Here is a 57,671-nt window from a genome sequence, read left to right as displayed (position 1 = left end):
GACCCTCTTTGAATATTTAATTCGTTACGACACTTTGCAAATCTTTAATCGTGGCATCCAAGTCAAAGTCCGTATCACCACTGTACATTCGGACAATAATCCCATCACCATTCACCAAGAAAAACCTTGTTGGGTGGGCGATGTCGTTTTGTTCTTCAATCTTCATTACCCTTGCCTTCATCGTCTCTAGGGCAAAAGCTTCTATTTCTTCTTGAGTATAACCTGTTAAAAAATCCCAATTATTAAAGTCTGCACCGTATGATTCTCCGTAATTAACCAGTCGTTCCGGAGTGTCAAATTCCGGATCTACGGTAAAAGAAACAATTTGAATATCCAGGTTATTTGCCACAATCGCATCTTGAAGGTGCACCATATTCGGAGTCATTGTCATACAAACCGTTGGACATCTAGTAAAGATAGTTTTCGTAATCCACCATTGCCCCTTTAATTGTTCTGTACTCCACTCTTCCCCATCTTGATTGACAGCATAAAAATTTTCTACTTCCCAAGGTTCATCGGCCTGAGACACATCAATAACTGGAGAAGGGCGTTGTTGCTCTGGTTCCCCATACAAAAAACTGCAGCCCTGAAGTAGAAAAAAAGTTAAACCTACTGGCAATAAGAGCTTTAAATATCCCATTTCCCTCATCCCTCTTTCAAATTAACCATATCATTTGGACGAACCATTTCCATTTCATATTCTTTATATACTGTGGTTGCATTTGTTTCTTTATCACGATTCATCCATTGTTTAAATACATATCCCATAGCTACAGCATAAACAAGCTCTTGAATAACCTTCATAGACGCACCACCTAATTGCTGATCATTTAACGGTGATAGTGGTGCAATTGACTGGGAACCAGTCGTAAATATTTCATATGGAATATTTGCTCCTGCCGGTAAGCAATAACTGATGGCTAGCGCCCAAATGGCAGGATCAGTATATGTGGCATACAATGGTTCTCCAGCAAAAATAATTAAAACACAGGCAGGAGTAAATAAAGCTCCGCTTGCAAGCATATAACCAACTTTTTTTAGCTCAGACATATTGTACTTTGTAATCATTCTCGGAAGAAGATGCCACCACATTAAGAGTGCAGCTATAAGCATTCCAATTTGATAGATGTTATGCCAACCTTCGTTAGTGAGCAACATGTCAAAGGTATTAGGTAAATGATAAAATGAAATCATTGCATTAAATAACACAAGCCCGACAATGGGGAATCCAACGATCAAAAAGATACCCCTAAGTATCTTAAATTGTTTAAAATAAATAAAGAACCAGGAAGGAATCCCTATTAATAGAAGTGGTGGTGCAATTAAGTATACGATTGCCATCGATAGCATATGCATACTTAACATCAAATGTCCCAGTACATAAAGGGGACCACCGAAACCAAAATAAACGGCAAGTAAGCCTAAATGAAAATAGATCTTCCTTCGCATCGGAACAGGTTTAGCGTCGGGAAATTTATGTCTTAGTGGGCCGATCACCCAAAAATAAAGCATGCTGATAAGAGTCAATACTATGAATAACTCAGGTGTCCAAATAGTTCGTGCAGAGAACGAGGAAAAAAATAGTTCCAACGTCTCCACCTCCTTCACTTTATAGATGCATAGGAAAAAAACACTACTATTATCTTTTTAATGGTTAGGATACCTTATACATATAAGATAGCCAATAATTCAATAAGCTTATTTTAACATGTTCCTTGTTTAGTATAGTATATTTATAACATGTTTTCATTGCAAAACACATGTATTTGCTTGGAAGGTTTAGCAAGGGATGGAAAATGACTTATTAGGAGTGAGTGTCCCAATACTTCCATAACGAACCCATTCTAAAATATATTTAATTAAGGGAGGACTAATAAATGCAACAACACCTAATCGCAGTAGACTTAGACGGAACTTTGTTAACTGATGATAAAGAAATATCGTTACGGAATCGGAATGTCCTTGGAAAATTACGTGAACTGGGACATCAAGTTGTCATCGCAACCGGAAGACCTTATCGAGCAAGTAAAGTCTATTATCAAGAACTTATGCTCAATACCCCAATTGTGAATTTTAACGGGGCGCTTATCCATCATCCTATAAATCCAACATCGTTTCAATCAAAACACACTCCGCTTGATAAATCGTTAGCAAAAACCATTATTGAAACATGCGAAGCGTTCCATGTTCAAAATATTATGGTTGAAGTGATGGATGAATACTATTTACGTTATCGAAACAAAGGATTTTCAAACGCATTCACTTTGGGACAATCTCCAATAGAGTATGGAAACCTCCTTGAAATTCTTCGTGAAGATCCCACTTCCCTTCTCATTCACCCTGAGGATTCTAACCATAAAGAATTGAAAGATCTCCTGTCAGATGCCCACGCAGAAGTGATTGAGCAAAGATCTTGGGGAGCACCATGGAATGTGATTGAAATCGTTAAAGCGGGTTTAAATAAAGCGGTTGGTTTAAAACAAATTTCCCAGTACTATCAAATTCCAAGAGAACGTATCATCGCATTTGGTGACGAAGATAACGATTTGGAAATGATCGAATATGCAGGGGTTGGAGTAGCAATGGAAAATGCCATTTCTGAGTTGAAGTCTATTGCTGATGAAAAAACGGTAACCAACGAAGAAGACGGAGTTGCTCAATTTTTGGAGGAGAGATTTAATCTGTAATCTACATGAGAGAAGATTCTGGAACTTTTACATAATGTTAGTTAAAATATTTCTCTCATGAATTCCTCACTGTTAGTACATTCTAATAGTGAGTGTTTTTTAGGAGGAGGATTACTAATGGCTAACCAATATTTTCAGCAAGCCAGAGAGGCCGTAGAAGCGGCTAACCAGGCTGTTCAGAATACCACTACTCCACTTGAACAGGCAGAAACCGTCGATAAAATTAAGAGAGCAAAACAGGCTATATCTCAGGCATATGCCGACTCTTCTATAGCAGAACGGGAGCAATTAATGGAGTTACAGCGATCATTTTATGAATTTACAGACGAATTCATGAATGAATCATTTTAAGTGATTTCAGAAGATTGCCTCTCCTTAGATTATACTGAGGTCGCTGAAAAAGAATAAAATAACTTTTTCAGTTCATTTTTTTATGGAAATGGCTGCGCTCGTCGCTCGCCTGATAGGAGAAAATCGCTCCTATCAGGCTTTTTAAAGATTGCTACAGCTACGCTTATTGCTTCGAGGAACTGTTAAAGTGGAAAAGCACCACTTTTTCAGTTCCCTCAGTTATACTTAAAGAGGACCTCTTCTTATTTATTGAATTTATTAGAGGAAATCTCCCATTCATATGGAAGTAATAAAGGATTGGGGGATGAATCAACATGAAAATATATAAAGTACAAAAGGAAAATGCTGAACATCTACGGAAATCCATTTCCCACGTGATGATGGAGCAGATGAACGCCTTAAGCGATAATATCACCGAAGAGAATTTGTTAAAATCGATTGATCTAGCCTTAAAACAAAACTCTGGATCTGAATTTTTCATTGCAGAAAAGGAAGGGGGCGTAGTGGGGTGCGCATTCCTTAATTCTGGAATAAGCCTTGATAAAGGAGGGCCATATATTTGGCTAAATGATTTATATGTACTAAAAAAACACCGTAAACAAGGAATTGCCAAAAATATTTTACTTAATGTATTATATTGGGCAGAACAAGAGGGATACAAAGGGATTGAACTTGAAACTGGAGTAAATAATATTGCTACAAAGAAATTATATAATTCATTAGGTTTTTATGACATTGTATCAAAGAGGTATGGAAGGCAATTGAACAACTCACCTTACTAGTATATACGCATCAATGAAATGGAAAGAAAAAGGCTTGCGGACGTTTTTCTTCCACAAGCCTTATTCGTTTCACAAAAATACAGTCATTACAGCGAGCGCAGCAATTGCACCTCCAACAACAACAATTAACGGTGTTCCAATATAAGCAAGAATCACTGCAATCACTCCCCCAACTACACCAAACCAAACATTTTCATGAACTGAAATAATTCCAGGAAAGATTAAAGCACCTAGAACAGCATATGGAACCCTTGAAAGCATCCGCTTAGACCATACAGGCCAGTTTTCCGTATTTAACATGACTAATGGCAATAGTCTTGGTATATAGGTGACAACTCCCATCCCAATAATCATCCAGACAATCGGCATACTCATTTAGCCTGAACCTCCTTTTTACCTACCAACTGAAACATCTCGAACACTACCACAGCAACGATAGTAGCCAACATGATTGCCCAGCCAGTCGACATAAAGAGTTGAAATACCGTGTGGAAAGCTCCACCTAAAATGGCTAGAATAATTACTATTTTCCCATCTTTTTTGATTGACGGGATGAGGAGTGCAATAAATAGTGCGTATAGGGCAATTGCCATACTCTCCTGTAAAAAATAAGGTAAAACAGTACCTGCAAAAAATCCAACTGCAGTAAACAATACCCAACTGCTGTATGCAACAATTGCCGTGCCTATAATATACCCCGATTTCACAGGTGGACTTTTTGTAGAAGCCACTGCAAAAACTTCGTCTGTCAAACCGAAAGCGTACAGTGCCTTCACTTTTTTAGAAGATTTTTCTGCCCTTTCATGAATAGAGGCACTCATTAACAAATGCCGAAAATTTACAATGAATGTTGCAAGTACGATTTCGAGTGCTCCAGACCCTAATGCGATCATGGATAAGGCCATATATTGTGATGCCCCAGCAAAAACAACCATACTCATTAGTACGGATTCTGCAACCGTTAATCCTGTCGAACCTGCAATCAACCCAAAAGTAAGTGCAACAGGCATATATCCTACCCCAATTGGTAATCCGTCGAATATACCTTTTTTCAAGGCACTCGTTTCCCCGTTGTCATAAGTAACTTCCACCATCCTGCCCCCAATTCCGCAAAAAATCACCATTTCATTTTACTCTTTCTCATCCTATTTTTGTCAAGAGATTGATCCTAAAAACAAAAATAATTCAAAAAAAATAATCTCAACAAGGTCGAAATGACCCATTGAGATTACAATTAACCTGCTTTCATTTCTTCATATGTTAACAGGAGAGACTCCTTTTCCTCGTTTGTGAGTAAACTCTCAGCAAGTGGAAAAAGAATTTCCTCTTCCTTTAAAAAATGGTCTGTCAGAGTATGGAAGACAATTGATATATGATGAGTCAGATCACGAATATCATCTTTATTCTCACAACAAATTGTTGGAAATTTTCTCAGAAATTGAGTTAAATTATCCTTCACTACAAGATGCTCTTCCTCCATAACTAATACAGGTCCCCCCTCCCCCCCTATATAGGATGAGATATTTTTGAAGAGATACTTTTCTTCCTTTTTTGAGTGATGTTCCAGGCGGAATGAAAAGAGTTCAATTTGTTTATAAAGCTTCTGCAACAGCTCCAGTTTATCTTCACGGCTTGGATCATAGGCTAAGAGGGACGCTGTATAATAAAACTCGTTCATTTCCTTTACTAATGGTGCATGTTCCTCTATTAATAATTGCAGTGCTTTACAATAGACATCTGGTTTTTGAAAACCTGAAGTTAGACACCCGAGATAGTCTGTCATTTTAGTTACTCCTTTCTATCCTGAGTTTTCTTACGTTTATCCTATCTATTTTTTATCATATATGGGGTGATATTACTCACACTTTTCAAAGTGTTCACAGGAATTTCAAAAACTTTTGATCGTTTTTTGAAGATGCATAAATATGAAACCCATAACTACAATTATCACTTAATCAAGAAAAGCGTAATAGCCTATGCTCACGAGCGTAGGGCAGTGGAGGAATGACAACTAAAAGTCCGCTCTTTGACTTCGGTTGTCACTTCCGAAGTGCCCCGCAGTGTTTAAGAAGCAACTGAAAAAGTTTAAAACCACTTTTTCAGTTCCATTTATTTATATGGCAATGGCTGCGCTCGTCGCTCGCCTGATAGGAGAAAACCACTCCTATCAAGCTTTTTAAAGATTGCGACGGCTACGCTCATTGCTTAGGGACTGTAAAAGTGGAAAAGCACCACTTTTTCAGTTCCCATGCGAGTAGGCGATGGAACTTGACAAGATATCCGAAGGTTCCAAAACTTATAAAATTTTTCAAAAAAAGAGTAATCCTATAGTCAAAAAAGCTGACTGATAAGACTACTCATTTTTTAGTTGAACTTATTTATAAACGGAATTAAATGCTCCCTCAATTTCCGGTAATAAGCTATCCCAATCCGTACCGGCTTCTTTATTGACAGTTACAAAATCTTGATAACCGAAAATATTATCTACTCCTTCGATGGACAATAATGCCTTTGCTAGTGGCTGATCCGGATTGTCCCCCTTTTTAAATGAAGCACTCCCTGTCCCTTCAAACAAAATTTCATTTGCGGTAAATTTCATTGCATTTGGGTTAGGTGTAGGTTCCGCTCTCACTTCAAACGCCATCCAAATCCCTCCTAATATCATAGTCAACGTTATCATAACATGTCCGACTTCATAAAGAAAATTCTTTGAATGTATTCGGATAATTCAGCCATTTTTTTAGGACGTCCTGTCCGTCCATCGGGCAAAGCGCCACGTCCTGTGGCATGCCCGATATTAGGACGTCCTGTCCGTCGTGGTATCTCAAGAAAATGCTCGTCGCTGGAACTAATCAACTTGCCCAAAGGTTCCAAAACATTTAATTTCGCTTTCCTATAAAATAAAACAAAAGGAATGGTAATAACCCCATTCCTGTAAAGTGATATTTTTCAATTATTTTATTAAATCAATTTAGTAACGAACAAATGCTGCACCTAAAATTGCTAACAAGATAAATAATACGAGTACTAACGCAAAACTGCTAGCAAACCCTCCTGCAACTGGGGCTGCTGGATAACAACCGTATGCTCCAGGATGCCCATAACCATATCCATACATTCTCCTTCACCTCCGTCGAATTGAGTAACTCACTCAATGACATCATATGGACCTTTTACTCACCTTGAATAGACATCCGTTTAGTTTTGAAAAAAAAAAATAAGTTTCACATTTCCAAGTCTAATTGCTATTTATATATACATTATTCATGATAAATTCATTATACAAAATAAGAATAAAACTTAGACGCCTAAAGGAGGATTCAATGGATGTTTAATTATGGATTGAAGAAGCCAAAAATTAGCCTTTTATTTTTACTCTTATTTACGATAGTCGGATTCCTAACTTTTTTCCAATTGCCTCAACGGGAAATTCCGGAAGTGAGTTTTGATATCACCACTATCACCACTCCTTATCCAGGAGCACCACCTGATGTAGTGGAAAGAACTATTACAAATCCTTTGGAAGAGGGTTTGCTGGGTATCTCTGGTGTAACTGACATCACATCTGTTTCCACATCCGGAATATCCACTATTTTCATAGAGTTAGAAAGTGCCGATGCAGAAACAGTTTCAGCAATCCGTCAAACAGTATCCAATGTCCAAGGAAGTTTTCCAGAAGAAGTATCGCTTCCAAATATATCTAGTGATGTCCAGATGGGTGCCCTTTCCTCTTACCACCTCTTGAGTGATGAACGGCATCTTTTATACGATTTATATCCTGTAATATCAAAATGGAAAACTGAAATTGAAAGAATACAAGGGGTAAAAGGCGTCATTATTAAAGGAATTCCGAATGAGGTTATTCATTTAACCATTGATTATAACGACTTATTTGAATCAGGACTTTCTTTTCAAGATGTTTTATATGCACTGGATGGAGAGATGAACACATTCCCCCTTGGAATTCAGGAAATGGAAGGAACCAATTTTCAACTTACTATTTTAAAATCAAACACTTTAACAGATTTAGAAGATCTTTATATAGGAAATACATATACAGGTGAACCCATATTTATAAAAGATGTTGGAACAGTAGAGATTACTCGTAATGCACCAACAGATCTCATTACGTACGAAAATACCCCTGCATTATCTTTTACTGTGCTACAAGAAAAAGGAACTGATATTCCTTCATTGGACAAAGAAGTACATGAAAAAATGCCAGTACTTGCGGATGAACTCCCAGGAGATATCATTTTAGAACGTTTTTATACGCAACAGACCATTATTTCACAAATCTTTGGGGATTTAACAAAAGCACTCCTGTTTTCTATTCTTGCAGTCATTATTGTAACACTGCTTGGATTAAACATATCTTCGGCTTTCATTGTTGCTATTGCGATACCAGTATCTATCTTTATGGGGATGGTACCACTTCCATTTCTAAAAGTAGATTTAAATCAGATTTCAATTATTGGAATTATCATTGCCCTAGGAATTCTTGTGGATGATGCCATTGTGGTTGGTGATAATATTCAAAGGAAATACAAGGAAGGTTATTCACCACTAGCGGGTGCAATAGCTGGAAGTAAAGAAGTGCGAGTATCAATAATTACTTCCACACTTGCTATTGTTTTTACCTTTCTTCCACTCGTATTCCTCACAGGGGTAAATGGGGATTTCATTCGAGCTATGCCTAGCATTTTAATAACAACGATTGTTGCATCCACTATCGTTTCTCTTACTTTAGTACCTATTTTTCTAATTTGGCGAAGGAAGGCTTATCTTAAATCCAAGGATCAGATTAATATAACAAGGGATGGTGTATTAGGGAAACAATTAGATCGTTTAGCAGAATGGTACAGCATAAAAATCCTATCAAAAGTAGTGCGTAAACCATGGAAAATTGGTTTAACCGGATTATTGATATGTACATTATGTTATGGATTAATTACTTTTATCCCTATCGAATTTTTCCCAAGTGCTGACCGCTCTGAGGTGACAGTAGAAGTAAAACTTCCCGTAGGAACGACACTAGAAAATACAGAATTGATCTTACAGGAAATGAGCGAAATGATCCTTTCAAAAGATAATACTGTTACAGAACATGCGATTTATGCTGGATCAGGGCTCCCACCTTTATTTAACGAGGGAATGACAAATACAGGGGAAGAAACTGGAGAAATCTTATTTCGTATTAATAAAGATCTAACTTCTGCAGCAGATTTTATAGAACGTTGGACAGATGAACTCCACGTTACTTACCCTGACGCAGTGTTAGAACTTACAACAATTGAAGCGGGTCCCCCAGTCGGCGCTCCAATCGCTATTAAAATATCTGGTCCTGACCTAGATACTATCAATGAAATTGGAGAAAAACTGGAGAGAGAGATTTATTCTTTTCCAGATACAAGACTGGTTGTTAATGACCAAGGAGTAAAACGTCCAACTTATCAATATATCCCTAATAGGGACATCATGAATAAACACGGTTTCACGTTACAGGAAATCAGTCAACAAATAAATGTCATAACAGACGGTATTCCATATGGTGTGTTGGATGACGGGAATGACCGTAGGGAAATTCAAATTAATATAGATTTGGATTCTTCCAGTCTTGAATCTGGCGACATTTTAATTCCGAGCAAAAGCGTTTCTGATGAAAATGGCATACCTGAATTCATTCCGCTTGATGAGATTGTGTCTGTAACTTCTGGAGAGATGATACCTATTATCTCCCATGAAAATGGTCAGAGGACATTAACCATTCGTGTTTATCCAATTGAAAATCAACAAGAATTAGAAGAAGATATTGCAGGTGTTATTGGGGAATTACAAACTAGGTACGATGATTACTCCATCTCTCTTGGAGGTGAAACAGAATTAAGGGATGATTTCTTTTTGGAATTGTTGACTCTGTTTATTATCGTGATATTCCTCATATATATCGTCATGGCAGTTCAATTTAACTCACTTCTCATGCCTGTATTAATTATGAGCACCGTTTACCTTGCTATTACTGGTGCAATCATAGGTTTATTTATTACACAAACAGGACTAGGATTTATGGCGATGATGGGAATCGTATCATTAGCAGGGATAGTTGTGCGAAACTCGATTGTTTTAATTGAGTTTATCGAACAGCGCAGAAAAGATGGAATAAATTTAGAAGAGGCTGTATTAGAGGCTGGGAAGGTTCGGTTAAAACCAATATTACTTACTGCTTTTACTGCCATTGCTGCTCTTCTTCCTGTTGCCTTTAGTGGAGATGTGTTGTTTGTTCCTCTGTCCATATCTATCATCTCAGGTTTATTCTTTTCAGCAGTCCTTACGTTGATTTTAGTTCCTGCCTTTTACACGGCAATAAAACAGTAGCCATGTGACTAACTAATTCGACTAAGTACTTTCTGTTTCAATTATAAAAAAAGAAAGAGGGCGTCTCCAAAAGTTATACTTTTAAGACACCCTCCAACCTACCTATCACATTTTTGCTAAGCAGCCGTTTTATCAATTAACTTTATTAGGTAAATTTAATCTGGCCCGTTCTTCGGATAAGATTCGCAATTCACCTTTAATCCGGTTGATTTCGATCTCATCCTTTTTCTCTAAGGCTTCCACCAATTCCATTAATAAATAATCAATCTCTGCTGTTATAATATACGCTTTTACTTCCGGGTCTACACCATCCATCGTATTCCGACTTTTCCGTACTGTCCGGTATGACCCCATCTCCGCTTTTTCACCTCCACCTATTTTCATCACTGAAACAATTTTTCCATTATCAAAACAACTAACGTAAATCCAACCACCCGTTTCCGTCTTAACAATGGCCCTACCCTTTGTCTCTGTTATCAATTCCTCTAATAATATGGCTAAGTCTTCCATGCATATGGATAATTCATTTAATTGGATTACCGTCAAATTCTCGTCGGGCCTTTTTATAGGTATCATTACTTGCCCTTCTTGTGATTTAATAACCAGTTCAACTGTATCCTTTTCATGTCGCCAGGAAATACGGTACTGTGCTTGGAGCAATTTATGAATAAAGGATTTCAGTGCCGGTCGAGGTAACTCCACAAACAAATCTTGGAACTCAGCCTGGAAGCAATTATCCTTCATGACCACGCTCCTTTCCCTTTTCTTATTGATATGGTATGTGTTTTTGTGAAAAAAAGAAGAAATTTTTCTCCATCGAATTTGTCTTTTTTTGATTGTTGAATTTTCTTTCCCCTAGTAAAATAGGAAGAAGACTTAAAATGGAGGCAACAAAATGCTACTTTCCCTAACTGTAAAAGAACTAAATCAGGTGTTGGAAAAGAAACTTCGTACTAGCTGGGAGTATTTCTCCAAAGCTATCTTATACAAAAAAGATGGACTTGATGAATTTGAAAGTTGGCTTTGCAATGATGGATGGAGTGAGGCTTTTACGTCAAAAGAATACAATAAAAAATATCGACCTGTTATAATCATCCAAAGTTTCCGGGAAGTTAGGTCTCTAATGATCAAACAACAATTATATTTAATACGAAAAAAACAAATAGATGCCTTGTTTCATAAGGTACTACAAGCGATTGCCCCTTCAACCATTGAACAACTGTTAAAAGAAAACTCTTCATGGAGTTCCTTACTTAAACAGGGTATAGCAGGAGTAAATAAAGAATTTTCTGTTACCTTACCTATTTCCATTATACAAGATTTCGAACCTGATTTGGACAATAATGTTTGGCTTTCTCAATGGCTTGTTAAACCACATTTTCAAAAGTATAAACTATTCATCGAAAATCTAACTGATGAGATGACAAAACAGAAGATGATAGAAACATGTATAGCCATGTTGAAGAAACAAACTCATCATCATCATTCTAAGCGGGTCTTCTTTCAAATTGTGTCCTATCATAAAAAATATGATGTTGGAATGAATCAATTGTATTTAACCATTGACCCACTCCATTTAAGTGAAGAAGAAGAGGTTTTTATTAATGATTTAATTGCGGCACAACATCCTAAAATAACTTCCCTTCTTCATCAATTTATTGAAAGGCTTGTAGAAAAAAAATCCAGAACTCATTATTTAAAAGCAATAAACTATTTAACCATGTTGGAAAAGCTTTACATCACTAAAGAACCATTTTTTCAAGAGTATTTAACTCTCCTAATGAAAAAATATTCCAGGTATACCTCATTTACGAAGGAGCTTTCTAATGTCACTAAGTGATCACTCTATTACGTTAAATGGCTTAATAGTTTCTGAACAAGATGCAGGAATTTTACTCTTTGAGGGAGAAATTTCCGATGCTTCTGATAAAATTTTTTCTTTTCCCACACTTCTCTTTAAGCAGATTCTATTCCAGGACGATGAACAGTCATTTTATGGATTTACGTATGAAATAAAAGAGATTCACATAACAAGTTCTGCAGAATCTATTATAGTTGAAGGGGTTTGGATTCCACATCCACAATTACACCTTTTGCAAAGTCTTCTTGATGAATGGGATTCACGTAATGATATCCAAATTGCCCCAACTTTAATTTCTCTTTTTTCCATTATGAAGAGTTGTTTCAATGAAACTAAAATGGAAACTATATTTCCATCGAAATATGCAATCTGGCAATGGGAGAATGAAAATTTAATCAAGGAACATATAGAATCAGGACTACCTACAATAGTAGACGAACAAAAGCTCATAATGGAGAGAGACGAGCTGGTTGAGAAAGTTTTTGATTTTTTTCAACTTTGGCTTCAATTTTTTGTTATATCAGAAGTTCCATACAAACATTGGATTCTTCCATACTTTTCAAGAATGAAACATTTCGAGAAAGGGGATCAATTAAACCGGTGGTTAACTGCCCTAACGGAACCGGGAAAATCCTACATATTATCTGAGCATCTCTATCCACCATGTTTAAAAACCTGGAACGGGAAGGTAATAGATGCTTTTCAACTAGTTTTATTATTGACTGAGCCGGAGAAAGAACGGGAACCATGGTCCATAGAGTTATACTTAAAAGAATGGGAGACTGGGTATTTAAATTCTGTTCGTGCCATCTACGATGGAAAACACTCCTATCGAAAAAACCCGATCCCTTTTTTAAAAATAAAATGGCCGGAAATAAAGGATCACTATCCAATTAATAAAATGACCATATTAGAACCACTAATACTCCTATCAACGGAAGAGACAACTCAATTCCTGCTTCATCATGCTGAAAATGTGGAAAACTCGGGAATCTCTATTCTCGTCCCTCAGGCTATAAAAAATAACCAATCAATCCCTTCCATCCATGGAAATATTGCATTAAATACTACCCCTTTTTCCAACAGTCAAGGTGGAAAAAGGAAAATTAACTGGACTTTTTTAGTGGATGACATTCCAGTAGAAGAAAATATGTTCAAACAATGGGTAGAAGACAAAAGGCAGCTGATTTTTCTAAAGGATCATTGGGTAATGTGGAATCTTTCCCTTGCAGAAAAGCTTTTGACACATTATCAAAGTCAAAAAGATGGAGAAGAATTTTTCAATTCCTTAAGAAAAGCCATAACAAAGGATGAGAAAGCGTCCCACAAAAATAGTGAAACTATTCTGGATCAAGGGGAAATCAGTTGGACCCTGCATCCTAGTTGGAGAGAAGATACTATAAGTGAACACATGACTCTTGATGAAAAGTGGGTGAATAAACTTCGATCCTATCAAAAAGAAGGTGTGGAGTGGTTATTAAAAATGCGATCCTATTCATTAGGTGCATGCTTGGGGGACGATATGGGACTTGGTAAAACCATTCAAACCATTGCTTACATGGACACGGTTAAACATCAAGAAACAGTGTCATCGCCATTTTTAATCATATGCCCAACAAGTGTTGTCATGAATTGGATACAGGAAATTGTCGGATTTGCACCTTCCATGCATTATTCCATCCACGAAGGAAAGATGGAAGAAAGACGAAGATTACTCCCGGGAAAACTAGCCAATGCTGATATTATTGTAACATCCTATCCATTAGCAGTTAGAGATATGGACTTATTTAGAAACCATGAATGGTCTGGATTAATCCTTGATGAAGCCCAAAAGTTAAAGAACGTCTCTTCAAAACAACGTAAAGCTATTAAACAGTTTCGCTCATGCCATACCATCGCCTTAACAGGAACTCCTGTGGAAAATGAACCAAAAGAACTTTGGAGTATCATGGATTTACTAAATCCTGGTTATTTAAAAGACGAATCTTGGTTTCAATCACGTTTCGTGACCAACAAAGGGGATAAACTGGAGAAAGGGAGAATGAGTGAACTTCAAACCCTTATTAGACCATTTATTTTAAGGCGGACCAAAAAACAATATCAAAAGGAACTCACTCTTCCACTGAAGGAAGAAAAGCAACATACCGTAACCTTAAGCGAAGAACAGCTTATATTGTATGAAGCAGTCGTTGAACAATTTTTTGATCAATTGCCAAATGCAACCGATTTTGAAAGACGAGCGCATCTATTTCGAGTAATTTCGAAGCTTAAGCAAATCTGTAATCATCCTGCCCATTTTTTAAAGGAACCTTGGAGCCATCAATTAAAAGGCCGCTCAGGAAAATGGGATGATTGTTTCCTATTATTAAATGATCTAAAGAACAGGGACAAAAAGACATTACTTTTTACACAATATAAATTTATGGGAGATCTCATACAAAATTCACTACAACTTCATTGGGACCAAAATATACCTTTTTTTCACGGACAATTATCCAAAGAACAGCGTCTATTAATGATTAATAATTTCCAAAATAGCGAGGACATTCCACTTATGATTGTCTCACTTCGGGCAGGAGGATTTGGTATTAATTTAACTGCCGCTTCCCAAGTAATACATTACGATCGATGGTGGAATCCTGCTGTGGAAAACCAGGCAACTGACCGAGTTTATCGAATAGGGCAATTAAAGCCTGTTACTGTCCACACCTTTTTAACAAAAGGTACAATAGAAGAAAAGCTTGATATCTTAATAAAAGAAAAACTAGCTCTTCAAAATCAATTAATCGGACAAAGTAATTCTCCCCTTTGGAACTTCGACGATGATGAACTGGAAGAACTTCTTGAAATAAGAAAATAACACTTACCATCCATCGGCACCATAAGGAGTAGAGGAAACTGGATACCACTTCCTCTACTCCATTATTTTGAGAAAAGCCTGTTGTTCAGTAATGTACTTAATCTTGAGAGCTGTTGTAAATGAAGGGACTTAAGCATGAGGATAATAGAGGGTTAGCTTGGTCAATTTCACAGCTACTAAAAGTGGCGATAACCCAAAAAGTCCCCACTTCCAGGAACCAGCAGTGGTGGTAAGTAATGGGATATGTGTTTCTCAAAAATTTTTGCTACCCCTTTGTTTGAGGTTTTGCTATTTTAGTTTCGTAAAAACTTTTCCTGTATTTAACTCACACCAATCCTCAAATTCGACATATACATCCTTCTTCCCGTATTTTTTCAGAAAGTCTTCTTTATGATCAAATACTTCCATAGAACCATTTTCAAGAAGTGTTACCATTTGATATGTATTTAATTTAAAAAGCCTAGAAACGACTATGATTTCACCTAAGTCGACTTTTCTAGCGATATTTTCCACTATTACATCTCCTTTTGCAGATAGGTCTACCAGCCTTTTTATGGACGATTTTTGAATCCATGATGAGGTTCATATTAACTTCTTATAGTCTACCCTGGTAGTTTCTTATTTATTGTGATTATCATGAAAAATCATGGGTAAGGGAGTTCTAATTAAGCCTAGCAACCCTATTTGGGCTACTGTCACTTAAATGTTCAAAAAATATACAAACTTTCATCATTATTCACAAGGATATAGTAACCGTGCTTGTCGAATCTCCATGTGAAAATACCAAGAAAGGATGATTTCTCTATGAAAAAGAAAAGGGGAAATGAAAAGGTAGTGCCCTTTGCACAATTGGAAAGCAACGAAAGGGTTTTCCGCCATGAACATGCTGTTTCGGAAGAAGTCCAGAAAGTGATGATTAATGAAGTGACGAACAAATTCAGAAACTATGCTTTTGCCCATTTTTTTGATATGTACGTTCCAGTGCTGGAGGAGTTTATCGATGAACACAATCCGAAGTTGGAGAAACGAAAATCCCTTCTACACAATTTATTTTGGTGCCGATTATTGTTTGAATCGAGTCTCAGAGACCCAATAAGCATTGTGGACAGTTTTATTGAAGAAAACGATTCTTTAATGAAAAAGAAGCCCATATTGATGCCTTGGCTAAGGGAATGGGAAAAAACCGTACCGAAATTTTATTTTGTAGGAGCCATTTTTCATAACAGTTATTTTCTAGTCATTGATATTTTGACATCCGAGATAAAGGAAGTAATGATGCTGGACCCGGAAGCTGTTCCACCAAAGGAAGGAGAGATCGTCTTCGGTACGTTGATTCCCTTAGGGAACGGAGATTACTTTCCCATTGTTGACTTCTATCACTTTGATTATGGGGCAAGGGAGGCAATGGCATCCTGTATGTCTCACCATTTTCGCAAGTATTTAAAAAATGAAACCATACATGAGGCATTTATCCACGTCCTCTCGATCATGCTCCAGATTGAAAGACATTTCCTCTTTGAAAATGCACTAAAATGATCCACAAAACTTCCAATAGTAAACTTCCCAATTTCAATGGAAAATAGTCAGGTCTGTCCTAAAGCCCAGTAGATCTAGGGGTACAGTGTCCCAGTAAGGCTTGTGAATGGATGGGACGTACCTGCCCTTTTGTTATTTTAAATCAGTTTGAGTAGATAATTGGATCAGTTTTCTAACGAATAAATTCCAGATGCTTGTGTAAATAAGGGAAAATAGGAAGAAGCTGAAAAAGGTGAAAAGGATTGATCCAAAATTAGTGAAGTCTCCTAACAATGTGATACCGACAAAATGAGTTAACAGGAACATTCCGAGAGATAGAACTATACTAGAAAATAAGACAGAAATGACTATTCCTTTCCGGAAAAGGAATGTTCCAATAGTGATTCCAAGAAGACCGGTGGTAAAAATCAGAATGATTGCTTCTTGTATATAAATAAAAGTCAGAAGTAATGCTGTCGAACCATATACAGCAAACCCAAGTGAAGTTTTCAAAAAAGCAGCAATGGCAATAGGCAGTGTACTAAATGGACTTAATCCCAGTCCAATTACAGGTAAAAATACAGGCGCTGCCTGGAAGATAACAGCAATTGCGGTTAGTATTCCCCCAACACTGACAAACCTGGCTTTATTCATTTCTATCAAATGAAAAACCTCTTTCTTGTCAAACCTTAGGTTCCGTTATGATGAATTTAGTATCGAACAAATAAATAAAGGGTCGTACAACTCCCATATCTAGCAAGGGTTCAAATTTTTCACCAAGGAATCATGGGACGATTACATATACAGTACCTTTCTTATAATCTGTCACTTTCGAAGAGCCATAAGCTCCTAAAAATAGTCTCTCTTGATTCAAATCAGTGCCTAGACTAACAAAATAAGCGTCCTCAGAGCCAAAATCATATCCAATATTCATCACATGAAAATCATTTGGCCGGCCATCCATCTTTGCTTGAATATAGGCGAGAACTCCTCTAGTTGGGGCCTCTGATTCGTCCCGTCGTGCAAAGTCAATAAACACAACACTTCCCGTTAAACCTGGGATGCTATTCCCCATATAAGCCTGCACTCCAGTAAGTGCCGTTCCCTGAAATTTATCTAGACGGGGATCTTGATGGAAATAATTTATGACGGGACGAATACGTTTCGTTGAAGTGATCACGGCATCATTATAAAAGGCCGTTATTTTCTTATCTAATTGGGGATTATCCGGACAATCCTTTAGAATTGGAGTAGGAAAATCTCCTTCCCAGCCACGCCATCCCAGATTAATGAATCCATCATCTTCAAGTGCAAGCTTCCTTAGATCAGTCTTCACAAGCTCTGTGACAGGGATTGGCTTATATGTCGTAAAGGAAAAAACCGATTCTATCAACTCTTGCCCCACATGTCCGACATATTTGATGTATTGATTGTTAACCTTTTGATAGGAAATACCAGGTGCATTACGTACACCACTGGCGATGAGTGTTAATATATTCTGGATGGATTTGGAAAGTTCATTGAACCGGGTGACGGCGGGGGCTTGATCTGTATTTTGCTGATTAATGGTGTTTTTATTTACATCAATTTCGATGATTTTACCGGCTATTTCCATGAGATCCTGGCTTAAATCGAAGGGGTCGAATCCAGAACCTCCATCCCCATTGGTAAAAATTAACTTTCTTGTCTCAGGTGAAAAGTTTAAGCTATTTACCCCATTATGGTTGAAAAATGGTCTTCTTAAGTTAAGTAATGTCCGTCGTTTTCGAGGGTGCCTACTCCCGTTCGGCGGTTGGACCCACTCTTCCACCGTATCAATATGGTCATATTTTGTTTCTCTATCGTTCCATTTCAGGTTTAATGTTTTTGGATCACAAGGATCTGGCTCGAAGGAATCAGAAAGAGCACCGGGACCTTGCGTACCAGCAACGGAATAATGAAGATAAAACAATCCGTTATAATAAAAATCGGGATGAAACGCTAAGCCAAGCAACCCCCGTTCATCGTATCCACCTTTGGAACCGAGTTCGATCACTCTTTCGCGAATATCTAAAAAAGTCGTTACTTTTCCGTTTCCAATTCTTAAAACCTCCCCCACCTGGGTGGCAATAAATAAACTTTCAGATGTGTCACCTGGAAGTACCGCGGTTTTCAACACGGTAGGTAAATTTATTTCACTAACAATAGGCTGTAGATTTACTTTCACTTTCTTCAACTTCGTTATCCCCCTTTTTCTTATTTCCTTATAGAAGAATATGAGGGGAATGTTTTAAGTAGCACAAAATTAGAGTTAATGGGGGCAGGCACCAGTTCCAAATCAAGCTTGATTTTTCGCATTGGAGTGTTTCTGTATGAAAAACTTTAACTTTATATGATAAGATACTATTCCAAACTAAAAATTGAGGTGATATTTTGCAAAGATTAATAGAAGTTATTTTTGGTGAAGTCGACAAGGACAATAAATTTTTACTTGTGAGTTATTGGTCCTTTGTTTCGATGTATTTAATTATACTTATTTTTTCAGTTATTCCACCAATTGAGTGGGTTTCTTTAACCATTTTCGCTGTGTTATTTCCTGTTCTATTTAGGGTAGTATTCAGCCTGAATAGTCTTATCCTAAAAAAAATTAACATCAAAGGATTGTTAATCGCAGCAGGATTATTTAGTTTTATTGTGATTTGTTTCGTAGGAATAATGCTCTTTTTTTCTGATAATGTGGCAATAAACGCTACGAAAAGTACGTCAAATGGAAAAGTTCAATTATCAATCGATAAGTTAAAAGGAACCTATCAGGTAGCTGAATTCGATGTAATGGAAGAGGGAATAATATTAATTCCATATCAAGCAACGGTTGGCGAAGGAACTATATCACTTTTAGTTGAAAAAGAGAGTGAAATTTTATGGGAAGAAAGTATTTCGTTATCTGAACAAGGAAGTATCCAGTTTCGAAGTGAAATAGGCACTTATGAAATTCATGTTTTTGCAGAAGAAGCCAGTCATATTTTCGTTGAAGTCAATAACCCTTAATGTATAAACTGTGAAATCGTAAGTGAGTTCCTGTTTAAAATTAGTGAAACAACTTCTGTATAAAGGTGGGAGATCAATCCTAAGAGAATAAGACAATATTAAGTTAATAATGTTCTTCCAACCAAACAATTGACGTTTTTCGAAGAAAGGAGAAGTAATTTTTTATCTTTGGGGGATATTACTTCTTACTTCTTTTATGGTAAAATTTAGTAAAACAAAATTCAATACTGGTGGATGGAAATTGACTTAAAGTGAAAGATAAAGAGTGGTAATCTAGAAGAATAAGAGTCGATATAATTAAAAGCAGAGAAGAACTCATCTGCTTTTAATTCATTCCTTCATTTTCTATCTAATGGGATACTCATTAGTATATTTCTTGTCATTCTGTTTAGATTCTATATTTCATTTAATAATTATTCCAATACGACCGTTATCGTTTGTATAAATTCTTCCCGGTCTATCTCTTCCCCATCGATCCCATAAATTAATAACGATGCCTCCACGCTTACTTCGCCCGATGTCAACTCCGCTTGTTCCCATACGTCCTCAAAGTATAAGGTTTCTCCAGGTCCAACCGTTTCCATAACCAGCGCTTGGGTAAACATTTTATCTTCTGCATAATGGTAAATTACTTCATCTCCTGCACCCTTAACAAAGACGTCATATTTTTGTCCCGATGAAAACTCCACTTGCCTTGTTTCTTCCGTTTCATTGATTAGACTCATCTTTACTTTAAATAACTCATTAGGTTCCACTTCCACATCAAATACAAATCCATTTACTGATATGGATTCTCCCCCTCCTATCGGTCCAATTGAATTTCCATCACCAGTACTCTCTTCACTCGTTCCACAGGCAACTATTAATAGAATTAACAAAAATAAACAAGATGAACGTATAAAGAACTTTTTCATTTTTGTCTCCTCCCCATTATTACCCCCGTATAAAATAGTCGAAAAATTAGCAAAAAGGTTTCATCCTTAATTGTCTTTGCGGAACACTCCAAAAATTCCAGAAGTCTGTACAATATTTGTAAATGCATGAGGGTCAACATCTTCAATAATCTTTTTGAGTTCATATAATTCATAGCGGGTAATAACAATCATTAATATCTCTTTATCTTTTTTGGAATAACCGCCCTTTGCAGGGATTCTTGTAACACCGCGAATTACTCGCTCATAAAACGCCTGTTGGAGCTCATCGCCCTTACTGGTGACAATCATTGCAGTTAATTTCACATGTCGGGTATGTAAAGTGTCAATTATTCTAGAAAGGACATATAAAGTTAACAATGTGTACAATGCTTTTTCCATTCCAAACATGACACCAGAAGTGAGAACAATAAGTGCATTCATCGTAAAAAAGTAAACTCCTAAAGGACGATCACTTTTTCTCGCCAAAAGAAGCACTAAAATATCCATCCCACCGGAAGAGGCACCAAATTTGAGGATTATTCCAGCACCTAATCCTCCTATTACTCCCCCAAATACAGAGTTAAGAATAATGTCGGTGGATATGTTGGTTATCGGTAATATCTCTAAGAATAACGTTGTGAAGGCCACATTTAAAAAACTGTAGAATGTAAAACTCTTCCCCACCTTTAACCAACCGATGATGGCTACTGGGATATTTAATAGAAAGAGTAATATACCTGGAGATAAACCAACTACCTCCGATAATATTTGAGCGATTCCAGTAAAACCACTTGCAAAAACATTTGCTGGAATTAAAAAGTAGTTTAGACTGACGGCTAAGAGTATCGCACTAACTATTGCAATGATAACCTTTTTTGATTCCTCTATTACATTTAAGTTCATTATTTTCTCCCTCTTCAATTACTGATGGTAAAGGTTTTATGATTCGATTCCAATTATAATTAGTTTTATTACTATTCATTCATTCCCCTAGTGCCATTAAGTTATTCTATGGAAAAGGAGACTTGCCGGAAGAGAAACCATCCTCACAAGTCTCCAAAACATATCTACTTCCTATTGTTGTTTTTTATTATAATAAGAAACGGAGTACTGTGCCCCCTCATCAACCATTGTATTATCTTCAATATCATAAGGATCTGAATGTCCCAATTTCTTTTTATATTGAGTTTCCATATCTTCTTTCCTAAGATTCAACCATTTTGCCCGTAATCTATTCCAATTTAACATCGTCTTTTCTCGATTTTCTTCTTTTGAAAAATAAAGTGTTCCTGCAGCAACCGCAGTTGCTATTGCAGAGGATGCTACCCATTTTTTCGGATCCATACTAGTGCCCTCCTTATAGATAGTTTATAAACCTGTACCCCTTTATCTTCATGCTAAAACAAGTACATATACATCTGTATTGAGTACATATTAAAAGAGAAAATATTATAAGGGAGGACTACCTATGGATCCAACAAAAGACAACAACAAAAGACCACATGATAACCAAGCCTTAAATGAACATAAAAATGAAAGAGAACGAGAAAACAAACAAAAACAACCACAAAAGAAATCCTACTCCAAAAAAACCGACCATTTATAAACTAGGCGTAAGCGGAGTGCACGACGGAAATAGGCGTAAGCGGAGCGCACGACGGAAATAGGCGTAAGCGGAGCGCACGACGGAAATAGGCGTAAGCGCAGTGCACGACGGAAATAGGCGTAAGCGCAGTGCACGACGGCAATAGGCGTAAGCGCAGTGCACGACGGAAAATAAAAAAGTCCTCGATGGCAATGGCCTCTCGAGGACAATTTTAATATTATTTTTTCCACTCCCGAAGATCATCTTCAGTATCAAGCTGAATTTCCGGACCTTCTTTTTTCTCATCATCCCACGCTAACATTCCACCATTGAAGTTGGTTACCTTTTCCAGGCCATTTTCCTTCAAGAATAAAGAAACATTTTGCGAACGGTTCCCGCTCCGACAGATAAAAATGTATTCTTTTTCCTTATCAAAACCACCCACTAAAGAAGGGATAGTATGCATTGGTACTAGTGGTACACCATTTATATGACCAGATTCGTATTCCTCAGGTTCCCTCACATCAATGAATACTTTATCCTTCGGTTGTTTTTCCAGTAATTCTTTTAATTCTTGAACATCAATTTGTTTAATTCCATCCTGCTCAAAACTCAAATATATCACCTCATCCAGTTTTTTCTATACCTTATCTAAATTAGAACTTCTATTCCACTTTTGCCTCTTTTGCCAACTGGCTATCTTTCCTCAGTTTCAGTAATCGGTAAGTATGGCTGACAATAACTTTGGATACAGCGTAAAATGGAACGGCTAATAATAGACCAAAAAAACCAGCAAACCTTCCACCCACCAAAATTAAAATGATTATCGTCAAAGGATGGATAGACAGTTTTTTCCCCATGACTTGAGGAGCAATTAAATTACTCTCAATTTGCTGAACGACAACTATTGCAATTAAAACCCATAGTACCATGATTGGAGAATGAATCAAAGCCACAATAACAGCTGGAATCGTTCCAATCCATGGTCCGACAAATGGAATAACATTAGTAAACATGGCAACTAAGGCAAGAATTAAGGAATATTCAATACCGATAATCAAAAATGCAATATACATGAGAATCCCCACACATATGCTTACAATAATTTGACCTTGAATATACGATCCTAATGCCTCATCCATATCCTTTAGTATACGTCTCCCTTCCACTTGCTGCTTTTCAGGAAAGAAACGAAGTACTTGATTTGGTGCCTTTTCTCCGTCCTTTAACAAGTAAAACAACATAAATGGAACGATAATGAAAACAAGCATAAAATTAATCAGGCTTCCGATTAGCCTAGCAATGTTACTGGATAAAAAATCAACGGTTGTCATTAAATAACCTGTTACATTCTCTATGACTGATTCAATGGAAAAATTCTCTGTTTCCTGAAAACGAGAGACCCATTCGTTATCTTGGAACTGTATTAGTACCGTTTGCAATTCTCTCATTAAACCTGGCATATTATCCATCAAATTGGTAAATTGAAGCTGTAAAGTTGGACCAATAAGTAGAATAATGCCTGTTACAACACCAATTAGTCCAAGGTATATTAGCAATATGGAGATTCCTTTAGGAACCTTCTTTGTATGTAATAACATTACAATTGGCCTTAATAGGTAAAAAAGTACCCCGGCAATCAAAAACGGTATAAATAACGTTTGGAAAAAAACAACCAGAGGTCTAAAGATAAATGTCACTTTTGTGCTTAAATAAATGATCAATAAAATAAGTAATGTTCCCATCAAGAAACGAAAAAAACGACTGTTTAACAACGACTTCACCAACCTTTCATTGCTTTTCATTATAACACAATGCTTGTCTTTTCCATGGTAAAACATTTTAATTCTTCAATTTTTGTCTTAAGACTCATAGAACCACCAAAAAACGATGACCTAATGGCCACCGTTCCATAGTTACTTTGATACCCGTTGACAAGTCTGGCGTTTAATCATTTTATGGGGAATAATTACATGCTTTGGCTCAATTTCCGGGTGGATTATTTTTTCAATTAAACAATTTGCCGCTTCGTACCCTAATCCAAAGATATTAATATCCACCGTTGTCATTGGGGGGTGGGAGAGCTCAGAAATCATTACATTGTTAAAACTAATAATGGAAATATCATTTGGTACACTAATCTCCATCTCACTTAACATTCTCATAACACCAAAGGTCATAATATCATCAGCAACAATCATTGCTGTTGGCCTTTCGCTTAGAGACATAAGATCAATGACCGCTTCTTGTCCACCTTCCTGTAACTCTTCATGAAAAACTATATAATCTTCCCTAGGTTCAATTCCAGTATTTATTAAGGCTGTTTTATAACCTTCCATATGGTCCACGGTGACCACAAAGTCAAGATTACCACCAATAAAAGCGATGCGTTTATGACCTAATAATAATAAATACTCAGTTACAGTTTTTGCCGCTTTATAATTATCATTATTAACATACGTTATCTCACGATTTGTTTCATCACTTGGCCGACCTATAACAGTAAATGGAAAATCCTGTTCATTGAGATACGCCATCACTTTATCATTGACTCTGGAATAGAGAAGAATGATCCCATCTACCCTTCTTCCTTGAACCATATCCTGTACCTCTTGGAATATTTCCACTTCTGTTTGTCCTGTTGACAAATACAAGCCATACTCCAATTGATGTGCTTTGGAACTAATACCACGGATTACTTCAGGAAAAAATGGATTTTGAAACGTTTTGTTTGCTGAGTTAGGCATGATAACACCGAGTGTTTTAGTCGTCTTATTGGCAAGACTGCGAGCATTAAAATTAGGGTGATACCCTAAATCCTTCATCGCTTCCCGGACCTTTTCTTTCGTGCGGTCACTAATTCTTGGGCTGTTGGCAATGACGCGAGAAACGGTAGAAGGGGCCACATTCGCTACTCTCGCCACATCTTTAATCGTTATTGACATGGCATCCGAACATCCCTTCTATAGTCGATACAATTTCATTCTAACTTTTGTTCTCTGAAATAACAATTTTATTTTTTTTACACCGGGATAGCTAAGATGGTTTTGCCATCCCTTAATTCAATAGCACTGGAGAAATCCTTACCATCCACATAGATTCTAGTGGGTTGATACTTTCCATGTACTACTAATGACCAAGTGTCCCAAACTGGTTTATATAATCCCGTTTTTAAAGTCGTTATATCTAGTGTATCCTCAGAATAGACGAATGATATTTCATTATTATACAACTCATCCTGTTCATATCCATAAGATTTCCCATCATCCTCGTATAGTGTATATTGAGTCTCTCCCTTATTTCCTTTAAACAAATGTACTTGATAGTTAACCTCATTTTCGTCTGTAGACTGTTTAACAGACCCTTGAGCAATAGCAGAATCTTCCTTCACAAAAACTGGAAGTGTCTTTAAATCTGCTTGAATAAGATGATGTTTTTCTCCATCAAATCTTTGTTCTGTCCAATAATCAATCCACTGTCCCTTAGGGAGATAGACAACTCGATGCTCTGTCTCTGGAGTCATAATTGGTGCAATAATTACATTTTCACCTATCATAAATTGATCAGAAAGGTTAAATGTATTTTTATCTTCAGGATACTCCAGTACGAGTGGACGCATGACAGGAACACCAGTATCATGGGCTTCTTTAAACCAACGATAAAGTTCCGGTAACCATACATACCTTAGCTGGATATAGCTTTTTACAATTTGTTCAATTTCTTCTCCGAACTCCCATGGTTCTTGTCTTGCCGTATCTATGGCGCTATGATTCCTAAAATATGGTGTAAATGTTCCAAACTGTGTCCAGCGGGCAAGAAGTTCACCATTGGTGTCATGGGCAAATCCCCCAACATCCGGTCCGCAAAATGCGACCCCTGACATACCTAGATTCATACACATGGGAATAGCCAATTGCAAATGCTCCCAAAAGCTTCGATTATCACCAGTCCAAACGGAAGCATAACGCTGAACACCAGCGTAGCCTGCCCTCGTTAAAAGAAAAGTACGATTTCCAGCTAATTGTTCCTTCATTCCTTCAAAAGTAGCTTTACCCATTAATAAACCATATAAATTGTGGAGTTCCCGATGGGTTTTAGGATTACCTTCATTCTCATGAATGACTTTAACATCCATTGTTTTCGTCTCATTAAAAACAGCAGGCTCATTCATATCATTCCAAATACCTTCTATGCCTAAATCAGAATAAAATTTATGTTTATCCGCCCACCATCTTCTGGACTTTTCGTCAGTGAAGTCTGGAAAGGCACTGTTTCCTGGCCAAACATCTCCAAAGTACACATTTCCTTCTAAGTACTTACAGAATAAATCTCCCCTTATCCCCTCTTGGTACACAGAATATTCAGGGTCTTCTTTAACACCTGGATCTACGATAGGAACTACTCGAATACCTTGCTGTCTTAAATCTTTTATTAATTTCCTTGGGTTAGGGAATCGTTCCTCATCAAATGTAAAAACCCGATATCCATTCATGTAATGAATATCTAAATAAATGGCATCAAGGGGAATACCTTTTTCTAAAAACTTATGTGCAAGTTCCCTTACTTCTTCTTCTGTCTCATAACTATATCTGGATTGATGAAATCCTAATGCCCATTTAGGTGGTAAAGGCATAGTACCTGTCAGCGTTGTATATTGTGTTAATGTTTTCTTTAATGTGGGACCTGCAAATATATAGTAATCAAATTGCCCGGTTTCCGTACGAATTTCGTAAGTACCATCCTTATCCCTCATATTAAAAAAAGTTTTTCCTGTATTATCAAGAAAGACTCCAAACGCCTTTCCATTTCGTAACGTGGTGAAAAACGGAATGGTCTGATACAGGGGATCTGTTTCCGGATTATGTGGAGCATAGACGTCTGTATTCCACATCGTATAACTCTCTCCCCTTTTATCGAGAAAACCTGTCTTTTCTCCCAGACCATAAATACGATCATCAGGATGGATGCATTTATAACATACTAGCTCACCTTTTGAGTTGAAACCAAGGCCTTTATCTCTTTCTTCTATTAGAATATCCCCTACTTCATCCATCACACTGATCCGGAATGGGGATTTCTGAATTTGAATCTTTAAGAGTGATGTACTTAATTTAATGAAGTCATCGTTCTCATCTGTTTTTACTTGCATATTATTTGGTTGATAAATTACTGCTGGGCTTGACTTAAAGTCTGGCCAATCATTTTGCTTCCAAATAATGCGGACAATTTCCTCCGAATAAAACTGAACTGACACAAATCCCTGCTCACATTGAAAATTAAATCTCATACCATTTTGTATAAACTGTCGGAGATTTCCAATATCTTTAAAATTGGTTCCCGCCATTTCTTTTTTCGTTCCTGGGTGAATGGCAAAGCTTGTATCATGCATCATTTCATATCCTCCTGAATAGTTTTTGAACCTTCTTAGCTGTTAATTTTAAAACAAAAAGATACGGGGAGAAAGGTTTAATAATCCTTCTTCATGCCGTACCTTTTCCTTTTTTAGTTACTTCCCTCAAACCATCCTCTAACTTTAACCCTTCGTTGCTCCAGATGTTAAACCAGTAATGAGATATCTTTGTAAGAATAAGAAGACGAGCGCAATAGGTACTGCGATTAAAATCGCCCCTGCAGCAAATCGAGTAAAGTTATTTGCAAATTGATCATTTACAAAGTTAAATAACCCAAGAGCCAAAGTGAAATTCTCTGGACTTCTCAATACGATTCTTGGAAGTATAAAGTCCATAAAAGGTGCCATGAAGTTAAATAATGCAACAACAGCTAATATTGGTTTTGCCAAGGGAAGCATAATAGTAAAGAATACCCTGAAGTGCCCTGCTCCATCGATCCTGGCTGATTCATCTAATTCCCTTGGGATGGTATCAAAATACCCCTTCACAAGGAAAGCGTTCATGGGTATTGCTCCCCCAACATAAATAATAATTAATCCGATTAAACTGTCCAATAGGTTAACCGTAGCTAATAAAATATATAAGGCTACCATAGCCATAAGAACAGGGAACATTTGTAATAGTAGGAATGCATATAACCCGTTTTTTCTACCTTTAAATCGATAGCGTGAGAAGGCATAAGCCACTAAGCATACAATGAACGTTGCAAAAAAAGATGTGGCAACTGCAACGATCAACGAGTTCTTATACCATGTTAAATAATTGCTTCTCGGATCAAAGAACAGCCATTCATAGTGAACTAAAGACCAGTTTTCTGGAATCATTTGAGCTCCGTATAAACCTCTTCCAGGGTTTAAAGATAAACCAAATGCCCATAGGAGAGGATACAAGATAATCACAAACATAATGCCTATTATTGTGTATAAAATAGTTAATTCTAATATATTTTTTTGTCTTTTCGATAATCTTCTTTTCTTTACAGCAGTACTCATTAGAAGTTCCCCTCCTCTTTAAAGGAACGGGTACGACGGAATTGGAAAAACGCAAACGTCGCCACCATTAATCCTAAGATGATTGAAATGGCTGCTGCCATATTGTATTGCTGGTTATCGAAGGTTAATCCATATATCCATGAAATTAATATATCTGTACCTCCTGCTGTTTGACCACGGACAGCAGGTCCCCCTTGGTTAAAGAGGTAGATGATATTAAAGTTGTTAAAGTTAAATGAATATTGCATGATTAGTAACGGTGCCGTTGCAAACATAACGTGCGGGAATGTAATGTTCTTAAATTTCTGCCATCGGTTTGCTCCGTCAATGTCTGCCGCTTCATACCAGTCGGAAGAGATACTCTGAAGTACACCTGTAAATAACGCAAATACGAATGGAAAACCAAGCCATACCTGAATCATAATTAATGCCACTTTCGTCCAGAAAGCATTTTGTAACCATGGAATTCTTGTATTAAATAAAGGTTCAATGATCTGAAGGTTTATAGCACCGAAATTATCATTAAAAAGGGCAGAGAATATAATGATTGTCACAAATGCTGGAACTGCCCATGGTAAGATAAAGACCGTCCGAATGAGTTTTTTAAATTTAATACGTTTATCGTTAACAATAATTGCTAAGAATAGTGCCAGCGCGATTTGAAGGGAAGTAGCTACAAATGTCCAAATTAAAGTCCATGATAAAACGTTGACAAATGCAGTTCTCCACTCCTGTATGCTAAATAATCGGATAAAGTTTTCAAACCCCACCCAAGAAAGGAGATGTCTTGGAGGAGCATTATAAAGGGAATAATTTGTAAATGCTAAAAACACCATGAAAAGAAGGGGAAATACTACAACAAATATTAGTAAAAATAACCCCGGTGAAATTAAAATATATGGGAAGCTCGTATCCCATGCATTCTTAAATCCCTCTCGAATGTTCGGGACTGTCCAGCCTAATTGAATTCTCTTTGCGTCCTTATAAGCATCCATGATATTCAAATAATAGATTGTTAAGAAAAATGCCAAAAAAATAAGAGATAAAATTCCTTCACTTAAGAAGACACGGGAATCGTGTTCTCTAGGAATTTCCCCCAACGTCACCAATCCAACTAATCCAGAGGATATAAAATTGAACATCACAATTGCAAAAGCCGCAAAGAGAATGAATAAGGATGCACCTTTCACAAAGCGCTTATTGTATAATTGTCCAAGTCCTGGAATAATTGAGAGCAATGCAGCTACAGTTGGCTGATGTTGAGGATTAACTAAAGTCTTTTGTTTTTCATTTGTAGCCATAAGTGCGGTCCTCCTGATTTAAAGAATTGGGATTGAGAGTGGCCCCTCAACCCCCTTATTTTTTAAGGCTGCATCATTGCGATTTGCTCACGAATTTGTTCCACAGCTTCATCTAAAACTTCTTGAATATCATCACCTTGAGTAATAAATTCTAAAGCTTCTGCAATTGGATCCCAAACTTGCCCCATCTCAGGAACATTTGGCATTGGCTCTGCTAGTTGCGCTTGATCAAAAATAGCCGCCATAAATGGATCGTCAATGGATACCGCTGAATGTGCTGGAATTTCCCTAGCAATTTCAAAATACGTTTCAGAGTTTTCCCCATTTGTAATAAATAATGCTAGTTCCGTAGCCCAATAATAATTATCAGAATAATAGTTTACTAACCAGCCTTTGTTACCAGAAAAAGAGTTCAGCGGTTCCCCGTCCCATGTTGGCAATGTTGAAATAGCTAAATTATCTCCGATATGTTCACTGTAATCTGCAATGTTCCAAGGTCCAGTAACTACCATTCCCACTTTACCTTCAGTAAATAGACCATTCATAATGTCTCCATCAATGCCTACTGGCATCAAGTCCTCTTCAAACCAAGCTTGAATAGTTTCTGCTGCCTCAACAGCACCTGCATTGGATAAACCAATGTCATCTATATCATAAGCACCACTTGCATCCTGTGCAAAAATGTAACCACCTTTACCAGTTAAGAATGGATATGTGAAATAGAAGTTTGTTGCTTCCATTAAAAATCCATAAGTATCTCCATCTGTTAACTCCCTGGCAATATCCATTAACTCATCCATGGTTTCAGGTGCCTCAGGTACTAGCTCTGTATTACGGAAAAGCCCGTAAGTTTCTACAACCGCCGGAATACCATATTGTACACCTTCATAACTAAAAGATTGTACCGCTTCTTCACTATAGTCCCCTAATCGGGCAAGTTGATCGTCAGTTAATTCTAACTCCGCTGCAAGACCTTGCAAAACAATATCTCCCATTCGGTCATGGGGTTGGAAAAATAAGTCCGGTCCTAAACCTTGCGGACCATCAAGAGATAAACCATCCACTTGATCTAACATGGAATACGGAATGATATTAACATCAATGCCATATTCTGCTGTAAAACGGGCAGTAATCTCTTCGTAAGCGTCCAATTGTGCATCCTCGTCGTTAACCCACATCGTTAATTCTTCCGGTTTTTCTGGAACATCACCTGCTACATCATCACCATCATCCGTATCCTCTGTAGCATCATCTGTTGTGTCCTCTGCCGGATCATCAGCTGGTGTTTCTGTTTCTTCATCACTACTACAAGCAACTAACGCAATGGAAAGTACTAGCAACAACATTAGGCTTAATAACAACGACTTACTCTTAAACATTTCGTTTCCCCCTTAAAAGTTTAAATTCTTTTTGTACAAATACGGTTTTCTTTTGAATTACCCTCAACTCATTGCCGGATCAAAAACGCTTAAAAGTAATCGCTTTCAAACCATTTAAAAAAGGGATAATCAATTAAACTACTACTAGTTTAATAGTATCAAAGGGTAGTAATAAAGAGAAATGAAACAAAAGACAACCGTTTGCACAAATGTCGCAAAACAAAATCACAGTTAATTCTGTGAAATCGTTTGCATCATTTAATTTTATTATACTATTACGCCCAAGAAAAACAACCTTTTTTTTGTAATTTTTTTAAATAGTTTTTATTTTTTCTTCCGTTTTTTCTTCCTCTTTTTTCTCCAATAATTAAAATGGATGAATAATTCCCTAAACCTTACCTAGATTTAACGGTTGGAAAAATTACAAACCATGTAATTCAGACAAAAAAATGATCAAGCATTATTATAGTAAGCATCTGCATCATTATATATATAGATGAATTTGCTCCATATTTTCCTGAATACTTCATATATAAGATTATAAATAATTAATACACCAGTGGGGATGCAATCGATTGCACTTCCCCTTGACTATTCGATTTATTCCATTTTCCCCTCCAGAACATTATTTTCACTGGGTGATTGTTTGGCATAGCTACCTCTCATTCTCCTATATTCTCCTGGTGTCGTCCCTTCTCTTTTTTTAAATGTCCTTGAAAAATAACTGACATCTGAAAAACCACACTCATTTGCTATCGTAATAAGATCTTTATGCTCGTTTACTAACTTTCTTTTGGCAACGGATAAACGATAATAATTTAAATACTGGACAGGAGTCATCCCTATTACTTTTTTTAACGACCTCGTCAAATAGTCTGGGTGATATAATAATTCTTTCGCCATCTTCTTTACAGTAAATTCATGATCTTTGTAATGTTTATGGATATAATTGATAATCTCATCTGAAACTGTACGGGCACTCGTAGGAACCTCGATCACATCCTGCTGCAATTGTATTAATAAATCATTAAAGAAGAGTTGTTGTTTTATTTTATCAGCAGGATCATTGGAATCATCTAAAGATACAACCTTTATAAATCCTTCTTCTGCCCTTTCCGTCGAATGAAAGGAACCCATTCTTGGTAAATGCAACTTGAACTGTGCCGCTTCCGTAAAGGTATTATCCCGAACTAAAACCTTGGACCAATCCAGTTCATTCGCTGTAATAAGATTGTACTTCCCAGGGAGGTCAAAATGGATCCAATAATACTTAGTTGGAACATCACATGCCATGTACCCCCCATGTTTTTTTCCAGGCGCTAATATAATATACATTCCCTTAGTTATTTCATATTCTACATCGTCTTCTTTCATATATAATTTCCCTTCAACAACATAAATTAAGTCAAAAATATGAAATACCCTTTGAAAATGTTTTTCCCCAACCCTGAAAGTGGCAATTCCACCTTTAATAAATATTGGTAAAGGTGGAATTTTACATAATAAAGTATCCAAGCTATTCACCCTTTAAGTCGTTTTTGTACAATTATAATCGATTTTAATCCTTCAATACTTAAGTATTATCTTATAATATTATGTAATGAATTGAAAAGAAAATGTACAATTTTAAAATTCGAAATGTGAGTGATAAGCATGAGCGACAAGACACAAAAGAATGCAGCAAAATTTACTCTTTATGCTTTAACTTGGCCAATTTTTATTGAAATCCTCCTCCATATGTTAATGGGGAACGCAGATACGTTAATGCTCAGTCAATATGATGATAATGCTGTTGCAGCAGTTGGTGTTGCAAACCAAATAATGAGTATTATTATCGTAATGTTTGGATTCGTTGCAACGGGGACTACTATATTAATTGCACAGTACCTCGGGGCAAAACAAAGGAAAAAAGCCAGCCACATTGCAGTGGTATCCATTATTGCCAATTGCGCCTTTGGATTAATTCTTAGCGCGATTCTCTTTATCTTTGGTGAACAAATACTTTTACTTATGAACTTACCAGAAGAATTATTAAGTCCATCGCTTATTTATCTTCAACTAGTGGGTGGATTCTCCTTTGTTCAATCGTTGATTATGACTTTTGGTGCTATTGTTAAAAGTCATGGATTTACGAAAGACGCTATGTACGTAACCATCGGGATGAACATCGTTAATGTTTTCGGAAACTATATTTTTATATTTGGGGCATTTGGTCTGCCAGTTCTAGGTGTAACCGGAGTTGCTATCAGTACAGCAGTAAGCCGTATACTGGGACTTATTGTATTATTTATCTACATGTATAAACGGTTAAACGGTGAACTTCCTTGGTCCTATTTAACCAAAAAATTTCCAAAGGAAGAACTTCAGCAGTTGTTAAAAATCGGGGTGCCTTCAGCAGGAGAACAATTATCATACAACGCCTCTCAAATGGTGGTTACTGTATTTATTGCAACGATGGGAACGGCAGCCCTAACCACAAGAGTATATGTGTTTAACATTATTATGTTTGCAATGTTATTTTCCATTGCCATCGGTCAAGGAACACAAATATTAATTAGTTATTTAATAGGAAAGGGAAAGGTAAAAGAAGCATATCACCGCTGTTTAAAAAGTCTGTGGATAGCCATGGCGGTATCTACTTTTGGTACTCTCGTTTTTGCTTTATTTAGAGAGACCCTTTTAGGTATTTTTACTGACAACCCTGAGATCATAAAACTCGGTGGCATTTTAATAATTATGTCGATCATTCTTGAGCCTGGAAGGGCATTTAACTTAGTAGTTATTAACTCTTTAAGGGCTGCAGGGGATGTGAAATTTCCAGTATATATTGGAATAATTTCCATGTGGGGAGTTTGTGTGACTGTTTCCTACGGAGCAGGTATCATGCTAGGATTAGGGTTAGTAGGGATCTGGCTCGCATTGATACTAGATGAATGGATTCGTGGGGTTCTTATGTTGTTCCGCTGGAAATCGAGAAGATGGGAATCCATGGCCTTTGTTAACAAGAAAAGCGCAAGCGCCTCTGGTCACGAGCGTAGGGCACTGGAGGAATGACAACATGAATTCCGCTCTTTGACTTCAGTTGTCACTTCCGAAGTGCCCCGCAGCAAGTAGGCGATGGAGCTAGACAATAAGAAAAGCGCATTCGCCTAAGGTCACGGGCGAAAGTCACTGGAAGGACTTTGACAGAAGCCGCTTTTTGGCTTCCGAAAAGGCCTGAAGTGATCCGAGCCCGTAGGCGATGGAGCTAGACTAGCCCGAAGGTGCAAAAACTTCACTCTCTTATCTTTTATGAAGGAAAAATTAGAAGAGAACGAAAAATATTTATTCGAGTAAATTCGAGCAAGAATGCTATCATTCTTGCTTTTTTTTATATTTATACAACATTTATACAGTCCCCTTTCGCACTTTAGTATGCTAACAAACCATATCAATTGGAAAGTTCCTGAAATAGATTTTATTTTAAAAAACTACTAATTAAGGTCATCACCTTTATTTTATCAAGTATTTTTAAACTGTGATTCTATTAATCTTCTAATCCAATTGAGAAATTTTTGACAATTATATCATTTTCTGATTAAATTAATTAAGGTACCAACAATTATTTATACGAATGTTGGTATAGAAAAAAGAATCTATTTTAGGGGGAATGGAATTTGAAAAAGAAAATCTTTTCCATGTTTGCACTTTTAATAGCATCGGCACTAGTCCTTGCTGCCTGTGGTGGTGACGATGGCGTAGATCTTGGAAACTTGCAACTTGGTACAGGAAGTACAGGTGGAACATATTACCCATTAGGTGGGGAAATGGCTACGGTTATTAACAACAACATTGAAGGATATGAAGATTTTGACTTAAGTGCAGTTGCTTCTGGTGCTTCCGTTGAAAACTTATCAGAAATTGGACAAGGTGGTTTTGAACTTGGAATGACTGTTCACCTCCCTGCCCTAGATGCATTGAATGGTGAAGGAGATTTTGAAGGGGGATCTATTGATAACTTCGGCTTTATGGGTCATATTTATCCTGAAGTTATGCAAATTGTAACTCCTGCTGATTCTGGTATTGAAACAATTGCTGATCTTGCTGGCAAAAATGTAGCTATTGGACCTCCTGGAAGTGGAACACAAGCTGCTGCAAGATTAATTTTAGAAGCTTATGGTCTTTCAGATGATGATTATAATGCTTTTGAAGAAGGCTTTGGTGACGCTGCAGGACGTATTCAAGATGGAAGCTTAGATGCTTCATTTGGTCTTTTAGGGTTACCAGCTGGTAGTATCGACGAATTAGCACTTCAACGTGATATCCGTATGATCTCTATCACTCCTGAAGGTCTTTCTTATATTGAAGCTAATAGTGGATATGGCGCTTTAACTATACCTGCTGATTCATATGACTTCTTAACGGAAGACGTCCAAGCAATCACTGCTTATGCCATTTTAGTGGGATCTACTGATGTCATTGATGAGGACCTTGGGTATGCCATTACAAAGGCTCTATTCGAAAACAGAAGTGAGATTTCCCACGCACAAGGTGCACATTTAACGAAAGAAAACGCACTACTTGGTTCTGATGGACTTCCTCTTCACCCAGGTGCAGAGAAATACTTCAAAGAAGCTGGACTTCTGGACTAACAAGAAAAGCGCAAGCGCCTATGTACACGAGCGTAGGGCAGTGGAGGAATTACAACTAGAAGTTCGCTCTTTGACTTCGGTTGTCACTTCCGAAGTGCCCCGCAGCGAGTAGGCGGTGGAGCTAGACAACTTGCCCGAAGGTCCTAAAACTTTTAAAATCTTATCTTTTAAGATTAGAACTTAACTAAATCGAGGCCGGACCTCTACCAGTGTCCGGCCTTTTTTAAACGATAAATTAATGAGGTAAGAACTTTAATATCAATATTTGTATAGGAAAGAAGTATTTATTTCATGCTAATATGGGATAACATTTGGATTCTTAATTTTTATATATTTAATTTGTGATTGTTTGAAAAACTATAATAAAAATTAGGTAAAGCCAACCTAATCCCTAATCACCGATTATTTTCTCCAGAGTAATACCTTCAATTTCTTTTGACACATGTTTAGTCAGAATATCGACGAAAACGCAGGATTATATATACCCTCCTACTTTTTCGTCGATTTATTTTTACATAACGGTTATGAATAACTATTTTAGGTGGTGAATGTATGAATGAAAAAGAAGCACTAACCGAAGAACAGCAGCAGGAACTACTTGCAAAATATGATAAGGAATCTTCCTACCGACAGGACACTGGAAAATGGGCCTGGGTCATTTCATTCCTTGCCATATCCCTTACTCTCTTTCATTTGTGGAGAGCTTTACCCATAAATGGACCATTGGTGTATTTGTTACAGGGCGCCGTTCACTTAGGTACGGGATTAGGTCTTATATTCCTTCTCTATCCTGCGAAAAAAACAGGAATTAAACGAAAGGGAGTTCCATGGTACGATGTTTTATTTGCATTTTTAAGTATGGGTTCATGTTATTATATTCTATTCCAGTATGATTGGCTTACCCAAGGTGCATTAAGGTTTGGATTCACTCCTTTAGACATCACTGTAGCAACAATCGGAATCCTTCTTTTATTAGAAGCTACCCGTAGGGCAGTAGGAGTTCCAATTGTAGTAATTGCAGTAATTGCTATTTTATATGGATTATTTGGGACAAATATTCCTTACTTTGGACATGCTGGTTTTGATTGGGAGAGATTATCCAGAAGATTATTCTTCTCATCTGAGGGGATATTTGGTACTCCTATACAAATTTCTTCCACATTTATATTCCTTTTCCTATTTTTTGGAGTTATGTTGACAAAAACTGGAGTAGGACAATATTTCAATGATTTAGCATTCGGTGCAACCGGAAGATATACAGGTGGAACAGCAAAAGCAGCTGTTGCAGCATCTGCCCTTCAAGGAATGGTTACTGGAAGTTCTGTTGCAAACACGGTTGCTTCAGGCTCTTTTACGATTCCAATGATGAAACGCGCTAAATTCAGACCAGAATTTGCAGCTGCTGCCGAAGCGTCCGCATCTACAGGTGGTCAAATTATGCCACCAATTATGGGAGCTGCTGCGTTTATTATGGCAGAATACGTCTCTGGAGTTTCCTACAGTGATATTGTTATCATTGGTATAATTCCTGCAATACTTTATTTTACAGGTGTTTTTATGGGAACACACTTTGAAGCGAAGCGTCACGGGATTACCGGTCTACCAAAGGATCAGCTTCCTACACTAAAAGGACTTTTAAAACGTGCGGATTTACTTCTTCCACTCGTGGCAATTGTATATATGTTAATGGATGGTTATACTGCAAACACAGCAGCTCTATCTGGAATAGCAACAGCATTCGCCGTCAGTTTTTTCCGAAAAGATACTCGCATGGGTCCAAGTGCTATAATAAATGCACTTCAACAAGGTGCTCGTGTGGCATTGCCAGTTATTGCAGCCTGTGCCAGTGCTGGGATTATCGTAGGTGTCGTTGTATTTACTGGCTTAGGATCTAAAATAGCCGGCGGTTTGTTAAGTATGGCAGGAGACAGTCTCTTCCTTCTACTCTTCTTTACAATGATAGCTTGTATATTACTAGGGATGGGGCTACCTACTACTGCTAACTATGTTGTTACGGCAACAATGGCTGCGCCAGCATTAATTCAATTTGGTGTAGAACCTATCGCAGCTCACTTCTTTGTTTTCTATTTTGGAATTGTTGCAGATATTACTCCTCCAGTATGTTTAGCTGCATACGCAGGGGCAGGTATAGCGAGGGCAAATCCTATGAAGGCCGGTGTCAACGCCTTTAAGCTTGCAATTGCTGCATTTATCATCCCATATGTATTTGCATATAATCCGGTGCTCCTATTACAGGGTGCAACCTTTGGTACACTAGTGCCAGTCTTAATTACAGCGATCTTGGGTATGTTAGCTATTAGTGCTGCAGTAATGAATTATTTCCTTTACAATCCACTATGGTTTGAAAGAATTCTCTTATTAGGTGCTGGTATAATGCTTATTATGCCAGATAACTTACCAGTGGAACTAGCAGGACTAGGATTATTCTTAGCAATCGGTGTTTTACAATTTATGAGAAAACGACGCCATGAAAACCAAGCAAAGGAAACGGCGTAAGTAACTATTTGTTTAAAAAGAGGGTGTCATCAAAAGCTAGGCTTTTGGTGACACCCTCTTCCTTATTCTTTCCATGAAAGAGTAATACTTCTGAATCCACACTTCTCCTTAATCATAAAACACATCAAACTTACCCCATAATTCTTCCAGGTCCTTTAAACGTCTTTCTACCTGCTTGTGTTCTGATCGTGTCAATGCTGTAATAAGGGCACTAGCGATACTCATTGGTGCTGCAAAGGAATCAATGAAAGAATTTATCTCTGTAGATGCAATTAATGTTCGATCTCCGAATGGGACTAGTGGGCTCATTAAATGATCTGTAATAACTAATGTTTTTGCCCCATGCTGCTTCACATATTTTAATACTTCCACCGTTCGTTTTGTATAACGAGAAAAACCTAAGCCTATAACTAGATCTTCCTCAGTTATATCTAAAAGATGTTCGGAGACACCATCTGCCTGTCTAATCAGCTCAGTATTTTGAAGAACTAGGTCTAAGTAAAATTCGAGGAATACACCTATGCTGGTAGCACTTCGATATGCAATGATATAAATTCTTTTTGCTTCAATGATATCACTTACTGCTTTTTCAAAATTACCAGAATCGACTTGACCTAATGTCACCTTCAAGTTTTGAATATCATCCGACAGCACCTCAGAAACAACATATTCGGTTTGATCATTTTCATCAGTGGTTCTAACTAATACTTCTGCAGATGTCATTTTACGCTGTAAAGCTTCCTGCAAATGTCTTTGAAAATCGGGATATCCCTTATAATTTAGAAAAAAAGCAAACCGAATAACCGTTGCTTCCCCCACCTGTACATTTTTTGCTAATTTTGACGCTGTCAAAAAAGGTGCTGTTTCGTGATTCTCGATAAGATAATTTGCAATCTTCTTGTGAGATTTGCTCATCCGATCACGATTTTGAATCATACGTCTGTAAACATCACTTTCTAGCACGATTCCTCCCCCTTATGACATTCCATCTCCCCCTAAACGTTTATTCAATACAGTTTGGTAAGCATTTAATGTTGCCTCCAGCTCCTTTTCCCCGTGGGAAGTGGAAATACTGTATCGATTTAATGGTTTCGTATAGATACCTTCGTTTAACAAATGAAAATCCATTTCTTTCCTTAATTCAAGATTCGTTTTCTGGAGATCCCGGTAATGTCGAATATTGCTGTCACGTGTACATATTACACTAAAAATAGTTCCTAAACCAACCGTTGATAACGGTACATTAGCTTTTTTTCCTAAGTCTTCAATTTTCTCCCGTAGTGTATTAGTATACGCCAGCGTCGCGTCAAAATCCTGCTCCAGTCTTTGAATAGTTGCTAATCCTGCAGCTAATATTGTTGGATGTCCATTATAGGTACCACTATGGAACAAAATTTCCTTCGCAGAAGATTCTGCCCCTTGCCCCACATCGAAGACATCTCCAGCTGCCTTAGGCTTACTAATCGAAAGAATTTCTTCCTTTCCACCGACTAAACCAATAGGAAATCCACCGCCAATTACTTTACCAAGAGTAGTAATATCAGGTTTTATATTATAAATTTCCTGACCTCCACCTAGAGCCGAACGAAATCCTGTTTTCACTTCATCAAAGATTAAAACGATCCCATGTTTTTTCGTTACATTCCTTAATCTATCCATAAATTGCTGTTCCGCTGGAATAAATCCCCCTTGAACAGGTTCAATAATTATAGCTGCAAGTTCCGTTGCATGCTCTTCAATTAATTTTTCCGTTGCATCAGGTTGATTAAAAGGTAGTACTAATGGTTTTTGATCAAGATAGAAATCCATCCCTGCTGATTCTGGAACCGCGTTTGGCTTATCTTCGTCCCCAGCCTCTGATAAGGGAGGATTAATACTGTAAAGTACTTCATTATAACCACCATGATAATGTCCTTCGAATTTTGCAATCTTCTTTTTCCCAGTATAAGCACTAGCCAAGCGTATCGCTAACAATGTAGCTTCTGTGCCAGAGTTTGTATATCGTATTTTATCCATAGAAGGATAATAGCTCTTTATTTTTCTTGCGAAAGTTGTTTCTAAAGAATGTGGAGTTCCGAAGAGAAATGTCCCATCCTCGAACAATTGATCTTGTATAGCCTTTTTTATATCATCATGTCCGTGTCCTAAAGCTAGTGATCCATAAGCCATTAAATAATCCACATATTGATTTCCATCTACATCTTCTAACCATGCTCCATTTCCTTTGTTCATGACAATGGGATATGGTGCAAAATGTTTAATATTTGCAGTTACACCACCTGGTAAAAATTTTTCTGCTTCCTTCATTTCCTTATAAGATTTACCTGTCTTTGCTCCATATTGAATAAATGGATGCTCAACCTTACGTATGGCCATTGTTAATCAACTAACCCCTTTCTTTCTTCACTTCATTTTTTTGAAGGATTTATTTCATTTTATGATATCTTCGCTTGTCTGTGAAGGGCATTTGTCATTAAATTCAATAAAATAAATTGAAATGAAAAAAATAAAATAAGAGTGAGAAAACTGAAGGAAATATTTCATTCCTTTTAAAAAATAGATGTTTTCTTCCGTTTTTGACCTAATATAAGGATTACGTTTATAATAAACAGGAAACTATTAATCTAATACTTGGAGGGTGATAAGGATGGCGCAACCAAAATACATCATGAATATTGATAAAATAACGCAGATTCCAGAAGAAGAGCGCGCAAAGTTAAAGAAAATCACAGAAAAATTCGTTTTTCGTGTAAACGATTACTATTTGAGTCTAATTGATTGGAATAATCCGAACGACCCAATTAAGAAACTAATCATACCAAACGAAGGTGAATTAGCTGAATATGGTCGCTGGGATGCTTCCGATGAAGACACAAACTATGCTGCTGAAGGATGTCAGCACAAGTATGGTACAACAGCACTTTTAATTGTATCTGAAGTTTGTGGGGCTTATTGTCGTTATTGCTTCCGTAAAAGGCTATTCCGAAACGACATAAAAGAAGCCATGTCAGATGTTCAACCAGGTATTGAGTACATTAAAAATCACCCTGAAATTAATAATGTTCTATTAACAGGGGGAGATTCTCTTATACTCGCCACTAAAAAATTGCGACTGATCATTGAACAATTGCGGGAAATTCCACATGTGAAAATTATTCGTCTCGGATCTAAAATGCCAGTATTTAACCCTATGAGAATTTATGAAGATGAAGAATTGTTAAAGTTAATCAACGAGTTCTCAACACCAGAGCAGAGGATCTATGTAATGGCACATATTAACCATCCTGTAGAAATTACGGAGGAAGCCAAAAAGGGATTTGATGCACTTCACAAAGCAGGGGCAATTGTAGTTAACCAAACTCCTGTTTTAAAAGGAATTAATGATGATCCGAAAGTGCTTGGGGAACTGTTAGATAAACTGTCTTGGGCTGGAGTTACACCTTATTACTTCTTTATAAACAGACCTGTTGCCGGTAACAACGACTTCGTCTTATCTCTAGAGGAAGCATATAATGCCGTAGAACAAGCTAAGGCAATGACTTCCGGGTTAGGGAAACGTGTACGCTTATCCATGAGCCATACTTCTGGTAAAATTGAAATACTTGCTATTGAAGATGGAAAAGCATACTTAAAATATCATCAGTCTCGTGATAACAATTACGGTAAATTTATGGTATTAGACTGTCCTAAAGATGCTGCTTGGTTTGATGATTTACCGGGCAACGAGCAATATTGGACTCCTCCAAAGAAAAAATTAGACACTTTCATAGGTGCTAATGAAAAAATTAAAGAGGAAAAGACACTTACAGTATAAAAGCCCATTTTTTTGGTATTCAAACCCCACTTTGGTATTCTAAAAGTGGGGTTTTACCATTCTATTCACTACTTTTACGATACTTCCAGCAATCCTTTTATAATAGAAAAGTACCATCATTTCTAAATATATTTATTGATTCGGTCCTTCTCTTTTTTTTGTAAAATAGATGTTGTAGTTTTATTAAAGGGGGATTCAACTTGGAAAAGAGGTTTTTATTTTTTATTGTCATACTTTTATTATTTCAACCAGGTTGTCAAGCAGAGTCTTCGTTTACTAATACTAGCCAAGAAATACCACTTCCTGTTTATGAAAAATTAGAAAAGTATCCCTTATCAATAGAATTTATAGAGTCTAAAATAACAGACATGGAAATTACACTTCAATTCAAGTTATCACATTTAGATGAAACTCCCCTGCTTCTTAATGATTATGATATTCATTGGCCATCATTTGTCTTTGACCAAAATGATGTTCCTTATCAAATTAAATCAGTGGAAAAACTCACTGATGATCCTAACACTTTACCCTATGAGGGGTATATAGAGATTGTTTTAAATCCCGGTACCCATCAGAAGGAAAAACAGCACTTTTTACAATTGCCTCTTTATATAACTCCATCCCTTTATCGGCATGGTTATCCATTTTCCTTGACTGATGAAAGAATGGATAATATTAATACAGGAGATATAATTCTTAAAGATGTAACAATTGATGGTAACGTTCTCACATTTACTATGGAAGACCAACATCCCGAGGCAGGAAAAAGAATCCAATATTCATTTAAGCACTTGATAGATGGTTTAGAAGTGTACCCTTTGTTCACTAGATTTGATGCGAAAACATTAACTGTCGAATTAGAGTTTTCCACTTCCCTATCTACCCCATCTGACATAATCATTCATCGTACAACGGTGGATCTCCCTGAATGGAGATTTTCTTTTATCATCCCTATAGAGTAATTGTTTTTTTCATTCATAAAAAAAGTGTCTCATTTTAATTTGAGACACTTTCTTTTTTTTAATCGAAATCTCCGTCATCCATTGGCATATATCCTGTTTGTTGGATCTCAGGTGTTCCATAGGTTGGGTAACTCGATTCACCCTGAGGTGTCATTTCATTAACTTGTGACTCCTGGCCATATGGTAACGGTTGAACAGGGTATCCTTGTTGGTTCATTGGATGCCCTTGGCTAGAGTGCATGTAGTGCCCCTGTGATATAGAAGGTTCTTGACCATGTACATTTGGCATCATTGCTCCTGGTGCAGGTGCTCCTGGTGCAGGTGGCATTCCAGTAGGTCCAGCAGGCACATAATTCATATGTCCAGGATGTCCGGGATGTCCGTTAATCCCTTGGTGAGGCATTGTACCTTGGTAATTCGGTGGTGCGAAACCAGGATTAACTGGCCCATGCATCGGATGCATTAAAGATGGATGTTGATATTGATGATGTTGATGATGTCCATAATGATTTCCATACATTGTGTTATTAGTTGGGGACATTGGATGGCCGTGTCCCTCTTGCGGCATTACTCCATGTGGCATTTGATTGGCGAACTGTTGATGTATCATAGGCTGTTGCCCTTTTGGTTTTTGACAATTACAACTCATTCTTCTTCCCCTTTCTTCTTACAGGTTATTTTCAAATTCAATTCATAGTATGAGTACACTATAAAATTGTGACAATCTCCCAGTATATTCGCCGTGTCGGGAGCAAGCCTAACTTTCTTAGGTTCAACTAGAACCTTTCCTACCTGAACATTCCCTATCTTGTTTTCATATCTTGAGAGAGAGTACTCATTAGGAGGTATATATCATGGGCTTAATTACTCCCTTCAAAATGGAAACAAAAGGGTTAGATATTAAAATACGACCGGGAAATGCAAATGACGGAAAGAAAATGTACACATTAACTAAGGAAGTGATTCAGGAGGAAGACGGCTTAATTATGACTGTTTCTGATTTTGTTATGACAGAAGAACAGCAAAAGATTAAAAATGAAGCTTTCCTCAGTCATCCTGACACATTGAATTTGATAGCTGAACATCACGATAAAATAGTAGGGATTCTTACCATTGAACCAGAAATTCTTAAAAAGACCAGCCACCGGGCTATCCTTGGAATAATAGTTCAAAAAAACTATCGCTCCAAAGGAATAGGAAAAGCGTTAATAATGGCAGCTCTAAATTGGGTTCTTCACGAGGGAAGATATGAAAAAGTAGAATTAGAGGTTCTTGCATCGAACAAACATGCCATATCCCTCTATCATCAGTTAGGATTCGAAAATGAAGGAATGAGATACAATGCTATAAAAAATAGTCATACCTCCTATGATCATTTAGTTCAAATGGGAGTATTTACGAATAAACTTGCTCATACTCTGCATAGATTTTAAATCCCCTCCCTTTTCGAACATAAAAAAAATATGATATGATAACCCATAACCGTTTATAAATGGAGGAACATACTTTGAACATTGTTGTTACCACATTAAATGCAAAATATATCCATACATGCCTTGCGTTGAGGCTATTGAAAAGTTACTCTGCACCGGAATATGACGTTGACATGGTTGAATATACGATTAAAGACCCGGACTTAAACGTCGTTTCTGATTTGTATGTAAGAAAACCTGATGTCATTGGGTTTAGTTGTTATATATGGAATATTGAAAAAACGATTCAAATTGTGAAAATGTTAAAAAAAGTTTTACCTCATACAAAAATTGTATTGGGTGGTCCAGAAGTATCTTATGATACAGAATATTGGTTAAAGCGTGTGCCGGAAGTTGATTTCATCGTAAAGGGAGAAGGGGAAGAAACGTTTAAACAACTTCTACATCAGATTGAAACCGATCATAAATATAACCACATTGCAGGCTTAGGCTTCCGGGAAGGGGATAATGTCACAATGACCCCTCCTAGACCAAACCTTGATATTACCAAAATTCCTACCCCTTATCGTTTTAAAGAGGATCTTGCCTCCCTTGGAAATAGAGTTATTTATTTTGAGACAAGCCGGGGGTGCCCGTTCCAATGCCAATTTTGCTTATCCTCCATTGAGGTAGGGGTACGCTATTATGATATTGAAAAAGTGAAATCTGATTTACTCTTCTTGATAAATAGCGGTGCGAAGTTGATAAAATTTATTGACCGAACCTTTAATATTAAGAGGGATTATGCGTTGGAAATATTTCAATTTCTTATTGATAATCACGGTGGTTGCGAGTTTCAATTTGAAATTACAGCAGATATCATGCGTCCAGAAGTACTGGATTTCCTTAACAAGAATGCTCCAAAGGGAATATTTCGTTTTGAAATTGGGGTTCAGTCCACTAATGATTTAACCAATGATCTTGTTAAACGCCGTCAAAACTTTAGTAAACTGGCAAGAACGGTAACTATGGTAAAGGAAGGGAAGAAAATTGATCAGCATTTAGATCTTATCGCCGGCCTTCCCGAAGAGGATTATAATTCCTTTAAAAAGACATTTAATGATGTATTCGCATTAAGACCTGAGGAACTCCAACTTGGCTTTCTAAAGATGCTTCGTGGAACTGGGATGCGTGCAATGGCAGATAAATATAAGTATAAGTATATGGATCATGCACCTTATGAAATTCTTTCCAATAACGTCCTGACATTTGATGAATTAACACGAATCAAACGGGCAGAGGATATTCTAGAAAAATTCTGGAATGATCATCGACTTGACTATACCGTGGAATATTTAATTGATCATGTTTTTGAAACACCTTTCGATTTTTTTCAACGGTTCGGGGATTATTGGGATATACATGGCTGGGGGAAAATTGGGCATCAATTCGAAGATTTGTTCCTCCGCCTCAAGGAGTTTTTAGTAGCTGACGGCATTGGTCAGATGGATGTGATTGAAGGCTTAATGAAGGTGGACTATTTACTTCATTACAAACAAAAGCCGCGGAAAAAGTGGTGGGATCCTAGTCTCTCAAAACATGAATTAAACTATCTCCGCTCGCATAAATTAGAAGCATTTATGTCTAATAAAACAGTTAGTAAGCACCTTGTTGTAGAGGAAGTCCCTTTTGATGCTACGAAGTTCATAGAGGAAAAACAAGTGATAAAGGGGAATTACTTATTTGTTGTAAACTACAATCCCAATCAGAAAGAGAAAGCGTTTTATACAGTATCACCATAACTGGTGTTACTGATTTAACGTGCAACGAAATGAATTAGATCGAATGGGGGAGATTACTTGTGTATCGAATAGCATTTCTTATGATTATTTTAGGTGCTGCTTTGTGGGGAACAATAGGCTTATTTGTCCAGGGGTTATATGATTTAGGATTTAGCCCTATTGAAGTAGTTACTATAAGGGTAACCGTTGCATTTGTTGCACTAATGCTCTATGTTCTAATAAAAAACAAAGATGCACTAATCATTAAATGGAGGCATCTCCCCTTCTTTTTAGGAACGGGTATTTGCAGTATTGTCTTTTTTAATTGGGCCTATTTCACAGCTATCCAGGAAATGAATCTGTCCATTGCTGCTGTTTTACTTTATACAGGACCTGCATTTGTGACCATCCTTTCCCGAATCTTTTTTAAAGAATTATTTACACCTCAAAAAATGGTTGCACTTTTCACAACATTTTTAGGATGTATTCTAGTCATTCAATTGTTCCCGTTAAATACGGCAAATCTTTCATTATATGGGATACTAGTAGGATTAGGTTCTGGGTTTGGATATGCTCTTTACAGTATTTTTGGCAAAGTAGCCTTATCCTCCTATTCTTCATTGACGACCACTACTTATACATTCCTAGTGGCAACTGTTGCCCTCCTTCCTACTAGCGGGCTCGCTGGAAAGGGAATGGCACCATGGAATATGGATGCTTTGTGGATTAGTCTTGGTCTAGGGGTTATTCCTACCGTGTTTGCTTATTTATTGTATACTCGTGGACTCCATCAAGTGGAATCGAGCAAAGCTTCTATTGCTTCTACTATTGAACCTGTGGTGGCAACACTTATTGGAGTATTTATTTTTCAGGACATCCTTACTACATTCCAATTTTTAGGGATTATATTTATCCTCTCAGGGGTGATGTTTATTAATATGGGTGGCAGAAGGATTCTGAAGAAAAAGAAGGTTACTTTTGAAGGAAATTCAGTGACAAATCATAGGAGTACAGGATAGGATTAATATTGGAGGACAGTACAGTTAAATCTGTAGACAACTGTCCTCCTTACCTATGTTCAATCTGAACTGCATTCATTTATTTTTTTTGCTACTTTACTTACTTCCTCCAGCATTTTTGTTCGGTTTTCATTCCCACATTGAATGACATTTCCAAAATAAACTGTTTTGATAAGTTCCAAACCACAAAATTGAAAAATGGATTTATCCACAAGCTCTAGAAAATTAGAGTATATCTTCATTTCTTTCATTTCATTTTCAGGCGTCCCTGAGGTGATAATAAGTACAGCTTTTTTTCCATTTAATAGGGGTATCGGATCTTCCCCATCAAGTTCATAAGCAACACCATAAGAAAAAACTCGGTCAATATATCCTTTGCCAACAGCAGGAAAACCGGTCCACCAAAAGGGAAATAAAAAGGTAATATAATCTGCTTGGAGCAAATATTCGTGCTCTTTTCGCACATCCGGTGAAAATATACCATTAAGACTATCCTTGTACTCTTCATGAGACAGCTCTGAACGGAAGTTTTGTGCACTGAGGGATCTAATAACAACATGGTCTCCCTGTTCTTCTAATGTTTTTGTATAAGAATTCAAGAGTGCTCCATTAAAACTATCCTCAGTGGGATGCATATATATCACTAAATGATTTGCCATTTCGATACCTTCCTTTCTTACTAAAACTAATCGGTCAGCTTAATAATTCAAAGTCTATTCACTGCTACTTTTCCTTTCCTCATCTTTGTTATATCCCATCATATACTCCATTACCATTTCCCCTTCGCCATGTATGTAAAATCGTTCTTCCCGCTCTTTTTTTCCATCCTTTATAAGTACATCCACATACCATTCTCCGCCCATGGCAAGGGGAAGTTCAATGATGTACATCCCTTGGTCCTGTTCTTCCATTGTTCCTTGCATAGGATGATTCATCCTTTCCATGTTCATATACAAAAAGATATCATCGACAGACACCGGTTCCCCTGACGGATCCTCAACGATTACCTTTAACGGGATAAACTCACCTGTTTGATAAGTATTCCCCTCGTTTTCTAGCAAAACGTTATAATCATTCAAATTTTCTTCCCCACTGCAGCCAAGAATTGACACTATACAAATTGTCATCAAATAGACTATCTTTCTCATCCTTAACTCCCCTCAAATTCGTTATTATTTACTTATGTTTATTATAATGAAAGTCGTTTTCAAAAGCATTAATCATGTATCTCTTGTGGGGGGAGAAAGCATTGAATAAGATCGGAATTGTGTTTATTATCTTTATTTTAGCTGGAATGGGTTACACCGCCTTTTCATTCTTTACTGAGAGCGAACCTGGTGACATCACTCAAGTAGAACGCTTAACAGAGGAGGAACCTATTCAACTGGATCAGTATATTGGTCAAAAGAAAACCATCCTTCAGTTTGTAGCAGTACCATGTGAATGCTGCAGTTATTCCATGCCATTCATTCAAGAATTTATTCACGAACAAGATGAAATTGAAGTCATTACTGTTGTTTTCTATGGGAGAGAAAGGGAAATTCTTGATAAGTTTGTCAATGAATATGAAGCCTCTCATCTTTGGGGTGTGGACTTAGATCGAAACCTTGCAAATTATTATGGGGTTTCCGTATCACCAACCTATGTCTTTTTCGATGAGGAAGGAAACGAACTAGGGGTTTATCCATACATTATTGGAACGGGAGAAGAGTTGGGACGGAGATACGAAGATGCCTATGAAAATTATCATTCAGGAGACCCTTCCTGATGGATATCTGGTTTGCGTTTGCCGCAGGATTCCTTTCCTTTGCATCTGCATGTATCCTTCCATTAATCCCTAGCTATATGGCGGTTATTACTGGGTTATCCGTCACTGAATTGTCCCATGCAAAGGCGGAGAGGTTTAAAATTATGCCTAGGTCCTTCGCCTTTGTTGTGGGATTAATCATACCTTTACTATTAATAGGAATGGGAGCAACGGCTATTGGTTCCTTGTTTACCCCTGCCTTCTCCACCTTTTTATCTCAGTTTCTAGGTTTTGTTGTCATTCTATTCGGTTTACATTTGTTAGGATTTTTAAATATTAAACTTTTCCAGCGAGAAATTCGGTTTCAACGTTTTTTTCAAAGAAAAGGGGGGATAGTTAGTGTTGCCCTTATGGGAATGGCCTTCGGTTTTGGCTGGACGCCGTGTATTGGTCCTATGCTCAGTTCAATTCTTATCCTTGCCTCAGACTCAGAAACTGTCATCAGAGGGGGGACTTTGCTTTTTGTTTATGGGTTAGGATTAGGGTTACCATTTATCACCATTGGGGCAATCAGTACTTCGAGCTTGAAATTTTTGAAGTTTCTACAGAAGCATATTAAAACCCTTTCTATCCTCAGTGGGATACTGCTTGTTATTCTTGGACTTTTACTTGTTACAGGAAATATGGCTTATATAACACCTTCTATTCGATAACATAAACATATAAAATAAACCACCGGACCTTTATTAATACTGATCCGGTGGTTTTGAATATTAATCTTTTTTATATAATCCTATTTTTACAAACACGTAAGGAGCTCCCACTAAGCCCCAAAAACCAATAACTGCATAACGTAATCCATCAAATATTGCAGATTCCGGGAACAACATCTTTAATCCCGTTTGAAGACCAAAGATCACAAGGACCCCAAAGACATATGCACCGATACGTTTTAACCAAGATGATGGTATTTTCATAGAAATAAATCTTTTTTCAAGAAAATATCCGATTCCAGCCCCTAATAGAAATCCTCCATAACTAAATCCTTCTGAATCCCTGAATATTGCCATCATGAGAAATGGGACTGCCAATGCTAGAGTAATCTTCCATTTTTCTTCCAAGGCCACTATATATTTTTCCGCAACGTGATAACAATATATGATAAACCCTGCTATAATAACACCTATCACAATATCCGTTGGCCAATGAACTCCCGTATACAGTCTTGCAATAGAGATAAGGGCAATTAATAAGGACGCTCCAATCCATACTTGACGGCGATTCAGCTGATAGGCAATAAATCCCCATAGTGTGGCTGAACCTTGCGCATGACCGCTCGGGAAACTATCGTGTGGAAAATGAGTTCCCACTTCGGCAGAAGATACATAGAGGGAATTGACTCCTTCTATCCCAACTGGTCGTGTAACCATAAAAATTGATTTTAAAAGTGCATTAATATAAACCGAAATTAAAAATACGTATAGAAGACGGATTCCGAATCCTTTTGATAAACACCAATAAACAAACGGAATAATAATAAAATAAAATGTTTCGTCCCCTAAAAAAGTAAGTAATCTTGCAAATTCATCTAATAAAGGATTTTGTAATGCTGTAAAGAGTCTTAATATTTCTGTCTCCAATTCTCGCAAATAGATTAGCTCCCTTCTTTTTCAATGGAATCTTCTTTATTATACGCTAAGTTCCGATTTGAGGCTAAGGGAAGAAAAATCTGATTAATTAAAGTTATGAAAGATGTTTATAGTTCACATATCGCTTTACCGATAAAAACCATCTCTCCTATGATCCTTAGGAATTTTTGGTATCCACTCCCCTTTTATCGTGCAGTATACTTATCCACTGGAACTGGGGAAGGCTTTCCGAAAAGATATCCTTGACCATAGTCCACTAGATCTTGGAGAACAGTCCACTCTTCCGACTTTTCTATTCCTTCCGCAATTAACTTAATTCCTAATTTCTTTGATTCTTGCGACAAAACATGAATCTTTTCTAATTTCTCATCATAAAGATGACAGTCTTTAATCATTTCACGATCCATCTTTGCGTAATTTGGCTGTAGTTGACGTAATACGATACATTTCCACAGCTTGAAACGTAGTTTTTAAACAATGTTCTGGTTCGTAAATAGAAGAAGGGAGAAAGTTGATGAATCGCTTTATACCTTGTCCTAATAATTCCGAACTAGTCCGAATCGCATTGATTCGACACTGACTATCTAATTTGGATTGAAGACCTGAACGTTGAGCAAACGAAAATAATTCTCCTGGATAAAATGGATACTGTTCCACCCTACTCCTTAAAAGAAATTCATACCCAAAAACGTTTCCTTCCGATGAATTCACAATTGGCTGAATGTGTGATTCAAATAATTTGCCATCGATTATTTTTAGATAGTTTGGATGTTGCATCCTTAAAATGAGTTGATTTAGTGGTATACGGGAAATGGTATAAGAACTTGGTTGTGTACAAACATCTCCAGTAATCTCTTCTAATTCACTAGGAGTAAACGTTTTCTCCAGATAACTACAAATTTCCTCTACCGATTTCAAACTACTATAAGTAATGGAAATAGATTTCGAATCACTTATAAGCGGGTATTCTACTGCATTCCATAAACTGTCCATTTTCAGCCTGTTTTGTGTTCCAATTTCAAGGTAAATAACAATAACTCCCTGATCTGGATAGATAATTCCTCCTTGGCAATGTCTACAATTCGACAGAAAAAGCCCCCCTTTGGTGTCATTACTATTACAAAAGACCTAATTAATTTAAGTATACTTAGGGTAGGCAAACGAGTAAAGAGAAGAGACTTTCTTATGTTAGTAGTTATTATTCGTCGTCAGCATCTCCCTCATCTTCTTCGTCTTCTTCGTCTTGATCATCTAGAACATTACCTGGATTTTGACGATTATGCTTAAGAGTAAAATACGCTTCAAGAATATCTTCTGAAATAGTATTTGCTAAGCCACGGCCCCTCGTATCACTCTTACTTATATTCGGAACGACAACAGCTATAGCAATTTCAGGATTTTCATAAGGGGCAAATCCTACAAATGTTTGATTATTCGCTTCTCTCCCTTGCCATCTTACCTGTGCTGTTCCGGTTTTACCTGCAACGGTGTACTCGCTGCCTTGGAAATACCCACGGGCAGTACCTCGGTTTCCATAGACTACTCTTCGGAATCCGTCTTTTACACGTTGAATGAGACTCTCATCCACATCCAATTTATTTAAGACTTTTGGTACCATCTGTTGAGAGATTGGTCCTAATACATCTGAGGTTTCTCCAGGCTCACGGATCTCCTTCACAACTCTCGGTGCAATTCGATACCCATCATTAGCAATGGTTGAAATATATTGGGCTAGCTGTAATGGAGTATACGTATCAAATTGGCCAAAGGTTAAAAACAGTAAATTACCAGGCTGGGGACTATTTCCCCCGCTGATGCCCTTGAATTCATTTGGCAGATCAATACCTGTTTCTATGCCAAGACCAAATTGTGCATAATAATCCCTGAGAACATCATACCCTCTGTAAAAGTTCCCCCAATTTGTTCCAGAAACACCTGGTACATAACCAACTAAACGCATTGCAACATATACCATATAAATGTTGGAAGACTGTTCAAGGGCACTAACATCATTAATATATCCTAATGTACTATGGGAACTAATTGGCTGCGCACCTGGCAAATTAATCGATCTGTCAAGGATCGTAGTCCCGGGCGGCATAACACCAGTATCGTAGCCTGCCAGAACGGTTGCACCCTTGATAGAAGATCCCATTTCATAAGCTTGAGTAAAGGGGCGAATTTCCCTGTCTCTTCCTGAACTTGTATCACTGTGATAGCTGTACATGGCAAGTATCTCGCCTGTATTAGGTTCCATCATGACAACATGGGCGTCAGGATTTCCAATAAATGCCGGCCTTGCAGTGTCCACACGCGTTTGAAGAATTTCTTGTACTTGATGCTGAAGATCCATATCATAGGTTAAAACAAGGTCATTTCCTCGACTTCCAATGTGATATTCTGCTGCTCTTGTGAAATTCCCACTCCCGTCCATAAAATTATCAATTCTACCTTTACGTCCCTTTAAAACGGATTCATACTGTTGTTCCAAATAACTTGTACCCACTTCTTCATTCCGTTCATAGCCATTTGCTAAATAAAAATCAATTTCCTCCCTTGGGATCGAACCAGTCTGACCGATAATACCACGTAGAGAATCTTCATATGTATAGACACGTACTGAATCTCTAATGATATCTATCCCAGGTAAGTTATCAAGATTTTCCAAAATATGAGCAGATTCTTCATAGGAAATACCACGTTTCACTTTATGTGGTAAGTGATAATATCCAAGTGTAAATTCACGCCATATTGAAAACACTTCCATATTTTTTCCGGAATGCGTAATTTGTTCTAAGTCCTCGTCCGTAACCCTATCAATTCGAACTTGGTGGACTTCACTATCTTCTATTTCTAAATCCTTTGCCTCATCAACTGTTAGCTTTGCTTCAAATTCCTCAGGGTATAAAACACTCCAAAAATCTTTTAATTCCCTCTCATTTAGAGTTCTGGGCGATTCTACCGTAATAAATCGATTTAACTCTTGGGCTACCCTTAACATTTCTGCAGGGAGCATATTTCTGTTCGTATAAGTGACTGTAAAGAGTAGCTCATTATCTACTAATATATTTCCGTATCGATCGTATAATAGCCCCCTTGGTGCTTCAATAGGGGCGCTAATACTAACTTCTTGATCTAACTGCTCTTCAAACTCTGTCCCTTGAACAATTTGAACGACCCCTAATCTCAAAATCAAACTGGAAAATAGCATAAATACAACAAAAAATAAAATGTTTAACCTAACTGGGATATGCGTCTTCTTTACTTTCTTTTCCTGCATAACAGTAGTCCTTTCTTTTGTAAGTCTATGATTGTGCAAAATCTATCAATAACATTCTATTAGAAATTGGAATAGTTTTCATAGGACAATTTTATCATGCGTACCATAAATTGGTTAGAGTAATTTCAATTTTTTTATCTTTTGTTTGAAAATGAATTGGAAAAGTACAAAAAGTTCCAAGAAAATGATTCTAGATCTAAAAAAAGTACCTAGAAGCAATAACCTCTAGATACATTCCAATATTGCCGATTTTAATTGAGCCAGTAAGCTGAGCCATCTCGATTCCGTTTCATAAAACCATACTCGATAAAATAACGTCTTATCGTCACAAAATCATCATAGTACTTTTTTATTGTTTCGTTTACTTCCCTTTCAGAATAATTAATTTCCTGTTTAAAGGCTGAAAGAATGTATTTTAAAATAACTATTTTCCTTTTTTCCTTTGAAGGAAACTGCTTTACGATTCCTTCTTCTGTTAAGTATGTATTTAAAATCTTATCCTGTTCCTCTTTTGTTATCAACCAACGCTCATCCACCATTTTTGCCCCCTTATGTTCCGCGACCAATTGATCATTTTTATTTGATTCTTCTACTATTTCCATTAATGCCTGAAACACCTTCGCCTGTCTTAATTTTTCCCGGAATTTAAAGCGGTGTTGCCTTACCGTTGAAGAACTTCCCAATCCTTGTTTTTCCGCAATCTCGTCATCTTTTTTTCCTTCATAAAACAACTTAATTATTTGTTTTTGGCTATCTGTTAAACCATTATGTCGTTTATCAAGGGATAAGAGTCCTTGAAAAGGGGAATCGTGTTGCTCTTTTACATGTTGAATCATTTTCATACGTGCATCCACAAGTAAATTCCCATCTGGATAAATATACCCTTCCCTTGTTTTCTCCTCACAGAAAATACAGTGGTAAAGTTGAAATTGTTCATCAAAATGGAAGCCTTGTTTTAAATCTTTAATAGAAAACTGCAACATACCATCACCTCAATCGAGAATCACTTTTAAACATTGTATCATTTTGTTTATTTATATACAAACGAATTATCATTTTGTTTATTTTTTTATCTTTTGTCTTTTTAGAATTCAATATGTTAAAATGAACTATGGTACTTATGTCAATTGAAGGAGAGTAAAATATGCCTTGGCTTTATCTATTTTGCAGTACAATTTTCGGAGTGATTGCCATCTATCATCTTTTCGCCCACAGAAGAAGAGAGATGATGAATGATTATGTCATCTATGAAACAAAAGACCCGAGAAAAATCAGTACAAGTTCTAGAATATATAAAATATCCTTATGGAGCTCCTATTTAATTCTACTTTTAAACCTCTTACTTCTACTTGAAATATTCAGGGATTTCCAAAGGGCTACATTGCTTTTTTTGATGATTTTTCCTATTGGTTTATTTATTCTCATTACACTAGATCGTGTTTTTGAAGTTCGAGGAAATGCCTTAATCTTTGCTGGATATCATACACAGTGGGGAAAAATACGTCTTATAAAATGGGGTAAACAAGGGGGAAAACGCACAAAATTAATTATGGAACTGGATAAAGGAACAAAAATTAAAACAACTATCGACAATGATGAAAGGAGTTCTTTAGAGGAAATATTGTCTAACTATACGCATTTCGAAAAGGAAAATAATCGATAAATCGATAAGATAAGCGCAAACGACTTGTGACCATAAACATTAGCAGTTTCTCTTACTCTACATGCATCGCTCTGAAGTCTGTCCGTCCATCGGGCAAAGCGCCACGTCCTGTGGCATGCCCGATATTAGGACATCCTGTCCGTCCATCGGGCAAAGCGCCACGTCCTGTGGCATGCCCGATATTAGGACATCCTGTCCGTCAAGGTAACTTGAAGATAGCTCGCGATGTAAACGCTCGTTGAACCGATTCGGACAATATAGTGTGATTTATTTCCGATAGGCTAATCGCTACATCCATTTGGACGCAATAAGAGCGATTTTCTTCCCGAAAGAAGCTCAACCATAATTTCAAAACTGTTACCCCCTCATATAATCCATCCGATTCGGATGGATTTTTTCTAAGTATATAATACAGTCCAATAATTCCTATTTGTACGTATCTTTTAATAGCCCTTTTACTTCTCAGACAAACAGTCAATCACAGTCTGTATTCCTTTCACTTGTAACTCTAAGTCCATACTAGGTAAATGAGGCTTATTCAGGACCATTCCGGGGGTTGCTGGCACGTGGATAAATCCTACCCTAATCGACAACTGATTAATTTGGACATGAAGTAATACACTATAGAGGGTATTATTACATATGTATGTTCCAGCTGAATTAGATATTTGTGCCGGAATTCCATGTTTTTTTAGTTCATTCGTAATATCCCTAATTGGAATCGTGGAAAACAATCCATCCGGTCCATCTTCCTCAATCAAACGATCGAAAGGACGATCCCCATGATTATCTCCTGACGCCCCTTCCCCAACTGTATCCTGAATATTAATTCCTATTCTCTCAGGTGTAATAGCAGATCGTCCCATTGCCACTCCTAAAGATATTACGATATCCGGTTGTACTTTATTGATCTCCTCGATTAATACATTTGCACACTCGTTATATACAACGGGCAATATTATGGTATGTAATTCCACGTTCCCTTGATGACTCCGGTTCAACTTTTCGATGATCCCCATTGTTGGATTTATTGTAACATCTCCAAAGGGCTCAAACCCGCTTACTAAGATTTTTTTCTTCATCGTTTTCCTCCCTAAATAGGTATCGTTGAATGTTCATCCACATAATCAGAATAACAAAGGTTTGTGCATAATTCGACTTTTATCTAACTTGAATTCACCTCATCCTTTTTCCGTCATATAACATACGTTCTGGGTGAAAGGAGGTGATACCATGGGAGAATTAACCGTATCTCGTTTAGCATTAGCTTTCATTGTAGGATATGAGGAAGACGGGGAGGCTATTTTGAAAGTCAAACAATTTCGAAATATTCAACCAGGAGCAGAGAATGAGAATTTATTTAACACAGCATTAGCCCTTGCTTCCCTACAGAAGTACGAGTTAGAGAACGTGGAACGCGTCAACACTTACAACTTAGTACAGTAACCTATTCGCAGCAATGGATAAGAGAGGAGGTGTAAAACATGTCCAAACGTTTAGAACTTTTATTTACAAATGAAGGTGGAAAAAGCGTAACCATTTCCCTTGATGACCCAATTGAGCCTGTCGATGAACAAATTATTTCCAAGGTAATGGATGATATTATTTCATACAATGTGTTTATATCACATGATGGTCAACTAGTTGGAAAACGGGGAGCACGCGTTGTCTCAAGAACTGTTGAGCAAATTGAATTGTAATTAATTCTTTGGGTTAGCCAGTCTTGTTTTATGGCTAACCCAAAGCCAATTAGATCAGAAAGGGGGTTAGAAGTATTATGGAGATTTGGCTTAGTATAATAGGTGAATATGGATTCCCAATTGCGGTTACTTTTTATTTGTTATACCGAATTGAAAAGAAATTGGATCAAATAAACGGAACTATGAACGATTTGGGAAAACTCATGCTGTATGGAAAACCAATTCCCTCCAGTACTTATCCCACATCTATGGAAAATAAAACTTCAATCCCTCCCCACTAATGGGTAAACAAAAGAAAAAGGCATGCGCATATTGTGTTCTTCTACGACCAGAAAGTACTCCTAATATAGGGGTACTTTTTAAATGGCTCTGTTATCGTTCAATGTTGATTTTTGCGAAATTCACTCCCTTTCACCACTGGCACAAGTGCGACATCTGCTCATTCTTCGCAGTGTC

The 57,671-nt window shown here is 37.1% G+C and carries 57 protein-coding genes; 23 read left to right on the top strand and 34 right to left on the bottom strand.

Annotated elements, in window-relative coordinates:
• Positions 1 to 16 precede the first annotated feature (16 nt).
• Together KS419_RS07060 and ctaG are read right to left on the bottom strand one after the other, a co-directional pair.
• Positions 17 to 640: an SCO family protein gene (locus KS419_RS07060; protein ID WP_217065397.1), complete on the bottom strand. Its 624-nt coding sequence runs from the start codon at positions 638 to 640 to the stop codon at positions 17 to 19.
• Between the two features lie 5 nt (positions 641 to 645).
• Positions 646 to 1,590, bottom strand: a complete 945-nt coding sequence (ctaG, locus tag KS419_RS07055) for a cytochrome c oxidase assembly factor CtaG (protein ID WP_217065395.1) — start codon at positions 1,588 to 1,590, stop codon at positions 646 to 648.
• 287 nt (positions 1,591 to 1,877) lie between these two features.
• Here ctaG and KS419_RS07050 point away from each other — a divergent pair, with 287 nt between their 5' ends.
• From KS419_RS07050 to KS419_RS07040, 3 genes are all read left to right on the top strand, one after another.
• Positions 1,878 to 2,687: a Cof-type HAD-IIB family hydrolase gene (locus KS419_RS07050; protein WP_217065393.1), complete on the top strand. Its 810-nt coding sequence runs from the start codon at positions 1,878 to 1,880 to the stop codon at positions 2,685 to 2,687.
• A 117-nt stretch (positions 2,688 to 2,804) separates the two neighbouring features.
• Positions 2,805 to 3,038: a DUF3813 domain-containing protein gene (locus KS419_RS07045; RefSeq protein ID WP_217065391.1), complete on the top strand. Its 234-nt coding sequence runs from the start codon at positions 2,805 to 2,807 to the stop codon at positions 3,036 to 3,038.
• A gap of 314 nt (positions 3,039 to 3,352) precedes the next feature.
• A complete protein-coding gene (locus tag KS419_RS07040) occupies positions 3,353 to 3,820 on the top strand; it encodes a GNAT family N-acetyltransferase (RefSeq protein ID WP_217065390.1) in 468 nt (155 codons plus the stop codon).
• A 69-nt stretch (positions 3,821 to 3,889) separates the two neighbouring features.
• Here KS419_RS07040 and KS419_RS07035 read toward each other — a convergent pair whose 3' ends face one another.
• The 6 genes from KS419_RS07035 to KS419_RS07010 form a co-directional block, all read right to left on the bottom strand.
• Positions 3,890 to 4,195: an AzlD domain-containing protein gene (locus KS419_RS07035; protein WP_217065388.1), complete on the bottom strand. Its 306-nt coding sequence runs from the start codon at positions 4,193 to 4,195 to the stop codon at positions 3,890 to 3,892.
• On the bottom strand, positions 4,192 to 4,944 hold the full coding sequence (locus KS419_RS07030; RefSeq protein WP_246593696.1) for an AzlC family ABC transporter permease: 753 nt from the start codon (positions 4,942 to 4,944) through the stop codon (positions 4,192 to 4,194). The genes KS419_RS07035 and KS419_RS07030 overlap by 4 nt, the downstream gene beginning before the upstream one ends.
• 110 nt (positions 4,945 to 5,054) lie before the next feature.
• Positions 5,055 to 5,603 (bottom strand): hemerythrin domain-containing protein, encoded by a 549-nt coding sequence (locus KS419_RS07025; RefSeq protein ID WP_217065386.1) that lies wholly within the window; start codon positions 5,601 to 5,603, stop codon positions 5,055 to 5,057.
• A gap of 591 nt (positions 5,604 to 6,194) precedes the next feature.
• A complete protein-coding gene (locus KS419_RS07020; RefSeq protein WP_217065384.1) occupies positions 6,195 to 6,464 on the bottom strand; it encodes a NifU N-terminal domain-containing protein in 270 nt (89 codons plus the stop codon).
• 32 nt (positions 6,465 to 6,496) lie between these two features.
• Positions 6,497 to 6,676 (bottom strand): hypothetical protein, encoded by a 180-nt coding sequence (locus KS419_RS07015; RefSeq protein ID WP_217065382.1) that lies wholly within the window; start codon positions 6,674 to 6,676, stop codon positions 6,497 to 6,499.
• 115 nt (positions 6,677 to 6,791) lie between these two features.
• Positions 6,792 to 6,938: a YjcZ family sporulation protein gene (locus KS419_RS07010; protein ID WP_217065380.1), complete on the bottom strand. Its 147-nt coding sequence runs from the start codon at positions 6,936 to 6,938 to the stop codon at positions 6,792 to 6,794.
• A gap of 209 nt (positions 6,939 to 7,147) precedes the next feature.
• On the opposite strand from KS419_RS07010, the gene KS419_RS07005 reads away from it, so the two are divergent.
• Positions 7,148 to 10,195: an efflux RND transporter permease subunit gene (locus KS419_RS07005; protein ID WP_217065378.1), complete on the top strand. Its 3,048-nt coding sequence runs from the start codon at positions 7,148 to 7,150 to the stop codon at positions 10,193 to 10,195.
• Between the two features lie 132 nt (positions 10,196 to 10,327).
• Here KS419_RS07005 and KS419_RS07000 read toward each other — a convergent pair whose 3' ends face one another.
• A complete protein-coding gene (locus KS419_RS07000) occupies positions 10,328 to 10,939 on the bottom strand; it encodes a hypothetical protein (RefSeq protein ID WP_217065376.1) in 612 nt (203 codons plus the stop codon).
• Between the two features lie 151 nt (positions 10,940 to 11,090).
• Here KS419_RS07000 and KS419_RS06995 point away from each other — a divergent pair, with 151 nt between their 5' ends.
• Both KS419_RS06995 and KS419_RS06990 read left to right on the top strand, forming a co-directional pair.
• Positions 11,091 to 12,035, top strand: a complete 945-nt coding sequence (locus KS419_RS06995; RefSeq protein WP_217065375.1) for a hypothetical protein — start codon at positions 11,091 to 11,093, stop codon at positions 12,033 to 12,035.
• Positions 12,022 to 14,916 (top strand): DEAD/DEAH box helicase, encoded by a 2,895-nt coding sequence (locus KS419_RS06990; protein ID WP_217065374.1) that lies wholly within the window; start codon positions 12,022 to 12,024, stop codon positions 14,914 to 14,916. The genes KS419_RS06995 and KS419_RS06990 overlap by 14 nt, the downstream gene beginning before the upstream one ends.
• Before the next feature lie 288 nt (positions 14,917 to 15,204).
• Here the strand turns inward: KS419_RS06990 and KS419_RS06985 are convergent, their stop codons facing one another.
• On the bottom strand, positions 15,205 to 15,429 hold the full coding sequence (locus KS419_RS06985) for a hypothetical protein (protein WP_217065373.1): 225 nt from the start codon (positions 15,427 to 15,429) through the stop codon (positions 15,205 to 15,207).
• A 291-nt stretch (positions 15,430 to 15,720) separates the two neighbouring features.
• Between KS419_RS06985 and KS419_RS06980 the strand changes: the two genes are divergently transcribed.
• Positions 15,721 to 16,452 carry a hypothetical protein gene (locus KS419_RS06980; RefSeq protein ID WP_217065372.1) on the top strand — a complete coding sequence of 244 codons (732 nt, stop codon included), beginning with the start codon at positions 15,721 to 15,723 and terminating at the stop codon, positions 16,450 to 16,452.
• Positions 16,453 to 16,584: 132 nt separating this feature from the next.
• On the opposite strand, the gene KS419_RS06975 is transcribed toward KS419_RS06980, so the two are convergent.
• Both KS419_RS06975 and KS419_RS06970 read right to left on the bottom strand, forming a co-directional pair.
• On the bottom strand, positions 16,585 to 17,094 hold the full coding sequence (locus KS419_RS06975; RefSeq protein ID WP_217065371.1) for a YybS family protein: 510 nt from the start codon (positions 17,092 to 17,094) through the stop codon (positions 16,585 to 16,587).
• 121 nt (positions 17,095 to 17,215) lie between these two features.
• A complete protein-coding gene (locus KS419_RS06970) occupies positions 17,216 to 18,646 on the bottom strand; it encodes a PQQ-dependent sugar dehydrogenase (RefSeq protein WP_217065370.1) in 1,431 nt (476 codons plus the stop codon).
• 197 nt (positions 18,647 to 18,843) lie between these two features.
• Between KS419_RS06970 and KS419_RS06965 the strand changes: the two genes are divergently transcribed.
• Entirely contained in the window at positions 18,844 to 19,458 is a 615-nt protein-coding gene (locus KS419_RS06965; protein ID WP_217065368.1) for a hypothetical protein, read from the top strand.
• Positions 19,459 to 19,871: 413 nt separating this feature from the next.
• Here KS419_RS06965 and KS419_RS06960 read toward each other — a convergent pair whose 3' ends face one another.
• From KS419_RS06960 to KS419_RS06950, 3 genes are all read right to left on the bottom strand, one after another.
• Positions 19,872 to 20,372: a BsuPI-related putative proteinase inhibitor gene (locus KS419_RS06960; protein WP_217065367.1), complete on the bottom strand. Its 501-nt coding sequence runs from the start codon at positions 20,370 to 20,372 to the stop codon at positions 19,872 to 19,874.
• 66 nt (positions 20,373 to 20,438) lie between these two features.
• On the bottom strand, positions 20,439 to 21,275 hold the full coding sequence (locus KS419_RS06955; protein ID WP_217065366.1) for a YitT family protein: 837 nt from the start codon (positions 21,273 to 21,275) through the stop codon (positions 20,439 to 20,441).
• Positions 21,276 to 21,446: 171 nt separating this feature from the next.
• Positions 21,447 to 21,716 carry a hypothetical protein gene (locus tag KS419_RS06950; protein WP_217065365.1) on the bottom strand — a complete coding sequence of 90 codons (270 nt, stop codon included), beginning with the start codon at positions 21,714 to 21,716 and terminating at the stop codon, positions 21,447 to 21,449.
• Between the two features lie 124 nt (positions 21,717 to 21,840).
• Here KS419_RS06950 and KS419_RS06945 point away from each other — a divergent pair, with 124 nt between their 5' ends.
• A complete protein-coding gene (locus KS419_RS06945) occupies positions 21,841 to 21,978 on the top strand; it encodes a DUF3941 domain-containing protein (RefSeq protein WP_217065364.1) in 138 nt (45 codons plus the stop codon).
• A 217-nt stretch (positions 21,979 to 22,195) separates the two neighbouring features.
• Here the strand turns inward: KS419_RS06945 and KS419_RS06940 are convergent, their stop codons facing one another.
• From KS419_RS06940 to KS419_RS06905, 8 genes are all read right to left on the bottom strand, one after another.
• Positions 22,196 to 22,582 carry a rhodanese-like domain-containing protein gene (locus KS419_RS06940; RefSeq protein ID WP_343215033.1) on the bottom strand — a complete coding sequence of 129 codons (387 nt, stop codon included), beginning with the start codon at positions 22,580 to 22,582 and terminating at the stop codon, positions 22,196 to 22,198.
• Between the two features lie 40 nt (positions 22,583 to 22,622).
• Entirely contained in the window at positions 22,623 to 23,732 is a 1,110-nt protein-coding gene (locus KS419_RS06935; RefSeq protein WP_217065362.1) for an AI-2E family transporter, read from the bottom strand.
• Positions 23,733 to 23,873: 141 nt separating this feature from the next.
• Positions 23,874 to 24,902 carry a LacI family DNA-binding transcriptional regulator gene (locus KS419_RS06930; protein ID WP_217065360.1) on the bottom strand — a complete coding sequence of 343 codons (1,029 nt, stop codon included), beginning with the start codon at positions 24,900 to 24,902 and terminating at the stop codon, positions 23,874 to 23,876.
• A 77-nt stretch (positions 24,903 to 24,979) separates the two neighbouring features.
• Entirely contained in the window at positions 24,980 to 27,349 is a 2,370-nt protein-coding gene (locus tag KS419_RS06925) for a glycoside hydrolase family 31 protein (protein ID WP_217065358.1), read from the bottom strand.
• Between the two features lie 141 nt (positions 27,350 to 27,490).
• The gene (locus tag KS419_RS06920; protein ID WP_217065357.1) at positions 27,491 to 28,360 is read right to left on the bottom strand and encodes a sugar ABC transporter permease; all 870 of its coding nucleotides are present in this window, start codon (positions 28,358 to 28,360) and stop codon (positions 27,491 to 27,493) included.
• Entirely contained in the window at positions 28,360 to 29,661 is a 1,302-nt protein-coding gene (locus KS419_RS06915; RefSeq protein ID WP_217065356.1) for a sugar ABC transporter permease, read from the bottom strand. The genes KS419_RS06920 and KS419_RS06915 overlap by 1 nt, the downstream gene beginning before the upstream one ends.
• Before the next feature lie 62 nt (positions 29,662 to 29,723).
• The gene (locus tag KS419_RS06910; protein WP_217065355.1) at positions 29,724 to 31,040 is read right to left on the bottom strand and encodes an extracellular solute-binding protein; all 1,317 of its coding nucleotides are present in this window, start codon (positions 31,038 to 31,040) and stop codon (positions 29,724 to 29,726) included.
• Between the two features lie 600 nt (positions 31,041 to 31,640).
• Positions 31,641 to 32,555 carry an AraC family transcriptional regulator gene (locus KS419_RS06905; RefSeq protein WP_217065354.1) on the bottom strand — a complete coding sequence of 305 codons (915 nt, stop codon included), beginning with the start codon at positions 32,553 to 32,555 and terminating at the stop codon, positions 31,641 to 31,643.
• Positions 32,556 to 32,693: 138 nt separating this feature from the next.
• Here KS419_RS06905 and KS419_RS06900 point away from each other — a divergent pair, with 138 nt between their 5' ends.
• The 3 genes from KS419_RS06900 (at position 32,694) to KS419_RS06890 (ending at position 38,188) form a co-directional block, all read left to right on the top strand.
• Positions 32,694 to 34,094 (top strand): MATE family efflux transporter, encoded by a 1,401-nt coding sequence (locus KS419_RS06900; RefSeq protein ID WP_217065352.1) that lies wholly within the window; start codon positions 32,694 to 32,696, stop codon positions 34,092 to 34,094.
• Positions 34,095 to 34,696: 602 nt separating this feature from the next.
• On the top strand, positions 34,697 to 35,671 hold the full coding sequence (locus KS419_RS06895; protein WP_217065351.1) for a TAXI family TRAP transporter solute-binding subunit: 975 nt from the start codon (positions 34,697 to 34,699) through the stop codon (positions 35,669 to 35,671).
• Positions 35,672 to 36,223: 552 nt separating this feature from the next.
• Positions 36,224 to 38,188 (top strand): TRAP transporter permease, encoded by a 1,965-nt coding sequence (locus KS419_RS06890; RefSeq protein WP_217065350.1) that lies wholly within the window; start codon positions 36,224 to 36,226, stop codon positions 38,186 to 38,188.
• 108 nt (positions 38,189 to 38,296) lie between these two features.
• Here KS419_RS06890 and KS419_RS06885 read toward each other — a convergent pair whose 3' ends face one another.
• Both KS419_RS06885 and KS419_RS06880 read right to left on the bottom strand, forming a co-directional pair.
• Positions 38,297 to 39,151 (bottom strand): MurR/RpiR family transcriptional regulator, encoded by an 855-nt coding sequence (locus KS419_RS06885; protein WP_217065349.1) that lies wholly within the window; start codon positions 39,149 to 39,151, stop codon positions 38,297 to 38,299.
• A 12-nt stretch (positions 39,152 to 39,163) separates the two neighbouring features.
• Positions 39,164 to 40,564 (bottom strand): aspartate aminotransferase family protein, encoded by a 1,401-nt coding sequence (locus KS419_RS06880; RefSeq protein WP_217065348.1) that lies wholly within the window; start codon positions 40,562 to 40,564, stop codon positions 39,164 to 39,166.
• 271 nt (positions 40,565 to 40,835) lie between these two features.
• Between KS419_RS06880 and KS419_RS06875 the strand changes: the two genes are divergently transcribed.
• A complete protein-coding gene (locus tag KS419_RS06875) occupies positions 40,836 to 42,002 on the top strand; it encodes a KamA family radical SAM protein (protein WP_217065347.1) in 1,167 nt (388 codons plus the stop codon).
• Between the two features lie 200 nt (positions 42,003 to 42,202).
• Positions 42,203 to 42,964: a hypothetical protein gene (locus KS419_RS06870; RefSeq protein WP_217065345.1), complete on the top strand. Its 762-nt coding sequence runs from the start codon at positions 42,203 to 42,205 to the stop codon at positions 42,962 to 42,964.
• A 58-nt stretch (positions 42,965 to 43,022) separates the two neighbouring features.
• Here KS419_RS06870 and KS419_RS06865 read toward each other — a convergent pair whose 3' ends face one another.
• On the bottom strand, positions 43,023 to 43,613 hold the full coding sequence (locus KS419_RS06865) for a hypothetical protein (RefSeq protein WP_217065343.1): 591 nt from the start codon (positions 43,611 to 43,613) through the stop codon (positions 43,023 to 43,025).
• 205 nt (positions 43,614 to 43,818) lie between these two features.
• Between KS419_RS06865 and KS419_RS06860 the strand changes: the two genes are divergently transcribed.
• The 3 genes from KS419_RS06860 to KS419_RS06850 all read left to right on the top strand — a co-directional run bounded on the left by KS419_RS06860 (position 43,819) and on the right by KS419_RS06850 (position 47,176).
• The gene (locus KS419_RS06860) at positions 43,819 to 44,397 is read left to right on the top strand and encodes a GNAT family N-acetyltransferase (protein ID WP_217065341.1); all 579 of its coding nucleotides are present in this window, start codon (positions 43,819 to 43,821) and stop codon (positions 44,395 to 44,397) included.
• 74 nt (positions 44,398 to 44,471) lie between these two features.
• Positions 44,472 to 46,178 (top strand): B12-binding domain-containing radical SAM protein, encoded by a 1,707-nt coding sequence (locus KS419_RS06855; protein WP_217065339.1) that lies wholly within the window; start codon positions 44,472 to 44,474, stop codon positions 46,176 to 46,178.
• 59 nt (positions 46,179 to 46,237) lie between these two features.
• Positions 46,238 to 47,176: a DMT family transporter gene (locus KS419_RS06850; RefSeq protein WP_343215032.1), complete on the top strand. Its 939-nt coding sequence runs from the start codon at positions 46,238 to 46,240 to the stop codon at positions 47,174 to 47,176.
• Between the two features lie 59 nt (positions 47,177 to 47,235).
• On the opposite strand, the gene KS419_RS06845 is transcribed toward KS419_RS06850, so the two are convergent.
• Positions 47,236 to 47,835: an NAD(P)H-dependent oxidoreductase gene (locus tag KS419_RS06845; protein ID WP_217065337.1), complete on the bottom strand. Its 600-nt coding sequence runs from the start codon at positions 47,833 to 47,835 to the stop codon at positions 47,236 to 47,238.
• A gap of 54 nt (positions 47,836 to 47,889) precedes the next feature.
• Positions 47,890 to 48,324 (bottom strand): FixH family protein, encoded by a 435-nt coding sequence (locus KS419_RS06840; protein ID WP_217065335.1) that lies wholly within the window; start codon positions 48,322 to 48,324, stop codon positions 47,890 to 47,892.
• A gap of 101 nt (positions 48,325 to 48,425) precedes the next feature.
• On the opposite strand from KS419_RS06840, the gene KS419_RS06835 reads away from it, so the two are divergent.
• Together KS419_RS06835 and KS419_RS06830 are read left to right on the top strand one after the other, a co-directional pair.
• The gene (locus KS419_RS06835) at positions 48,426 to 48,944 is read left to right on the top strand and encodes a TlpA family protein disulfide reductase (RefSeq protein WP_217065333.1); all 519 of its coding nucleotides are present in this window, start codon (positions 48,426 to 48,428) and stop codon (positions 48,942 to 48,944) included.
• Entirely contained in the window at positions 48,944 to 49,636 is a 693-nt protein-coding gene (locus KS419_RS06830) for a cytochrome c biogenesis CcdA family protein (protein WP_217065331.1), read from the top strand. Before KS419_RS06835 ends, KS419_RS06830 begins: the two co-directional genes overlap by 1 nt.
• 60 nt (positions 49,637 to 49,696) lie before the next feature.
• Here KS419_RS06830 and KS419_RS06825 read toward each other — a convergent pair whose 3' ends face one another.
• From KS419_RS06825 to KS419_RS06805, 5 genes are all read right to left on the bottom strand, one after another.
• Positions 49,697 to 50,572 (bottom strand): phosphatase PAP2 family protein, encoded by an 876-nt coding sequence (locus KS419_RS06825; RefSeq protein WP_246593695.1) that lies wholly within the window; start codon positions 50,570 to 50,572, stop codon positions 49,697 to 49,699.
• 185 nt (positions 50,573 to 50,757) lie between these two features.
• Positions 50,758 to 50,967, bottom strand: a complete 210-nt coding sequence (locus KS419_RS06820; RefSeq protein ID WP_246593694.1) for an EAL domain-containing protein — start codon at positions 50,965 to 50,967, stop codon at positions 50,758 to 50,760.
• A gap of 1 nt (position 50,968) precedes the next feature.
• Positions 50,969 to 51,565 carry an EAL domain-containing protein gene (locus KS419_RS06815; RefSeq protein WP_217065327.1) on the bottom strand — a complete coding sequence of 199 codons (597 nt, stop codon included), beginning with the start codon at positions 51,563 to 51,565 and terminating at the stop codon, positions 50,969 to 50,971.
• A 205-nt stretch (positions 51,566 to 51,770) separates the two neighbouring features.
• Entirely contained in the window at positions 51,771 to 53,852 is a 2,082-nt protein-coding gene (locus KS419_RS06810) for a peptidoglycan D,D-transpeptidase FtsI family protein (protein WP_217065325.1), read from the bottom strand.
• A 251-nt stretch (positions 53,853 to 54,103) separates the two neighbouring features.
• Entirely contained in the window at positions 54,104 to 54,832 is a 729-nt protein-coding gene (locus tag KS419_RS06805; RefSeq protein ID WP_217065323.1) for a DUF2087 domain-containing protein, read from the bottom strand.
• 164 nt (positions 54,833 to 54,996) lie between these two features.
• Here KS419_RS06805 and KS419_RS06800 point away from each other — a divergent pair, with 164 nt between their 5' ends.
• Entirely contained in the window at positions 54,997 to 55,515 is a 519-nt protein-coding gene (locus KS419_RS06800; RefSeq protein ID WP_217065322.1) for a hypothetical protein, read from the top strand.
• A gap of 455 nt (positions 55,516 to 55,970) precedes the next feature.
• Here KS419_RS06800 and pcp read toward each other — a convergent pair whose 3' ends face one another.
• Positions 55,971 to 56,597, bottom strand: a complete 627-nt coding sequence (pcp, locus tag KS419_RS06795; protein ID WP_217065320.1) for a pyroglutamyl-peptidase I — start codon at positions 56,595 to 56,597, stop codon at positions 55,971 to 55,973.
• A 151-nt stretch (positions 56,598 to 56,748) separates the two neighbouring features.
• Here pcp and KS419_RS06790 point away from each other — a divergent pair, with 151 nt between their 5' ends.
• The 3 genes from KS419_RS06790 to KS419_RS06780 all read left to right on the top strand — a co-directional run bounded on the left by KS419_RS06790 (position 56,749) and on the right by KS419_RS06780 (position 57,496).
• On the top strand, positions 56,749 to 56,961 hold the full coding sequence (locus KS419_RS06790; RefSeq protein ID WP_217065319.1) for a DUF1659 domain-containing protein: 213 nt from the start codon (positions 56,749 to 56,751) through the stop codon (positions 56,959 to 56,961).
• 38 nt (positions 56,962 to 56,999) lie between these two features.
• The gene (locus KS419_RS06785; protein ID WP_217065318.1) at positions 57,000 to 57,215 is read left to right on the top strand and encodes a DUF2922 domain-containing protein; all 216 of its coding nucleotides are present in this window, start codon (positions 57,000 to 57,002) and stop codon (positions 57,213 to 57,215) included.
• Between the two features lie 77 nt (positions 57,216 to 57,292).
• The gene (locus tag KS419_RS06780; protein ID WP_217065317.1) at positions 57,293 to 57,496 is read left to right on the top strand and encodes a YvrJ family protein; all 204 of its coding nucleotides are present in this window, start codon (positions 57,293 to 57,295) and stop codon (positions 57,494 to 57,496) included.
• Positions 57,497 to 57,671 lie beyond the last annotated feature (175 nt).

Source organism: Evansella tamaricis, from assembly GCF_019042215.1.
Classification (GTDB): Bacteria; Bacillota; Bacilli; order Bacillales; family Salisediminibacteriaceae; genus Evansella; species Evansella tamaricis.
The sequence above is the reverse complement of the archived record's forward strand: the minus strand, read 5'-3'. Positions and strand labels throughout refer to the sequence as shown.

What these genes read in the sequence shown, in the direction of transcription:
- KS419_RS07060 (WP_217065397.1), bottom strand. Translation starts at nt 640, where the DNA reads ATGGGATATTTAAAGCTCTTATTGCCAGTAGGTTTAACTTTTTTTCTA.
- KS419_RS06890 (WP_217065350.1), top strand. Translation starts at nt 36,224, where the DNA reads ATGAATGAAAAAGAAGCACTAACCGAAGAACAGCAGCAGGAACTACTT.
- KS419_RS06925 (WP_217065358.1), bottom strand. Translation starts at nt 27,349, where the DNA reads ATGATGCATGATACAAGCTTTGCCATTCACCCAGGAACGAAAAAAGAA.
- KS419_RS07010 (WP_217065380.1), bottom strand. Translation starts at nt 6,938, where the DNA reads ATGTATGGATATGGTTATGGGCATCCTGGAGCATACGGTTGTTATCCA.
- KS419_RS06900 (WP_217065352.1), top strand. Translation starts at nt 32,694, where the DNA reads ATGAGCGACAAGACACAAAAGAATGCAGCAAAATTTACTCTTTATGCT.
- KS419_RS06980 (WP_217065372.1), top strand. Translation starts at nt 15,721, where the DNA reads ATGAAAAAGAAAAGGGGAAATGAAAAGGTAGTGCCCTTTGCACAATTG.
- KS419_RS07020 (WP_217065384.1), bottom strand. Translation starts at nt 6,464, where the DNA reads ATGGCGTTTGAAGTGAGAGCGGAACCTACACCTAACCCAAATGCAATG.
- KS419_RS07005 (WP_217065378.1), top strand. Translation starts at nt 7,148, where the DNA reads ATGTTTAATTATGGATTGAAGAAGCCAAAAATTAGCCTTTTATTTTTA.
- KS419_RS06865 (WP_217065343.1), bottom strand. Translation starts at nt 43,613, where the DNA reads ATGAGTTGTAATTGTCAAAAACCAAAAGGGCAACAGCCTATGATACAT.
- KS419_RS06930 (WP_217065360.1), bottom strand. Translation starts at nt 24,902, where the DNA reads ATGTCAATAACGATTAAAGATGTGGCGAGAGTAGCGAATGTGGCCCCT.
- KS419_RS06830 (WP_217065331.1), top strand. Translation starts at nt 48,944, where the DNA reads ATGGATATCTGGTTTGCGTTTGCCGCAGGATTCCTTTCCTTTGCATCT.
- KS419_RS06785 (WP_217065318.1), top strand. Translation starts at nt 57,000, where the DNA reads ATGTCCAAACGTTTAGAACTTTTATTTACAAATGAAGGTGGAAAAAGC.
- KS419_RS06960 (WP_217065367.1), bottom strand. Translation starts at nt 20,372, where the DNA reads ATGAAAAAGTTCTTTATACGTTCATCTTGTTTATTTTTGTTAATTCTA.
- KS419_RS06915 (WP_217065356.1), bottom strand. Translation starts at nt 29,661, where the DNA reads ATGGCTACAAATGAAAAACAAAAGACTTTAGTTAATCCTCAACATCAG.
- KS419_RS06950 (WP_217065365.1), bottom strand. Translation starts at nt 21,716, where the DNA reads ATGGATCCGAAAAAATGGGTAGCATCCTCTGCAATAGCAACTGCGGTT.
- KS419_RS06840 (WP_217065335.1), bottom strand. Translation starts at nt 48,324, where the DNA reads ATGAGAAAGATAGTCTATTTGATGACAATTTGTATAGTGTCAATTCTT.
- KS419_RS06845 (WP_217065337.1), bottom strand. Translation starts at nt 47,835, where the DNA reads ATGGCAAATCATTTAGTGATATATATGCATCCCACTGAGGATAGTTTT.
- KS419_RS07050 (WP_217065393.1), top strand. Translation starts at nt 1,878, where the DNA reads ATGCAACAACACCTAATCGCAGTAGACTTAGACGGAACTTTGTTAACT.
- KS419_RS06995 (WP_217065375.1), top strand. Translation starts at nt 11,091, where the DNA reads ATGCTACTTTCCCTAACTGTAAAAGAACTAAATCAGGTGTTGGAAAAG.
- KS419_RS07030 (WP_246593696.1), bottom strand. Translation starts at nt 4,944, where the DNA reads ATGGTGATTTTTTGCGGAATTGGGGGCAGGATGGTGGAAGTTACTTAT.
- pcp (WP_217065320.1), bottom strand. Translation starts at nt 56,597, where the DNA reads ATGAAGAAAAAAATCTTAGTAAGCGGGTTTGAGCCCTTTGGAGATGTT.
- KS419_RS06910 (WP_217065355.1), bottom strand. Translation starts at nt 31,040, where the DNA reads ATGTTTAAGAGTAAGTCGTTGTTATTAAGCCTAATGTTGTTGCTAGTA.
- KS419_RS06955 (WP_217065366.1), bottom strand. Translation starts at nt 21,275, where the DNA reads ATGAACTTAAATGTAATAGAGGAATCAAAAAAGGTTATCATTGCAATA.
- KS419_RS06815 (WP_217065327.1), bottom strand. Translation starts at nt 51,565, where the DNA reads ATGGACAGTTTATGGAATGCAGTAGAATACCCGCTTATAAGTGATTCG.
- KS419_RS07040 (WP_217065390.1), top strand. Translation starts at nt 3,353, where the DNA reads ATGAAAATATATAAAGTACAAAAGGAAAATGCTGAACATCTACGGAAA.
- KS419_RS06820 (WP_246593694.1), bottom strand. Translation starts at nt 50,967, where the DNA reads ATGATTAAAGACTGTCATCTTTATGATGAGAAATTAGAAAAGATTCAT.
- KS419_RS06945 (WP_217065364.1), top strand. Translation starts at nt 21,841, where the DNA reads ATGGATCCAACAAAAGACAACAACAAAAGACCACATGATAACCAAGCC.
- KS419_RS06860 (WP_217065341.1), top strand. Translation starts at nt 43,819, where the DNA reads ATGGGCTTAATTACTCCCTTCAAAATGGAAACAAAAGGGTTAGATATT.
- KS419_RS07025 (WP_217065386.1), bottom strand. Translation starts at nt 5,603, where the DNA reads ATGACAGACTATCTCGGGTGTCTAACTTCAGGTTTTCAAAAACCAGAT.
- KS419_RS06875 (WP_217065347.1), top strand. Translation starts at nt 40,836, where the DNA reads ATGGCGCAACCAAAATACATCATGAATATTGATAAAATAACGCAGATT.
- KS419_RS06800 (WP_217065322.1), top strand. Translation starts at nt 54,997, where the DNA reads ATGCCTTGGCTTTATCTATTTTGCAGTACAATTTTCGGAGTGATTGCC.
- KS419_RS06920 (WP_217065357.1), bottom strand. Translation starts at nt 28,360, where the DNA reads ATGAGTACTGCTGTAAAGAAAAGAAGATTATCGAAAAGACAAAAAAAT.
- KS419_RS07045 (WP_217065391.1), top strand. Translation starts at nt 2,805, where the DNA reads ATGGCTAACCAATATTTTCAGCAAGCCAGAGAGGCCGTAGAAGCGGCT.
- KS419_RS06810 (WP_217065325.1), bottom strand. Translation starts at nt 53,852, where the DNA reads ATGCAGGAAAAGAAAGTAAAGAAGACGCATATCCCAGTTAGGTTAAAC.
- KS419_RS07035 (WP_217065388.1), bottom strand. Translation starts at nt 4,195, where the DNA reads ATGAGTATGCCGATTGTCTGGATGATTATTGGGATGGGAGTTGTCACC.
- KS419_RS06990 (WP_217065374.1), top strand. Translation starts at nt 12,022, where the DNA reads ATGTCACTAAGTGATCACTCTATTACGTTAAATGGCTTAATAGTTTCT.
- KS419_RS07000 (WP_217065376.1), bottom strand. Translation starts at nt 10,939, where the DNA reads ATGAAGGATAATTGCTTCCAGGCTGAGTTCCAAGATTTGTTTGTGGAG.
- KS419_RS06880 (WP_217065348.1), bottom strand. Translation starts at nt 40,564, where the DNA reads ATGGCCATACGTAAGGTTGAGCATCCATTTATTCAATATGGAGCAAAG.
- KS419_RS06790 (WP_217065319.1), top strand. Translation starts at nt 56,749, where the DNA reads ATGGGAGAATTAACCGTATCTCGTTTAGCATTAGCTTTCATTGTAGGA.
- KS419_RS06780 (WP_217065317.1), top strand. Translation starts at nt 57,293, where the DNA reads ATGGAGATTTGGCTTAGTATAATAGGTGAATATGGATTCCCAATTGCG.